Genomic DNA, 41,217 nt, shown 5'->3' on the forward strand with positions numbered 1-41,217 from the left:
TAATATCAAGCGTAACCGTTCCGTTAAAATTCTCATTAGGCGCAAAACTGCAGGTTCCATCGTTGTTGACGGTGAAGATGCCATCATTACCCGAATAGTTGACCTCGACCAAAGACACATCGCCTTCTACATCGGAAGCGCTAGAGAGCAACTGAGTTTCATTAAAGATTAATACATTGTCTTCATCGACGGTGTAAGACGCGGTACCAAAGACTGGGAGGTCATTGACTGACTCCACTAGTACATCGATAGATGCCGTAGTTATTGCTGTGCCATCGGATACACCATAACTTAATGAAATATCACCATTAAAGTTCTCATTGGGAGCAAAAGTGTAATTACCATTACCAAGATGAGTCAGCACACCTTGATCACCTTCATAAGTCACGTTATCGATGAAAAGCTCATCGCCATCTATGTCACTGGCACTGTTGAGCAAATCCGTATCAGTAAAAGTTAAAAGACCATCTTCCTGAATTTCATAATCCATACCACTGACAACAGCGGCATCATTTACGTTATCGACTTGGACTTCAAATGACGTTTCAGTTGTCTCGGAATCAAAAGCGTCATCCTGTTGCGATTGAACAAATTGTTCATCGCTTAAGACATTTACCTCAAATGTTTCTTCTGTTGTTGCGGTATCGCTGATTTCCTCCTGAGCGGCTCGAACCGAAGGCGAAACGGACTGTTGTGCTTGTGTAACTGCATCACTTGGAGTGGAAGAACCACCAGCTTGAGTATCAGGTTGAGTTTGCTCTCCACCTACCGCTTGCGCGCCCGCCCCACTAGCCGCGCCATTATCGGCTTGTGGTTCTGACTCACTAACGTTTGAATCTTGTGAATCGACAATATTTGATTGGCTGTCCTGTTGCTGTGCAGCTCCGTCATTTCCTGATTGTGTGGATTGTTCTGATGCAGCATTAGAATCATCTTGCTCTGCTCCTGCACTAGTCGGGCTATCGCTGAGAGCTTGGTTTATTTCATCCGAAGCATCGGCATTATCTGCTCCAGTCGCAATAGTAGTGGCAATGGTATTTTGTTGATTTTGCTGTGCTTGCTGTTGGTCTGTATTGGTATCTACTGTAGATATTTGCTCCACCGCATCATTAAGTGGATTGTTTTCATTGTTCGTTGCCATTGCCGCCTCCAAAACACACGATCCATTGTTGATTCGTCAACAGATTAGTAGATGAATTCCGGATTAGTAGTAAAGTTTAGCTGTTCAGCTCAAATCTCATTGATTTCAAACACAGTACTCATAATGAAAATTTATCTTTGAAAATTATTCGCTTATATCCTTAGCTATTTTTCAAACGGTCTAGTTCATTCAAGGAAATGAATCAGCATTAACTCAACCTAGCCTTTTCGTCGAGGCATATAACAAGGGTGGGATCGTGAGTAAGAATAGTATCGAGAAGCACATCAGAAATGCGTTAATCCAAAACTCGTCAGTGACAGATGAAGCACATTTGGATGAAGTAAAGATTAAAAGTGCAATGACTCCAGTTCATAAAGCTCTGCTACTGACGTTTCTCGTATCCATGGTTTTACTTGTGATAGCGTCGCAAGCACGAATAGATATCGTCGTCTCTTCTCGGGGAGAGTTGCTTCTCGACTCCGATATCGAGCGTGTGCAGCATCTTGAAGGTGGCATTCTTGATGAGTTATTGGTTAAGCCAGGAGACGTTGTTTACGAAGGTCAACCTATCGCTAAACTAAAGTCGCTAGACCGGAATTCGTTACTGTCCACTAATGACTCTGAAGTCACTCAATTAGAAATGGATCGTCTTCGCTATCAAGGGTTGATCTTAGGTCAAGAGCCCGATTTTTCTGAGTTTAGTGATTTTCCGAAATTAGTCAGCCTAAACGTGCAAGCTTGGACTCAAGAAAACAGTAAAAATCAATCCAGTGAGACGCTTATTGAACATGACATAGAGCACAAGAAAACCCTCGTGGATTCTATGAAGCGCAGAAAACAGAGCTCCAACAATCAACTCAAGTTAATTCGCAAGCAATTGGGGATTAAACAGACCTTATACAAGGAAGAGATGGCCTCATATGTCGATGTCCTGAATATGCAAGTACAGGAGTCGAATATGATTCGTGAGATTGAAAATCTCGACGAATCTATCATGAATGAGAGGTTCCAACTGGAGCGCTTAGATAAGCAGCTTGCAGATCTGGTAGCCAATCGAAACTCAGAGTATCAAGCGCAGATTACTCAAATAGAAAAAGAGCTCAGTATAAAGCGGATTCAACGGCCACAATTGTCGGATAAAGTTGACCGATTAGTCGTATATGCACCTGTAGATGGTGTTGTTGATAAAGTACATTTCAATTTCCGTTCCGCAGTGATTCCGCCAGGCGAAAGTATTGCTGATATCGCACCGCTAAATAATCAGCTTCATGGTGAGGCAAAAATCCCAAGAAAAGAGATGGGGTTTGTTGAAGTAGGTCAACAGGTAAAGCTTAAATTTGATACTTACAATTTTTCTAAATACGGTTTTCTTTCTGGAACCATTACCTCCATAAGTCGATCCTCTTACGAAGAAGAAGAATCAGAATACTATCTCGCTAATATCCTGATTGACCACGATTATCTAGAGCGCTCCGGCACAAAATACAGCCTGTCACCTTATATGGAGTTCACCGCAGACATTAAAACCGGTGACCGCCGAGTAATCGAGTACGCCATGAAGCCTGTCATGTCCGCGATTGATGACGCGTTTGACGAGCGATAGCGGGAGTGAAATCAATATGAGACCAAGGCATCAAATTTACACCTTTCCAATCATTAAACTCGGGATTGCGTCGTTGATGACCCTGTCCTTGTTCGGCATTTGGTTGACGTTACAGTTCTATTTGTCCCACCCTTCTAAACAGGACTTTACTACCCCGTTAATTTCGCAAAGTCGACTCTTAAACCAACAATTAGAGACCACAATATTAAACTTAGATACATGTATTAATGGTGGCAGTTGTGAGGGTGTTAACTCAAGTTTAACCCTTCTGATGGGGGCACTTTCGGAGTTTAAATCGCTAGCTTCAAGTGATAAATCTCAGGTGAGTTTGGTCGGTGCTGTTGAGTATAGTCACCTAGAACTTGCGAGTTTGAGGTTTCAAGCGATAGACGATACTTCACTAGATGATTATCAAAGACTGAGGGAAGCGCTTAGTAGAGATTATGTAGAGATTCGTAATCGATTTGATGACCTCTTCTATGTGGAGCATCAACAAGCCATTAACGAGCTTAGATCTAGTATTGATAAACTCTTTCTGCTATTTCCGGCTATAGCATTAATCGCCATTTTTGTTGTATTAGGTGGATGGTATCGACTTAAGAAGACGGCGAGAAACAGACACTCTATCAATGAGAGTTTTCAATCTCTATCATCAAGGTTGGATTCTCTCGACTCCAAATCAATCGACGATATTTTGAATAGCGCTCACCTAGACCCTATCGAACGCAATATATACTCTAAACTTCGATTGGTATTTGAAAGGATGGATCAGCAACAAAAAGATGCGGACCTAAATCAACAACTCTATGGGTTAATCGGATATGAGATACGAGGAATTACCAGTACGATCAAAGGTGGTATCCAATATTTAGTTCAAGACTCAGAAGATAGTCGTGCGGTATTGGCACAAGACATTACTTCTGCTGCAGACACCTTGTCGGAACTCGCTGAAAATTACAACCGACTGTTATCCCAAGGAAGAGACAAAGGTAATAGCCATTTCTCTTTTCTTAACACTTTGTCTGAGTTGACTGTTCATCTCAAAAGTAAACTGCATCGAGAAGAGCGAGATATTGAATGTGATTTCAATACCAACCTTCCCAATACCATTGTCGGTCACCAAACTAGCCTTTTTTGGATTCTGTTCCTCAAACTTTCAAGCGCAGTACAAATTCAAAATGACAAACAAGTCCTGTTTCAAGTAGAGATAAAAAGCTCGGACAACGTCGACAAAACACGAATGTCGTTATCAGTTACCTTTCTTACTCACTTGAATGTTGAACGTAGCAAGATTGATTCACTTCATTGGTCAGAACGCAGTGATATAACCGCTTCTAATGATGAATGGACAGAATCTATTTTGAGTAATGTCAGTTATTTTGATTCTCGTTGGTATGAATCGGGACAACAAAGACGTTATGTCATTGAATTTGATATGGAAGCTCAGAACTTCTTTACCTTCAAATCACAGCAACTTAACAATCGACATTTTGTTCTTTGTAGCCAAGGTAGGCTCTCTTTAGATCTGTTAACCAACTTGCTTACCTCTCAGGGAGCTCAAGTGACACTATGTGAAGATCCCAATGACCTATTTAGAGTGTCAGCCAATAGCACCAGTATTGATGCGATTCTCATTTCAGACACGATAGAAGGTATCCAAATGGACGCGTTTGCCAAAACACTAAGCGCCCGATTAAAACAAAATGAGACCAAGTTGTTTCTCTTGGCACACCATGCTGAGGGCATGCAAAGTGCCTTTGAGTATGTAGACAAAGTCTTCTTTACCCCTGCTCTCCCTTATGAGTTTATTCCTAACCTAACTGAGGCGTTGAACGCAGAGTCCGTTGAGGAAACACTGGAAAATAGCTCATTCTTGATTGTTGAAGATGACAAAGTGCAGCAATTCTTGCTCAAGAGAATTTTGATGAAACAAGAATATAAAGCCGACACGGTTGGGGATGGAACTGAAGCGGTAGATTGGGTCAAAGCTCAGCGCGCTGACATTATTTTTATGGACTGCATAATGCCAGGCATGGGAGGCATTGAAGCGACCAAGCTCATCAGAAAACATGAAAGTGATAATGGCTCTACAACACCTTCAACGATTATAGGAGCCACTGCACTTACCAGTGTTGCTGAGCACAAAGCGTGTATCGAAGCAGGTATGGACTATGTCATTAGCAAACCATACAAGAGTGATGAAATTATCAAGGTGATTAAGAAGTATGTGGCATTTCAGAAGCTTAATTAGCCTTTTAGTTGGCATGACCGTCACTATGACAGTACATTCTGCAACCGTATTGGAAGCGGTAGAGATTGGGCTAAACAACAACTTATCTCTTATTGCCAGTCGTAAAGGCGTTGAAGAAAGTGCCTACGATATTGACGTGAGTCGTTCCAGTTTCTTACCGACGATCTCTGCGGATGTAAAAACGACCTGGAACTCTACTACGACTCGTTTAAGCGGGGTAAGTGATACTAATGCAAGCTACAACGATCATGGTTATGGTCTGTCTTTGACACAGAGTTTGTTTAATCTTCGCGATATCTACGAATATGGAACCAGTAAACTGGATTTCAGCATTGAAGAAGTAAGAAACGAGGCAAAAACTCAAGAAGTCATTCAACAGATTACTGAGCAGTATTTCGAGTTCTTAAAAAACGGCGCGAAAATCCGAGCGACGAAAGCTGAACTCGATTCGTCGATGGCTCGCCTTAAACAGATGAATCGAAATGTGTCGCTTGGTAATGTCGCAGCAAGTGAAGTTTATGAGGTGATAGCGCAAAAGGAAGGCATTGTTAACCGGCTAAGAAGTTTACAGAAAGACAAAGACGTTATATTAAACCGTCTTGCCTTGTTAACCCAGTATCCAGTAATTCCCTCTCAGGACTTAAAAGGTCAAGTACTGCTTAGTGAAATCCCGTTAGATCAACAACAAGACTTGTTGGGACAAGCGATGAAGTTTAACAACGATATCATCTTGTCCCAAAAAACCGTGGAGCGAAGTTATCGGACTTTAAAGGAAACGGGCTCGAACTTTGCTCCTAATCTATCGGCAAACGCAAGTTACCGACATAACGATACGAATAACTTCGACCTGTCGACTAACCCGAACTCAACAGGGATATCGGACGATAAATCTGTTGGGCTTGTGCTTTCTGTGCCAATAACCTCTGGTGGTTCAGACTATTACTCGTATCAAAAAAATAAAAAGACCATTGAGCGTAACGAACTGCTATTAACGGACAGTCAAAACACAGTTCGCAATGATGTGGAAACCTCTATTCTCAACTTGAATGACTTTTCCCAGTCAGTTTTTACTTACGAGACCATTATTAAAGCTAACTACTCCTCATACAAAGGTATTAAGCGCGCCCATAGTTTAGGTACGCGAACAATCACAGACTTGCTCTCTGCTGAAAGTAAGTTGTTTAACAGTATTAGAGATTACGAGAGTGCTAAATATGACTATGTCATCGAGTCTATTAAGCTCGATCGACTTGTAGGTAACTTGTCGCCTTTAACCATTGAAAAAATCATGCAAATGATGGATGAAGCTTCGAGCATTCGTTATCAAGACGTTATCCCTGAGCATTTGAAAGATAACTAGCCAGAATAATGGCTAGCGGCTTATGAAAGTGAGAACTTAGAATGGACACAGCGTACTTCTCTCAGAAAATATCTTGGATGGATAAACTTTATCTAACCTTCTCGACAATAATGTCGACGCTTTTTGCGCTAGTCTTGCCATTTTCAATCTTGATCATTTTTGACCGAGTATTGCCAAATCAAGCAACGGATACCCTGTTTGCTCTTTTCGCCATTATTCTTGTGGCTATCTATTTAGATTACTTGCTTCGTATGCAAGAAGAAGTCATTACCGCTTCTTTGATGAAGAGTTTCGAACAGCGGCTTACCAACAAAGTATTTAGAGCTATTTGTCTGGCTCAAATCCCTGAGTTTAGCCGCTTGGAGCCCGGCCAGTATTTGGAGCGCATTGCTGCGATTCCAGAGTTAAAGAATTTTTTCGGTGGTGAAGTTGTTCGTGCAATTATCAATTCGGCCGTTAGCGTTATTACCATAGCGGTTATCACCATCATTAATTTATGGGCTGGAATTGCGCTCTTTGTCGCTTCTCTAGTCCTAGCTATCGCCGCATTTCGCATTTCAAATCGTAAAGTTTCTGCCCAGCAAACCAAATCAGAGATTGAAGGACTGACTAACTCAAAAATCATTGAGATCGTATCGAGCCCGTTAGATAACAAGAGTCGAACCATGGAATATCGGCTTGAAAGTTTAATGACCGATATGATTAAAGCACGTGAGAAAAAGAGCATTGAGTACGAAAACCTCGAATCGCACTTCAATCTAATCTTGACCTTGATTCAACAACTATCGATAGCCGTCGTAGTGGTGTTGCTTGCAATATCTGTCATTAACTTAGAGGCAACACAAGGCGTGATGGCCGCCATCATTATGCTTACCAACCGTTATTTCTCACCCTATCAGCAAGTAATGAGGACTATTGGACGTTGGAAGCTAAATAGAGTGCAGATCATTGAGATATCGGAGATCTTAGCATTAGAACATTTTGAAAAATCACATGAAGTTCATGCGCCCCATAGTTTTGATGACATTACGATTCAACTCGATGAAAAACAGCGAATCATTATCAATCGTGGAGAGCCTATCCTACTTCAAGGTCCTTCGGGTTCAGGTAAAAGTCATCTAACTCGAAGTCTAACTTGCGATAACGAATGTGGCGATACAGTGATTCGTATAGGTGATTTATTGTTGTCTGAGCTACCTTACCATTCATGGCGCGAACAAGTTCACCGAATCGATCGGAACAGTGGCTTTGTTGAAGGCTCAATCATAGATAACTTAACCTGCTTTAGACCTATGTTAAACGGTGCCGCGTTTACTTTGTGCAAAGGACTTGCAGTTAAAAACGAAATCGATGCCTTAGAGCAAGGGTTCTATACCCAACTGAAGGGAAATAAAACTATCCCACTATCTAGGCAAGTGCAATATGCCTTGCTGATCATTCGCGCCATGCTTAGTCAGAAGAAATTGGTGATTCTTGACGATATCGATACGGTTTTCGACCCAGACTTTGCACAGCGAGTCGTGTCTATGCTCGTTCCTAAGTCTTCTGGTCAGTTTCTTATTATCGTAAGTAATAAAATCCGACCAGAATCGTATGGGTTGAAGTCGATCAAACTTTCTAAAGAGAGAGCTCACTTATGACGATACTGGTCGATTTCAATAATGTTTCCCAGCGACTAAAGGATTTTGAAGCTGAAGGGTTTGAATTCAGATATCAAGAGTCCCCTTTGTTACGTGGCCTTGCTTACACATTGATTTCTTTAGAATGGGAAGGCACACCAAGTATTTTATCCGATGCCTTTACTCCCGGTGATAACGACCAGCATGGCTTTGAATTAACACTCTCAAGGCTTGGTTATCAGTGCCGAACGACTGAGTTTAAGCGTGCCGTCGTTGAGGATCTCAAAGCGGCTAGGCTTCCTTGCTTCATAGAATTGGATAAGCTATCAGCGGTCTTGCTTGAAGTGGAAGGCAATAATGCGGTGTTATTCGATTATCGCAACAACAATACTATCTCAATTCCTATAGATGGTTTGAACTTCTCTTTAACCATCATCTCAGAATACTCGAAGCTATTCCGAGAGCCGCCTCCTGAGACTCAAGATAAAAGCAATTGGGTGAAATACACTTTCTATCGCTACAATAATGAATTCAAAAGCTTAGTGTTCCTTTCTTTGATCATTAACATTCTCAGTGCATTGCAGCCATTCTTTATTATGGGTGTCTATAATTTTGCGCTCTCTTCCAGTTCTGTGTCGACCCTGTATTGGCTGACAGTGTTTGCGATATTTCTCGCAATGGCCGAGTTCTTATTTCGACGTGTTCGTATGCGTATTCTTTCTACATCAGGGCAAGATTTAGCTGTCCATATCTCTAGAAATGTCATCGCCAAACTGCTTTGGCTGCCTTATTCAATGACTTCCAGCGCTGGGGTGTCATCCCAATTAGCAAGGCTGCGAGATATCGACCAATTCAGAAAGCTAGTCACCGCGGAATCTACGTTGAGCTATTTCGACTTGCCTTTTGTTGCGCTATTTATTCTCGCTATCACTATTCTATCTGGCTCGGCTGCGTTGACTGTCATCGCAGGCATCTTTGTTATGATCGTATTCTGTTTGTACGCTCGCTATATCTATACTCAAGCAACGTCACAAAGTTCGCGTGCTAACGCGATGGTGTCATATCAATGGAATGAAATCCTTAGAGGCATTACTACCCTACAAGGACTACCTTTGTTGCGAGTTATTCAATCTAGATTCAGAGCCGCACATGAGCAAAGCTCCAACGATGCTGCATTTGTCGCTAAGGTAAATGCTAAGATTCAAGCTATTGGTGGCGGCTTAATCCAAGCCGTTGGCACGGCAGCAATTGTTACCGCAGTCATAGGGGTAATTGACGGCACAGCAAGTGCTGGCGCAATGCTAGCAACCGTTATCTTAGTCTGGAAAGCTCTAGGGCCAATTATGGGGATCTACAACTCTTTGGCTAAATTCAAAACTATTCAATCTTCCACTGCACAGATTAATGCCTTGATGTCACTTGATGATGACAAAACGTCGATTGAGAAAAGCCCTCCAATTAGACAGTTTAATGGTGAAGTGGCGGTGAGTGGCTTGGTTCATCGCTATCAAGGTGCGACGACAGGTCTGACGAACTTGAGCCTACATATTACCCCTGGGAGCAAAGTTGCAATCTCAGGACCAGCAGGTTGTGGTAAGACGACCTTGTTGACTCTTATTGCTGGCTTGGAGCCTAGATATCAAGGCAGTGTGCTACTGGACGGTTATAATATTAAACAGTTCAACAACTATCGATATAGAAAAGGCATTAGCTATATTCCATTTGACCTCCATCTTTATGAAGGTTCACTGGAATCGAATTACATCCTGCATAATGGCGTAATTTCAAAAGAACAAATGATGAGATCCTTTACTTTGCTCGGGCTAGAGAAATTCTTTGAGCAAGGCCTAGAGACACATATAAATACAGAGATGCTTGCTCATCTACCTTCTGGATTACTACAAAGGTTGAGGTTGGCCATAGGGCTCGCAGATATGAGTCAAAAGATCATTCTGATTGATGAGCCCCTGATAGGCGTTGAAATTGAACATGCGACTTATATTAATCAGCTGTTCGCCGGTGTGTTAAGAGACAAAACTGTCATCTATACAACCGTAGCGCCTACATTAATTTCTAGCGCAACACATTGTTTACTTTTGGATAAAGATGGCTCTCAGAAATACTTCGGTACGCCTGATAAAGTAATGAACGCAATGGGAACTTAAAATCTCTACTACACAATTTCTATCTTGGCAGAATATCTACCTTAACAGAATTATCACTATCGTCTGAGATCACGAATGTTACCGGCATTTCATCTTTACTTATGTTCATAGTGGCGGTCACATTTAACGCTGAACCGTCACTTTTTGAGCCTTTAATCGTTAAATCTTCTGATTTTGTGACCGCGAGCGTGTTTGTTGAATCTTGATACAGAAAACGGACATTTTTGTCTTGAAATTTGACCTCACATGGTTGTGAAGATTGACAAACAACCTCGCTAGACTCCTTATGGCTAATGGTTCTGTATGTAAATGCTGCAATTAGCACCACCATCATGATGATAATTTGAACAAGCCTACCTTTTGTTAACTTCTGTGCTGGCATATTTACGTGTTCTCCGTGTAACAAACTTCAAAGTTTTGAAATAAATGGTCAAAAACCCGACCAACCATAAGGTTACTACCCTGTTTTTGATTTGTTAATTGAAGTATTATTGTTGGCTGAAAATGCTACTTTTTGTTAAATCCCGAAAGCTGAGTAACGTTTTGATTAGGCGTTAGTTCTTCTGAAGGGTTGGGTAGCATTACGACATGTGTCGTGTTGGAAGTAAAGTGTAGTTAATTAGAAAATTGGAAGCATGTTAATGAGCCAAGAAAAGCAGCTTGAACAAGTCTACAACTATACCGTCGTACGCCAGTTCACTTTAGTGACGATTCTTTGGGGTATTGTTGGTATGGCAGTAGGTGTTTTGATTGCCGCTCAATTAGTTTGGCCACAGCTCAACTTTGATACGCCGTGGTTGACGTACAGTCGTTTACGTCCTTTGCATACTAATGCGGTAATCTTTGCGTTTGGTACTAGTGCTCTGTTTGCAACGTCTTATTATGTTGTGCAGCGTACGTGTCAAACGAGATTATTTGGGGGCCCTCTTGTCGCATTCACCTTTTGGGGATGGCAAGCAATTATTTTAGCCGCTGCAATTACTTTACCGTTGGGTTTCACCTCTGGTAAAGAATACGCAGAATTAGAATGGCCAATCGATATCGCTATTGCAGTGGTATGGGTATCTTACGCGATTGTGTTCTTTGGAACACTTATCAAGCGAAAGACATCGCATATCTATGTAGCGAACTGGTTCTTTGGAGCGTTCATCATTACCGTCGCGGTACTTCATATCGTGAACAGTATGGCAATTCCAGTATCAATGGGTAAATCTTACTCTGTGTACTCTGGTGCCGTCGATGCGATGGTTCAATGGTGGTATGGTCACAACGCGGTAGGTTTCCTTCTTACGGCAGGTTTCTTAGGTATGATGTACTACTTCGTACCAAAGCAAGCTGAACGTCCTGTTTACTCTTACCGTCTATCGATCGTTCACTTCTGGGCGCTTGTTTCTCTGTATATCTGGGCTGGTCCTCACCACCTACACTATACAGCTCTACCTGACTGGACTCAGTCTTTAGGTATGGTGATGTCTTTGGTTCTATTCGCGCCTTCTTGGGGTGGTATGATCAACGGTATCATGACGCTGTCTGGTGCTTGGCATAAGCTGCGTTACGACCCAATTCTTCGTTTCTTGATCGTTTCTCTGTCGTTCTACGGTATGTCAACGTTCGAAGGCCCGATGATGTCTATTAAGACAGTTAACGCATTGTCTCACTACACTGACTGGACTATCGGTCACGTACACTCTGGTGCTCTAGGTTGGGTTGCGATGGTATCTATCGGTTCGGTATACCACCTAATCCCTCGCCTATTCGGCCAAGAGCGCATGTACTCTGTAGGTCTTATTAATGCTCACTTCTGGTTGGCTACAATTGGTACGGTGCTCTACATCGTAGCAATGTGGATCTCAGGTGTAATGCAAGGTCTAATGTGGCGTGCAGTTAACTCAGACGGTACGCTGACTTACAGCTTCGTAGAATCTGTACAAGCGTCTTACCCATTCTATACCGTTCGTTTCATTGGTGGTTTCATCTTCCTAGCAGGTATGTTCCTAATGGCATACAACGCTTATAAGACAATCACTGCAACGAAAGGTAGCTTGAAAGCTATCCCTCAACCGGCTTAAGGAGATTAAAAATGAGCTCAAACTCTAACAATCGCCATGAAGTCGTTGAACGTAACGTTGGCTTACTGGCTATCCTAATCGTATTCGCAATCAGCTTGGGCGCACTTGTTGAAATCACACCACTGATTTTCCAAAAGCAAACGACTGAACCTGTGAAAAACCTACGTGCGTACAGTGCACTAGAAATGGAAGGTCGCGATATCTATATTCGTGAAGGTTGTAACGTTTGTCACAGCCAAATGATTCGCCCATTCCGTTCAGAGACTGAGCGTTACGGTCACTACTCTGTCGCTGGTGAAAGCGTTTGGGAACACCCATTCCTATGGGGTTCTAAGCGTACTGGCCCAGATCTAGCTCGTGTTGGTGGACGTTACTCAGATGAGTGGCATCGTGTTCACCTAATTGATCCTCGTGAATTGGTTCCAGAATCAAACATGCCAGGCTTCCCTTGGCTTGAGGAAAACGTACTGGATGGCAAACTGACGCAGAAGAAACTTGAGATCTTCCGTAATCAATTTGGTGTTCCATACACGGACGAGCAAATCGCAAATGCATCTAAAGACGTAGAAGGTAAAACAGAGATGGACGCCATCATTGCTTATCTTCAATCTTTAGGCCATGCGATGAAATAAGGAGGGGCTTATGGATATCGGTACTATTCACAGTATTTGGACCATAGTTTTGTTCGCGAGCTTTATCGGTGTTGTGTGGTGGGCTTTCGGTAAAAGTCGTAAATCACGATTCGAAGAAGATGCAAACCTAGTATTCGCTGACGAGCAAAAACCCACCTCCGAAGAAAAAGGAGTGACTAAGTAATGACTACATTCTGGAGTCTATGGATTATTGTCATCACTGTCGGCACGTTGCTTGGTTGCGCAGCTATCCTGTATTGGTGTGTTCGCGACAAAATGGGTGTCGAAGAAGGCGAAGATATGGGACACGAGTACGATGGTATTCGTGAACTAAACAACCCACTGCCTAAGTGGTGGACTTATTTGTTCGTCGGTACGTTCGTATTTGCAGCAATCTACCTTGCGCTATATCCGGGTCTAGGTAGTTATAAAGGCCTTCTAGGCTGGCAAAGTTCGGACCAAACAGTACGTTCGATTGAAGAGTCAAAAGCATCGATTGCCGCTGCACAGAGCAACAAGTCTCTTGTACAGTATGCAAAAGAGCTAGATGACGCAGAAACTCACTTTGGTGAGGCATTCAACCGTCTAGCGAAGTCTTCGGATGGTGCGTTGCGCCCTATCCCAGAAATCGCAGCAGACAGTGAAGCAATCAAAGTGGGTCAACGTTTGTTCCTACAAAACTGCTCTCAATGTCACGGCTCAGATGCGCGTGGTCAAACTGGCTTCCCTAATCTAACGGACGATGCGTGGCTATATGGTGGTGAACCAGAAGCTATCGTAACTACTGTTATGCAGGGTCGTATCGGTCAAATGCCAGCGTGGAAAGACGCATTGGGCGAAGATGGCGTTCGTGAAGTAGTCAGCTACACACTGAGCCTATCAGGTCGTAAAGTTAACGCACGTGAAGCTGAAGCAGGCAAAGCTCGTTTTGTAGTCTGTGCAGCGTGTCACGGTACAGACGGTAAGGGTAACCCTGCTGTAGGTGCTCCTGATCTGACTGACCAAGTTTGGCTATTTGGTGATTCTCGTGCTGCTGTGACTGAAACAGTCATGAATGGTCGTTCTGGTGTTATGCCAGCATGGAAAGACATTCTAGGTGAAGAAAAAGTACAGCTGGTTTCAGCGTACGTTTGGAGCCTAAGTAATTCCGACAAATAAGTAACATTTCAATAACAGCCCCTTGTAAGGGGCTGTCTTTTCTAGATAAATTATAATTTCTTTCTTAGTTAGCTGTTGAGAACTTTTTTATGGTAAAGCCTTGGTATAAACAATTCTGGCCGTGGTTTCTAATCGCGTTGCCGCTTATCGTTGTGATTGCAACTGTCTACAGAATTTCACTGTTATTAGACAACAAAATCAATCTGGTTGCCGAGGATTACTATAAAAAAGGCAAGGGAATTAACGTTGATCTAACCAAGATTAATGTCGCTAAAGAATTGGGGCTAAATGCTACGGTTTCGTCTGCTGGAGACACTATTCTGATTACGCTTCAGAAAGGTCAACTGCCCCACTTTCCAGCTCTCACTGCTACTTTTACTCACCGTACTCTGCCGGATAGAGACTTTGAAAAACTCTTAACTGCCGATGCTAAAGGCACTTATCGCCTTATATTGGACCATGATGTGCAAGGGCCTTGGTTCGTTGAACTACAGCCACATGACCAAGCGTGGATGGTTCAAGGTCGAGTCACTTTTCCAACTGAAACTGATGTAGTGTTGTTAGATTAGATTATGTGTAAGACGTGTTATCACTGCGGTGAAGATGTACCAGCCAACACGAGCTTCAGCGTAGACATATTAGGTGCAGAACGGGACATGTGTTGTCCCGGCTGTGAAAGCGTGGCTCAAACCATCGTGGATAGCGGATTAGTCTCCTACTATCAATATCGAACAGCACCGGCAGAGAAAGCCGATCTCGTCCCAGAACAATTGCGGTCGCTAATTCATTATGACAATGAAGATGTACAAGCTGAATTTGTACGGAACAACGAAGACACCAAAGAGGTGACGTTGTCACTTGACGGTGTGTCCTGCGCGGCTTGCGCGTGGTTAATAGAAAAACGTATGGCTGTCGAGCCTGGTGTGCTGTCTATTCGCGTTAATACAACCACCAACCGTGCTCTGCTTAAATGGGACAAAACCAAAACACAACTCAGCCAACTGCTCTCTTCTATCCATTCTTTAGGCTACAAAGCAGCACCTTTTGAGGCTGATAAACAAGAGGCTGCTTACCACGCTACCATGAAGCAGTATCTATATCGTCTGGGTATTGCTGGCCTAGCCACCATGCAAGTTATGATGCTTGCTGTGGCATTGTATCTAGAGGTGTTTGGTGATTTAGAACCGGAGTTTAAAAACTATTTCCGATGGGTCAGTTTGATATTCGCAACGCCTGTTCTTCTATATTCCGCCCTACCTTTTTATATCAATGCTTGGAGAAGTATTAAGGGTCGAACACTAGGGATGGATGTTCCTGTCTCCATCGCTCTCATTCTTGCTTACGTGGCCAGTTTAGTTGCTACCGTGGCTGAAAAAGGAGAAGTGTTCTTTGAGTCGATCTCCATGTTCACCTTCTTCTTGCTCGTTGGACGGTATCTAGAAATGCGCGCTCGCCGTAAGGCAGCAGCAGCAAGCGGCAACCTGCTTAAGCTTGTCCCTGCGATAGCCAACAAATTAGATGGTGACCAAGTACCAGTAAAATCTCTACAAATCGGTGACCAAATCAAAGTACTACCAGGTGAACATATCCCAGCAGATGGGGTCGTGCTCAGTGGTCGTATTCATATCGATGAATCTATGTTGACTGGTGAATCTCTACCTGTTGTTAAAAGCAAAGACGACTTTGTGTATGCAGGTACGTTGAATGGCGATGAAGCTTTCGACTTGGAAGTGCGCTCGACCAAAGCTGACTCCATGATCTCAAGCATTGTGAGGTTGCAAGATGAAGCGCAGTTAACTAAGCCCAAGATAGCTGAAATTGCCGATATCGTTGCACGCTATTTTGTGGCAATTATATTAATTATCGCTGCAGGAACATGGTTCTATTGGCATCAGACTAAGCCGGACGACGCATTCTGGATCATGTTGTCTGTCCTTGTTGCAACCTGCCCTTGTGCGCTTTCGTTGGCAACTCCTACAGCGATTACTTGTTCGAGTTCAAGAATGGGCACTCTTGGTATTTTGTCTCGTAGAGGTCATGTCTTTGAGACCTTATGTAAGGTAAATCATCTTGTTGTCGATAAAACGGGAACGTTGACACATGGCGACATCGAAATTGCTAAAACCAATTTGTTTGGTGATTTATCAGAGCAGCAAGCGTTGGAGTTAGCAGCCGCTCTTGAAAGTCATGCCAACCATCCTATTGCTCGCGCGTTTAAACCATACTTAAACCGTGAATTAGCGGTGAACAGCGTCGAAAACGTTATCGGCTCTGGGCTGACGGGGTATTTCGGTGATTCCTTAGTAAAAATAGGCAATGCTTCTTTTGTACTTGGTAGAACCGATAATGCTCGTAACAGCGTATATATGTCTATCAATGGTGAACATGTAGCGACATTTATATACCGAGATCCGATTCGAAAAGAAGCGGCTGAGTTTATTGATAAGATGCGTGCGGCAGGTGTAAAAACCACATTGTTAACTGGCGATACAATGGCAAATGCAGAAGTAGTCGCAAAAGAAGTGGGCATAGATGACGTAGTCGCCAGCGCTTCACCAAGTGATAAGCTGGACTATCTTAAATCTTTGGGTAGTAACGATGTATCTATGATGATCGGCGATGGTATTAATGATGCTCCAACTCTGGCGGGCGCTCACCTTTCTATTGCTATGGGTGGCGGTACAGACGTTGCTAAAGCTTCGGCAGATTTAGTGTTGCTAGGAGACCGACTTGATAAGATCTTGACTGCTCGAGAGTTAGCGATAAGAACAAGAAAGATTATTAGAGAGAACCTAGCTTGGTCTTTAGGGTATAATCTTCTCATCCTACCTCTCGCGGTTGCCGGTCTTGTCGCGCCTTACATCGCAGTAGTAGGGATGTCAGCGAGTTCTATCATCGTAGTTTCAAACTCGCTGCGCTTGCTCAAAGAAGAAGGTAAGTAACATGGAAAGCATCTACATATTGATCCCAATTGCCATTGTCTTAGTTTGTGTCGCAGTTGGTATCTTCCTATGGGCAGTAAAGAGTGAGCAGTTTGAAGATCTTGAAAGACAAGGTCACAATATTCTGTTTGATGAAGATGTAGAGCAGAAAAAGGATACCAAGAAGGATTCAAAAGAGTGACATTGGATCTATTAGGCGCCTTTACTATCGGCTTACTCGGCGCCGGCCACTGCATGGGAATGTGTGGTGGCATAGCCTCCCTCCTTTCTATCGGACAACCGAATAAAACCCCTACCACTCTTATCGTTAATTACAATCTTGGCCGTTTGATCAGTTATGCATTGATAGGTAGTGTTGTAGGTGGAACGATTGCAGGGATTGCGTCGCTTTCCCAGTTTAATCATGCACTTGCTATTTTGCGCATCATTGCAGCCGCCTTTATGGTGTTGCTTGCCTTCTACGTAGGGCGTTGGTGGAATGGCTTGTTAATTGTTGAAAAGCTGGGTCAGTCGTTATGGAAACGAATTTCACCTTTCGCAAACCAATTACTTCCTTTAAAGCACAGCAGCTATGCTATCCCCTTTGGTTTTCTTTGGGGCTGGTTGCCTTGTGGACTTGTTTATTCAACATTAACGTGGGCAGCGGTTTCTGGAAGCGCATTGGGCGGCGGCGCCACCATGTTAGCGTTTGGACTAGGTACACTGCCAGCGATGCTACTTGTTGGAACGAGCGCAACAAAATTAAAAAGCCTGCAAAATTCGCTCATATTCCGTAATATCGCAGCGATTTCTATACTTGTATATGGCCTGTATACAGGTTATGAATCGGTGATGATTTTTAACGCAAACTAATAGATGATTGTTTTATCATTGATTTTTTAGCTACCCTTAAGGGGTAATGAATGATAAAATCTTGATGTACATCAAATAGTGAAAGGTTGTTATGATTTCTGAAAAACCTGTAGCAAAACGTATTCAGTCCGGTGGCTGTGCCATCCATTGTCAAGATTGTAGTATTAGTCAGCTGTGTATCCCCTTTACTTTGAATGAATCTGAGCTCGATCAACTCGACCAAATCATTGAACGTAAAAAGCCAATTCAAAAAGGCCAAGAGCTTTTTAAAGCGGGTGATGAACTTAAGTCTCTCTATGCTATTCGCTCTGGCACAATCAAGAGCTATACCATCACAGAACAAGGTGACGAGCAAATTACAGCATTCCACCTTGCTGGTGATCTTGTAGGTTTTGACGCAATTACGGGTGATGAACACCCTAGTTTTGCACAAGCACTTGAAACATCAATGGTTTGCGAGATTCCTTACGAAATTCTAGATGATTTGTCAGGAAAAATGCCTAAGCTTCGTCAACAAATTATGCGTTTGATGTCGAACGAGATTAAAGGCGACCAAGAAATGATTCTACTGCTTTCTAAAAAGAACGCAGAGGAGCGTTTAGCCGCTTTCTTATATAATTTGTCGACACGCTTTTCTCAACGAGGCTTTAGTCCTAGAGAATTCCGTCTCACTATGACTCGTGGTGACATTGGTAACTACCTTGGTCTGACTGTCGAAACAATCAGTCGCCTATTGGGTCGCTTCCAAAAATCTGAAGTATTAAGTGTAAAAGGTAAATACATTACCATTATCGATCACGATGCTTTGATGGAAATGGCTGGCGTTACCAAAGAGTAAACTGACGTTTTTATCAGAACTCTACAACCTTTCAAAAAGTGGCTCTATGATGAGCCACTTCAAATTTCTACCTACCTGTTCTCCAATTTTTCTAAAAAAATTCATAGATTTGCGCTAAAGTTAATTTAGGTTATAGCCCAAATAGGTAGGGAGTATCTATGAGCATTTACAGTAAAATCCTCGTCGTTGCGAACCTCAATAGCGATGAGCAACCTGCCCTTGCTCGTGCGGTTCAACTTGCTAAGAAGAGTAAATCCAGAAGCCATATTTCGTTCTTCTTATCTATCTACGACTTTTCCTACGATATGACATCTATGCTTTCGCATGAAGAGCGTGACGCAATGCGACGCGGTGTGATTCAGCAACGTGAAGAGTGGATGCGCAATGTTGCCAAACCGTTTATCGATGACAGTTTTGATTTCGATGTAAAAGTTGTTTGGCACAATCGCCCTTATGTCGCCATCGTAGAAGAAGTGTTTGAAGGGAAGCACGATATTGTCATTAAAGCGACGCGCAAGCACGACATCTTAGAGTCTGTCATTTTCACCCCGACAGATTGGCATTTGTTAAGAAAATGCCCAGTGCCTGTATTACTGGTTAAAAATTCAGACTGGCCAGAACACGCTAACATTATTGCATCAGTGCATGTTGGCTCTGAAAACCCAACCCACATCGATCTTAATGACTGTATGGTCAAACAGCTTGATAGTTTAACTGAACGCCTTGGCGCAACGGGTTATTTGGTTAACGCCTACCCTGTCACCCCAGCAAATATTACCATTGAGCTTCCTGAGTTCGATCCTGCAACCTATACCGATGCAGTTCGTGGCCATCATTTGACAGCGATGAAAGCCCTAAGACAAAAACACGGTTATTCAGAAGAGCATACTATTGTTGAACAAGGCTTGCCGGAAGATATCATCCCTGATGTATCACGTCAGCTTGATGCAGGTATGGTCATACTTGGTACTACTGGACGTACGGGTTTATCGGCGGTGTTCATCGGCAATACGGCTGAACATGTAATTGATAAGATAAACTGCGACGTAATGGCATTGAAACCTGAAGGTTACATCAGCCCATTAGACCCAAGCCAAGCCTGATAAGTACGTTTCCCCTATGCGGGCAGGAATAGACTTGAACAGGACATTGAATCCTTTACATGATTCTGGATTGGGAATGTATAAAGATATAAATTCAGAATGCCTACTACAGAAAAGAAAGCGCCCCTCTAACGAGGGGCGCTTTTTTGATTAGATTTCGTAACTAAACATTGGTCACATCAATAAACATTGATTCATCGATATTAGTTGAAGAAACTGTCGCTTCGCTAAAGTCATAAGCTTCTCGTTCCCCTTCACGATCAAGTGGGAGGTTGACGAAGTCAAATAATTCACGATCAGCTAACTGGCTTGGGCTAACGTTTTGAATCGATTTGAAGATGCTCTCTACACGCCCTGGAGTTTTCTTATCCCAATCGATCAGCATGGCCTTGATTGATTGACGCTGTAAGTTTTCTTGCGACCCACATAGGTTACAAGGAATAATAGGGAACTCTTTATGCTCTGCGTAGCGAATCAGATCTTTCTCACGGCAGTACGTCAACGGACGAATAACAACGTTACGACCGTCGTCTGAACGCAGTTTTGGTGGCATTGCTTTGAGACGGGAACCATGGAACATATTTAGGAACATGGTTTCTACAATGTCATCTAAATGGTGACCCAATGCTATTTTCGTTGCGCCAATCTTCTCAGCGAAAGAGTATAGCGTGCCGCGACGTAATCGAGAGCATAAACCACATGTTGTTTTGCCTTCAGGGATCTTCTCTTTCACTACTGAGTAGGTGTCTTTATCCACAATATAATATGGAATGTTTAGTGTCTCGAAGTAGTCAGGCAAAATATGCTCAGGGAACCCTGGCTGTTTTTGATCTAAGTTTACGGCCACAACATCAAACTTGATAGGCGCTGCTTTTTGAAGATTAAGCAGGATATCGAGCATCGCAAATGAGTCTTTACCACCACTAATACACGCCATTACAACATCGTTCTCTTCTATCATGTTGTAATCTATGATCGCGTTTCCAACATTTCTTCTAAGGCGCTTTTGAAGTTTGTTGAATTCTAGGGTTTCTTTTCTTGTATCTATTTGGGTCATCGCGGGCTCTCACATTGCCGACAGATGTCGACGGTTGGATTTCCTATCAAGGGTTTATCTGGGGCGTGGATTATACGAGCTTTTTTGCCATTATTAAATGGTTGTTTCAAGTTGAGTTGTAGTGAGCGGATTTACAAGTGGGTTTGTAGCATAAAGAAGGATTCAATCCTCTCAGGTAAAGAGGATTGAATGTTTAGAAGCTTATTTAGCTGCTGGTAGATATGGCAGTACGCGCAGTGTCTGTGCTGGAAGCGTGATATAGCCATTTTCGCCAATATCCGCTAGTTTGACTTGTGCTTTTCCATTCTCGATCGGTTGTACTTTACCATTAGAAAAAGCGATTGAGCCAGATACGTCAGATGCAAACTCAAGTGTCACTCCTTCTACGTCAGGAGTAAACCAACTTGCAAACATGCCACCTAAGTCTTCTAACATAGTCTGCATTTGAGGCAGTAAGTTGTTTATTTCACTGTAAGAGACTTCTCCCGATAAAGGCTGTTTGGTCAGTACTACCATAGAGAAATCACATCGCTTGTCCTGCGGCGTATGTACAAACACCAACGGGTTGGCTTGCTTTAGATTACTGTCTAGAGGAACGAGTAATTCATTCGCAGCGCTCGTTTGAAGATCTTCATAATGTTCTTCTTTCTCCATCCAGGCTTTTTCGATTGTACAAAGTGATTTGTTGTCTGCATCAACAAAGAAAAAACCGACTTTCACGTCTTCATGGCCTTCTTTGGCATTATTCTTCATTTGCGAATAAAGCTTTGAGTAGGTAAACATGTATTCTTGAGCTAACGTAGGCAGCGTAAATGTACTCGCCGCCAATCCCAAAAGGGCTAGATTTATTACTTTCATAAGTTATTGTTTTTGTGTCCAGAATTCTTCATTATGACGAATCATTGCTTGCAGGTCTTTGACGTATGCCTCACCTCGCTCTGAGTAACGCAATAATCCGTTCGTCATTTCCAATGCGGCTACTTCCGTTCGCGGATCTTGTCCTTTGTCTCTTATGTTGGCACGAATCTCTCTCAGTTCTTGGTAAGCACGATTACGGTTAACGTTCATAAAGTAACCATGAATTGACCCTTGCGGGGAATCAAACTTTGCAACTTCGTGTGTTTTACCTTCACTTCTTTGTAAAGGAACCAGCCCACAACCTTTGCTATAGCACCACTGACCAAAGTAATTATTGGCCTCTTTAGCAAATCGAGAAGTGCCCCAAGCTGATTCATTTGCCGCTTGAGTAAGTACAAGAGCTTCAGGAAGGACATCGACCCTGTGCAACATATCTTCAAGCCATTCTAAAGTCACTTCTGTGGGTTCGAGCGAATACAGCCTTCCTAATCGTTTAGCGGTCTCAATTTGTTCTGAGCTTAGCGAATTCTCTTGTTGTAGAGCCGTTTTCATATCCAATAATCGTTTGCGCTCTTTCTGTACACGTGCATTTTCTATTTCGACACCCGGACGCAAGTAATCAAAGAAGGTTTTCTTTTTGGTACGCGTATCGGTAATTGTAGCTGTGTCAGGTTTGGATTCAGAAATCGGCGTTAACGTCGAATCTAGTTGCTCAGTGTCATCCTGTTTTTCATAGAAAAATAAAAAAGCGCTCCCCGACAGGAGAGCGATAATTGAAAGAATTTTGCGTGACTTACGCATCAAATACCTCTGGATTCTTATTTGGCTTGTCATCGTTTCTCGGAGGTGGTGGCGTATTGTCATCGTTATCACGATGATCCGAGTCGTCATTTGAGCCACTGTCATCTTGAGATGCCACAATTTTCAGTTTGATGCCAAACATCTCTCGGTAAAGGATCCCCTTTACATGGAAGAAGAATGGCAACACAAAAATTAGACCGATTCCGTAGAACATGGCCCCAGCAATAAACATCAATACTAACAGAATGTAAATTCCTGCTAGTACGAATATCTTTTTATTTACTGCTCGTAATGAAAGTAAAAGCGACTGCAATGGCGGAACTTTCTTTTCACAAATAAGCAGAATCGATTGGCTAAAAGCTAACGATAAATACATAGACAAGAACGGCAGGATCATACTAACCATCCCTTGTAGTACAAGGCTAAACAGAGTTGCAATAATCACTGGGACAGTAAACTGCAGACCTTTTGCAATATGACGTGGCTTTGTAGTGAGTCCAGCAGCGTGGCTCATTGCCATCAACGAGATACCTGCATAAACCGGTGCACTTACTACTTCATAACTGAAGTTGGCGACAAATATAGCTTGAAAAATTTGTTCGTTCAAAAGAGATGGATCTTGGAACGCTTGTAAGATCACTGACGGGTCGCCAAGTTGCAATTGCAGCGCTATATAGAAGATTCCTAACTGCACAAAAATCAGTGCGATAATAGCAGGAGAGAAAGACATAAAATGCTTGGTGGTTTGCTTCCAAGCTTCTTGAAACACCGCTCCGGCTTTAAGTTCATACTGGCCGGACACCGCGCGCTCAATGCTTCCACCTAGATTGAAGTCTCTTTCAAAATCGTTTTTCATAGTATTTCCAAGTTACATCCACATCGCGAATGTGTAATTTCTTCGTTGAAAAGGCTGCGCCATTATAGCGGGAACAACAATGTATTATCACTGTTATAACCTTGCTTTCTTGTCTTTTTGGATGATAATTAACCACTTGATAAGGCGAAAATTTCGACTCAGTAAGTTCTTAACTTAGTATGGTAAATAATCTTTAGTTTTACCTGCAAAATTTTTTCTGTTTCGAGGTAAGAAAATGCTTTGAATTCACTCAATTGGTGATTATGATGCGCGCCTTAAATGTGTATAGCAACCGGCCAATTATAAAATTTCGGCCAAGGTGGAGAAAAACAGACGTTGAACGCTAAACATTCAGTAGGAACACCAGTAGTACAGCTATCAGGTGTAAGTAAAAGTTTCGATGGTAAGGAGATCATCGCGAATCTTAACTTAAACGTTAATCATGGTGAGTTTCTCACTATTTTGGGTCCTTCGGGCTGTGGTAAAACTACCGTACTTCGAATGATTGCTGGTTTTGAAACGGTTGATAATGGCCGAATTACCCTAGCTGACCAAGATGTAACGGACGTCCCTGCTGAACAGAGGCATGTAAACACCGTTTTTCAGAGCTATGCCCTATTCCCTCATATGACCGTATTTGAAAACGTGGCATTTGGTTTGCGCATGCAGAAAGTACCTAACGCAGAAGTTGAACCACGTGTTCTCGAAGCGCTAAAAATGGTACGTCTTGAAAAGATGGCACAACGTAAGCCGCATCAGCTATCTGGTGGACAGCAACAGCGTATCGCTATAGCTCGAGCAGTTGTTAACAAACCAAAAGTATTGCTTCTCGACGAATCGTTATCTGCTCTTGATTACAAACTGCGTAAGCAAATGCAGATCGAGCTTAAACAGCTACAACGTCAATTAGGTATTACCTTTATTTTCGTTACCCACGACCAAGAAGAAGCCTTGTCAATGTCTGACCGTATTATCGTAATGCGTGATGGTGTGATTGAACAAGACGGTTCGCCTCGCGAAATCTATGAAGAGCCTAAAAACCTGTTCGTAGCGCGCTTCATTGGCGAAATTAACGTGTTTAACGCTATTGCTCGCGAGAGAATTGATGACAAGCGCATCAAAGCAGAGATCGAAGGTCAAGAGAGCATCGTCTATTACGACAAAGCGTTTGAAGCAGGAGAAAAGCTTCAAGTTCTTTTGCGTCCTGAAGATTTGCGCATTGAAGAGATTAAAGAATCTGAGAATAAAGGTATCGTTGGTCACGTTGCAGAGCGTACTTATAAAGGTATGACTTTAGATTCAGTTATCGAACTAGAATCAGGTATGCGTGTCATGGTCAGTGAATTCTTTAACGAAGATGATCCTGATGTTGACCACTCGTTAGGTCAAAAAGTGGCGGTAACTTGGGTAGAGAGCTGGGAAGTGGTGCTAAAAGATGAGCAAGAGATTTAATTTACAAAACGCCATCATCACTCTGATCGTTAGCTGGTTGGTACTGTTTGTACTCATTCCTAACGTGATGATCATTGGCACCAGTTTCTTAACCCGAGACGAAGCCAACCTCATTGAGATGACGTTTACGTTAGACAACTACGCAAGACTGTTGGACCCACTTTATGCCAAGGTGTTGTTCCATTCATTCTACATGGCGATAGTTGCAACTTTGATTTGCTTAGTCATTGGCTATCCGTTCGCGTATATCGTCGCAAAGATGCCTGAGAAATGGCGTCCGTTTATGTTGTTCCTGGTCATCGTACCTTTTTGGACTAACTCTTTGATCCGTACTTACGGCTTGAAGATTGTGCTCGGTACACAAGGTATCTTGAACAAAAGCTTATTGGCATTAGATATTATCGACAAACCGCTACGCATCATGTACACCGAAACAGCAGTGATGATCGGCCTAGTATATATTCTGTTGCCATTTATGATTTTGCCGCTCTACTCCGCAATCGAAAAACTCGATGGCACATACATTGAGGCTGCAAAAGATTTGGGTGCTAACAAATGGCAAACGCTAACGAAAGTTATTTTGCCGCTCACTATGCCTGGCATTATTGGCGGCTGCTTGCTAGTTCTGTTGCCAGCACTTGGTATGTTCTATATCGCTGACCTACTTGGCGGTGCGAAGAACTTACTAATTGGTAACGTTATTAAGAGTCAGATTTTGAATGCACGTGATTGGCCGTTTGGTGCTGCGACGAGTATCGCTCTTACCGCTGCGATGGCAGTAATGTTGTATGCCTACTACCGAGCAGGCAAGCTCTTGAATCGTAAAGTGGAGCTAGAATAATGGGACGCGTAGTTAGATTTAGTTTTATGTCGGTAGTTTATGCGTTCTTATATCTACCGATCATCGTATTGATTGCCAACTCGTTCAATGCCAATAAATTTGGTATGAAATGGGGAGGTTGGACAACAAAGTGGTATCACGCTTTAGTCAACAACGACAGCTTAATGCAGGCAGCATGGCATTCACTTAATGTGGCTGTGTTTTCTGCAACTGCAGCTACGATAATTGGTAGCTTAACCGCAGTTGCCCTCTTCCGTTACCAGTTTAAAGGTAAAGGTGCGGTTAGTGGACTGCTGTTCATTGTCATGATGTCTCCTGACATTGTTATGGCAATCTCATTGTTGGCTATTTTCCTAGTATTGGGAGCACAACTTGGCTTCTTTAGCTTGTTAATTGCGCATATTACATTCTGTCTTCCTTTTGTTGTTGTCACTGTTTACAGCCGACTAAAGGGATTCGATGTAAAAATGCTTGAAGCTGCGAAAGACTTAGGTGCGGGTGAATGGACAATCCTGAAACAGATAATCCTGCCTCTTGCTAAACCTGCTGTTGCCGCTGGTTGGTTGTTGTCATTTACGCTTTCATTAGATGACGTTATTGTCAGCTCGTTTGTAACAGGCCCGACATACGAAATCCTACCGTTGAAGATCTACTCAATGGTAAAAGTGGGTATTTCGCCAGAGGTGAATGCACTGGCCACCATTATGTTAATTGTCTCTCTAATTCTTGTTGTTGCCTCGCAACTGCTTGCTAGAGAGAAAGTGAAATAAATCAGTAAAATCGCTATTTTATTTGCGGGAGCAGAATGGCGTCGACATTCTGCTCTTTTTCTATCTATGCCTTCGGGCAGCGTTTGTTTTGGAGCTAACGTCAATGAAAAAATGGGCTACTTTATTAGCTGGTAGTGCATGTGCACTCTCTCTACTTTCAGGAGCAGCGAGTGCTAAAGATGATCAAGAATTAGTATTTATGAACTGGGGGCCGTATATCAATAGCAGCATCCTAGAACAATTTACTAAAGAAACTGGCATTAAAGTGATCTACTCAACTTATGAGTCGAACGAAACTTTATATGCAAAGCTAAAAACGCATAACAAGGGTTACGACTTAGTTGTTCCTTCAACCTACTTCGTAGCGAAAATGCGCGATGAAGGTATGCTACAGAAAATTGACAAATCAAAGCTGTCGAATTTCAGCAACCTAGATTCTAACTACTTGGATAAGCCATACGATCCTAACAATGACTACTCTATTCCACACGTCGTTGCGATTACAGGTTTAGCCGTCAACACAGACATGTATGACCCAGAAGAGTTTACTAGCTGGGCTGACCTTTGGAAACCGGAGCTAGAAGGTCAATTGATGCTTATGGATGATACTCGTGAAGTATTCCATATTGCTTTACGTAAACTTGGTTACTCGGGTAACACCACGGATAAAGCACAGATCGACGAGGCGTACACCGAATTACAAAAACTGATGCCAAACGTATTGGTATTTAACTCTGATAACCCAGGTGCACCATACATGTCTGGCGAAGTTGGTGTTGGTATGCTTTGGAACGGTTCAGCCGCTGCAGCGCAAAACGAAGGACTTCCAATCAAGCTTGTATTCCCTAAAGAAGGTGGCATTGGTTGGGTAGACAATTTCGCAATTAGCTCTGGAGCGAGAAACGTCGAAGCGGCTCATAAGATGATAGATTTCTTGCTGCGTCCTGAAATTGCTGAACAAATTTCTCGAGATACTGGTTACTTAACAGCCGTTAAAGCATCAAATGAAAAGTTCAAGGACAGCCCTGCTCTATTCCCTTCTCAAGAAGACTTAGATCGCGTTGAATGGCAAGACGCTGTTGGTGATAAAACTGTGGTTTATGAAGATTATTTCTTGAAGCTCAAAGCTGGTCAGTAACTCATAGCGAAATTGACAAAAAGGTGGCATTTGCCACCTTTTTTCATGATTGAGCTGCTATATCATTCTAAACGTTTAATTTTTGTAAATTCCTACATAGAGTATTCAATCATTGACTGATATAATGTTGTGATGCACATCAAATAATGATGGCGTGCAAAGTAATATAGGAACCCCTACTTTCCTATATTGTCATGTCTCCTAGAGACTCTTTGTCTACCAATACAAACGGAAAAGTAATGAAAAGCAAATTGTATGCAGGCGCACTTTGTGCGGCGACTCTTCTCACTACCCCGGCGTTTGCAGCCAACGAAGAACTTTACTTCTACAACTGGTCTGAATACATTCCTAGCGAAGTACTAGAAGACTTTACCAAAGAAACTGGTATCAAAGTCATCTACTCTACTTATGAATCCAACGAAAGCATGTACGCTAAGCTAAAGACCCAAGGTTCAGGTTACGATCTTGTCGTACCATCGACCTACTTCGTGTCTAAGATGCGTAAAGAAGGCATGCTTCAAGAGATTGATAAAGAAAAACTTACTCACTTTAAAGATTTGGATCCTAATTATTTAGACAAACCTTTTGATCCAGATAACAAATACTCAATCCCTTATATCTGGGGTGCAACCGGTATTGGTATCAATACTGACATGCTTGATAAATCAGCAGTAAGCTCTTGGGATGACCTTTGGGATCCTCAGTGGGAAGGCCAGTTGATGATGATGGATGACTCTCGTGAAGTATTCCATATTGCATTGACCAAATTAGGTTATTCACCGAATACTACAAATCCAGACGAAATCAAAGCAGCGTATGAAGAACTAAGAAAGCTAGTACCAAACGTTTTGGTGTTTAACTCTGATTTCCCTGCTAACCCGTACCTTGCTGGTGAAGTGTCACTTGGCATGCTATGGAACGGTTCAGCGTACATGGCCCGTCAAGAAGGTGCGTCAATTGATATTGTTTGGCCTGAGAAAGGTGCAATTTTCTGGATGGACAGTCTTGCTATCCCTTCAGGTGCCAAAAACGTTGATGCTGCACACAAGATGATCGACTTCTTATTGCGTCCAGAAAATGCAGCGAAAATTGCTTTAGAGATTGGCTATCCGACTCCAGTTAAGACGGCTTATCCTCTACTTCCAAAAGAGTTTGCTAACGATCCAAACGTGTTCCCACCACAAGAAGTGATGGATTCAGGTACATGGCAAGATGAAGTTGGCGAAGCTGGTGCGCTGTACGAAGAGTACTTCCAAAAGCTAAAAGTAGACAACTAAGCACAGTTTTTTCAATGAATAATAAAATAGCCCTCAAGTACGAGGGCTATTTTTATTTAAGTCGACAATCGATGACCTTATGAAGCTGCCTTATCCTCGGTCTGTAACGCTAAAATCTCTCTGACCAGTTTTGGCACTTCTATGCTTGCCTTGCCATAGCGCTTCTCTTCAAACTCACTTTGAACCGCACTAGGTTCTAAGTTAATTTCAATCGTATGTGCGCCATGCATTTTTGCGTCATGGACAAAACCTGCTGCAGGATAAACTACCCCAGAGGTACCTATAGATATGAACAAGTCTGCTTTTTCTAATGCCGCATAGATATCACCCATTTTTAACGGCATTTCGCCAAACCAAACTATATGAGGGCGCATTTGTGATGGAATCTGGCAACAATGGCACAAATCACCCGTTTCGATGTCATTCACCATTTCGACGACCTGCCCTGACTCAGAGCAGCGAGCACGAAGCAACTCTCCGTGCATATGGATGATATTCTCACTACCGCCACGCTCATGAAGGTTATCGATGTTTTGTGTGATAACCGTTACTGTCCCCTCTAACTGCCTTTCTAGGTCCCCAAGAGCAATATGAGCCGCATTAGGTCGGATATCGGTTTGTTGAAGCTTCTGACGTCGTTGATTGTAGAAGCTTTGGACTAACTCTGGGTTTCTCGCAAATCCTTCAGGGGTCGCTACATCTTCGATGCGATGATTTTCCCAAAGTCCATCTTGTGCACGAAAAGTCTGTATTCCTGATTCTGCCGAAATACCTGCCCCGGTTAAAACGACAACATTTTTATAGGGAAACTTCATAAACACTCCTTGTGCTGACTTATCGTTGTTTTAATAAGAGTAACACGGAAGCAATAACAACAGTAGTTTTGGGGATTAGACCATAGTCTAAATTTACTTAGATTCAGTAAGTTAGATAGTGGGAATATGATGAGCACCCAAGTATTTCTTCGGGTGCTCTTATGTACTTAGTCTTCGTTAGTGGCGGATATTCTATGGATCGCCAGATCCGCTCCGTTAAATTCATCTTCTTCAGAGAGTCGTAATCCGGCTACTTTATCCAGAATGCCATATACTATCCCTGCACCGATTACCGCAACGACCACGCCCGTGACCGTGCCAATAAGCTGAGAAGCGAAACTAACGCCCCCTAACCCGCCCAAAGCTTGCTGTCCAAATATCCCTGCAGCAATACCACCCCATACGCCGCAAAGCCCATGCAAAGGCCACACGCCTAATACATCGTCGATCTTAGTTTTATTCTGTAAGTAGGTGAACACCCAAACAAACAATGCTCCAGCAACTGAACCAGTAACTAGTGCGCCAATTGGATGCATCAAATCGGAACCTGCACAAATAGCCACTAAACCAGCTAACGGACCATTATGGATAAAGCCAGGGTCATTTCTTCCGACAATTAGCGACGCCAAGATACCGCCCACCATCGCCATCAGCGAATTCATAGCAACAAGGCCACTGATGCCTTCCAAAGTTTGCGCTGACATCACGTTAAAGCCAAACCAGCCGACACTAAGAATCCAAGCACCTAATGCTAAGAAAGGAATGTTAGAAGGTGCAAAGTTAGTATGCTTGCCCGCACGAACTCGTCCTTTGCGCATTCCTAAAAAGATAACCGCGACTAGCGCGATCCAACCGCCAACGCCATGTACAACGACTGAACCAGCAAAGTCATGAAATCCGGCGCCAAAGCTCTGTTCTAACCAGTTTTGGAATCCGAAGTTACCGTTCCAAATCATACCTTCGAATAATGGATAGACGATACCAACCGTAAAAAAAGTGGCAAGAAGAATTGGGTAAAAACGAGCTCGCTCAGCAATACCACCAGAAACAATGGCGGGGATTGCTGCGGCAAATGTCAGTAAGAAAAAGAACTTCACTAGCTCATATCCGTTGCCTTGTGACAATGTCTCCGCATCTGCAAAGAAAGTGCCCCCGTATGCAACCCAATAACCGATAAAAAAGTAAGCGATTGCCGAGACACCAAAATCGGCGAGTATCTTTACCAAAGCGTTTACTTGGTTTTTATGGCGAACGGTTCCCACTTCTAGGAACGCAAAGCCTGCGTGCATTAAAAACACCATGATGGCGCCCAATAGTAAAAATAGTGTGTCTGAGCTTTGCGTTAGTGTTTGTACGGCTCCATGTACCTGCTCTACCGAAGTGGTCATGTACTAATTACTCCTTTGCAACGATTCAATCCATGTAATGCACAATATCTGTGCTTCTTATTCTTTAAGCACACCAAAATAGGGAGCGCTAAAATCGAACGTTGTATAAGGCAATTAGCATTCCACTTATTGTCCAAACACAAGATAATCACTAAGTTATTGAATATTTGGATAAATACATGTTTGCTAATCAGTAAGGTAGGACGCGCGGGCTTTAAAATCGCACCAATATAGTGAAATAGCACCAAAATGGTACGCACTACTATGTAGCAATGTTGTTATACCAAGAAATAGGGGATAAAAGAAAAGCTCCTTAAAAGGAGCTTTTCGACGTTATGGTAAGTGTTGTATAGGCTGTTCGGTATTACCAAATGTCATCGCGATATTTTGATTCAGCTTGCTCATTCCCATGAACATGCGAATGATCCACATAACAATCGCGACAGCAGCAAATAACATCCCAATGTAAGGAATAATATTTGCAATTTGGTCTATCCAACTGGCTTTGTACCAGTAGTTAGTCACACCTTTTAATAGCCCGTTCGATGTTGCTACCGTTACGATTAAAACAACAAAGAAAGTTAGGTTTAAAAAGAACGTGCGAATTAAACCATAATAGTGAGAGTTTACTACTTCGCTATCTTCACCTTTGTCTAAACGGTAACCTGCATAAATGATGGCAATCACGCCAGACAGTAACAAAGTAAACGGCGTAAACAAACTTAAGATATACGCCACCCAAATACCTTTATGATGTTGGTGCATAAAGTCCTCTACCCCTTTACGTTAATTTCTGCTCTGGTTTGACGGAATCAGGTTTGGCTTCGCTTGTCGTCGCTGTACCTTCACCACTTTGACCTTGCTTCATTTCCTCGTACCAAAGATCATGGTGTTCTTTTGCCCAAGTTTCGTCAACGTCACCTGTAACCATACCTTCTAACGCCCCTTCCATACCGAATAGACCGATATAGATATGGAATACGAATCCACAAATCAGTATAAGAGCTGAGAACATGTGAACTAAGTTAGATAGCTCCATATCTTTTCTCGTTTGTCCAAAGATAGGGAAATCGAGAATAAGACCACTCACTGCCGCGATAGCTCCAAAGAAGATAAGCAACCAGTAAATCGCTTTTTCACCACCATTGGAGAATCCAGCAGATGGGTGCGAACCTTTATGTTTACCAACCATCCCACCAAGTTTCATGAACCATTGCATGTCTGTCTTATTAAAGATGGACTTTCTCCACCATTTAAATAGAACAGCAAATAGCAGAATAAAGAATATTGGTCCCATGTAGTTGTGATACTGCTTAGCAAGATACACCGTCCAACCCCAAAGCTCGGTCGGTACATAAGGCTTCATAAAGTGTTTGCCATAAACAAGCATTAAGCCACTAAATGCCAACGTAAGAAAGGTAAACGCCATACTCCAGTGGAGAGCACGGTCCATTCTTGACCAACGACGTAGCTTTTTGCCGGTGCGAGCCCCGCTTAGTTTCAAAGGGCCAACTAAGAAGTACATCAATACCACCATACTGATGCTGCCAAAGATTGCGACAGCTGCAGCAGGTGACATCCATTTCTCTTTGAGGATAAACCACGTTTCCCCTGGTGTACTGATTAACACACCATGTTCAGGAGAAGCAGACGTTGTTGTACCTTCCACCCCTTCTTTCACATGACGCCAATAATCCGCACCCGCGAGTTGCGTCATCTCACCTCTAACGACTTGATTGCTTTTACTCTCTTCTGCTCTTACTCCAAACGACAGTACAAGCATCACTGCTGCCAATAAAGGCAGCAGTGAGAGAGCCAATTTTCTAAGCAAACCTTGTTCTTTAAACAAAATAGGCATAGAGCTCTCCATTAGCTTTTCGTTGCGTCGTAAGCCAGATCATTGCCGTCAGTCCAGCCAGCATTCTTAGCACCGCGCTCTACAACACGTTGACGGAAGATATCAGACACTTTTTCTGCATCACCCGCTAACAATGCTTTTGTTGAGCACAATTCAGCACACATTGGCAGCTTGCCTTCTGCTATACGGTTAGCTCCGTATTTTGCACGTTCCTCTTCAGAGTTGTCTTCTGTTTCAGGACCGCCAGCGCAGAACGTACATTTGTCCATCTTACCGCGTTCGCCAAATGCTGCTTGTTTCGGGAATTGCGGAGCACCAAATGGACATGCAAATAAGCAATAGCCACAGCCGATACAAAGGTCTTTGTTGTGAAGCACGATGCCATCTTCAGTATGCTCAAAACAGTCTGCTGGACACACCGCCATACATGGCGCGTCTGTACAGTGCATACAAGCAACCGAAATTGAGTTTTCACCAGGTAGGCCGTCGTTTAATGTTACAACACGTCTACGTTGGATGCCCCATTCAAGCGCATCATCGTTTTCGTTTTTACATGCAGTGACACAGCCGTTACATTCAATACAACGCTTGGTGTCACATAGGAATTTCATTCTAGCCATTTTATGACTCCTTACGCTTTCGTGATGTTACAGAGAGTGACTTTAGTTTCTTGCATCTGAGTCACCGGATCATAACCATAGGTTGTTGCAGTATTCGCTGCTTCACCTATGACGTAAGGGTCACAACCTTCTGGGTATTTAGAACGAAGATCTTCACCTTGGAACTTACCGCCGAAGTGGAAAGGAATAAACGCCAAGCCTGGTTTCACACGAGGTGTCACCATCGCCTTGACTTTGATTCGTCCTTTCTCTGCACCTTCAACCCATACCATGTCACCATCTTTAAAACCGATGTCATTGGCATCTTTAGGGTTAACTTCAACAAACATTTCACGTTGTAGTTCAGCTAGCCAAGGGTTTGAACGTGTTTCTTCACCACCACCTTCGTATTCAACCAGGCGCCCAGAAGTCAGTACGATTGGATACTCTTCCGATTTGTCCTGATCCTGAATCGACTTATACATGGTTGGTAGACGGTAAATTGATTCGCTGTCATCCCATGTTGGGTAGTCAACAACAAGATCACGTCTTGGCGTATAAAGCGGCTCACGGTGTAAAGGAACACGGTCAGGGAACGTCCAGACAATTGTACGAGCTTTAGCATTACCAAATGGCATGCAACCATGCTTAATCGCGACGCGCTGGATACCACCTGATAGGTCGGTCTTCCAGTTCTTGCCTTCTGCAGCGGCTTGCTCTTCTGGTGTTAGATCGCCCCACCAACCCAATTGTTTAATGAGCTTGTCGCTGAACTCTGGATAGCCATCTTCAAGTTCACAGCCTAGCGAATAGCTGTCTTCCGCAAGCAAGCTCTTACCTTCGAATTCCACACCAAAGCGAGCACGGAAGTTACCACCACCTTGCGCCACAGGTTTCGAGGTATCATAAAGAATATGAGTACCTGGGTGTTTCATCTCAGGTGTACCCCAACATGGCCATGGAAGACCGTAGGTTTCACCATTGATAGGACCGCCCTCAGCTTCCAGTGAAGTTTTGTGGAACGTATGCCAGTTTTGTTGATGCAGTTTCAAACGCTCTGGGCTTTGACCGGTATAGCCAATGGTCCACATGCCTTTATTGAATTCACGAGTAATGTCTTCAATGTTTGGCTGGTTATTTTCGACTTTAATGTTCTTGAATAACTGCTGTTCAAAACCAAGCTTCTTAGTCAGAAGGTACATGATCTCGTGGTCAGGTTTTGAGTCGAACAAAGGTTCAATGACTTGGTCACGCCACTGAAGTGAACGGTTTGAAGCTGTTACTGAGCCGTGAGTTTCAAACTGAGTCGTTGCTGGCAGAAGATACACACCATCAGTACGGTTGTTCATAACCGCAGCATGTGTTGGATATGGGTCAACAATAACCATCATGTCGAGTTTTTGCATTGCTTTTTGCATCTCAACACCACGAGTTTGCGAGTTAACCGCATGACCCCAGTAGAACATTGCGCGAATATTATCGTTTTGCTCGATGTTATCTTTATTTTCAAGAACACCATCAACCCAACGAGAAACAGGAATACCCATGTTGTTCATCGGTTTCTTGCCGCGATACTCGTTTTGGTCAAAACGTTCTTTGATCCATTCGTAGTCAACGTCCCATACTTTAGCCCAGTGCTTCCATGAGCCGTCTGCTAGACCGTAATAGCCTGGTAGCGTATGAGATAGCACACCAAGGTCTGTTGCACCTTGAACGTTATCGTGACCACGGAAGATATTTGCACCACCGCCAGAACGGCCAATATTACCTAACGCTAACTCCAGAACACAGTAAGCACGAGTATTGTTGTTACCCGTCGTATGTTGAGTACCACCCATACACCAAATGATGCTTCCTGGACGGTTTTCAGACAGGATCTTCGCAGCTTTGTAGACATCTGCTTCACTCACACCTGTTACACGCTCGACTTCTTTCGGATTCCATTTCGCGACTTCCGTACGGATTTCGTCCATACCGAATACACGTTGGCGAATAAACTCTTTGTCTTCCCAGTTGTTCTCAAAGACATGCCACAAAATACCCCAGATGAACGCTACGTCAGTACCCGGACGCAGTGAGCAAAAATGATCAGATTTTGCAGCTGTGCGGGTTCGACGAGGGTCCGCAACAACAATCTTACATCCATTCTTTTCTTTAGCGATCAGAATGTGCTGCATTGCAACAGGGTGCGCTTCTGCTGGGTTAGAACCAATGAACAGCATGGATTTACAGTTATGCATGTCATTGAAAGAGTTCGTCATCGCACCGTAACCCCAAGTGTTTGCAACACCTGATACGGTTGTAGAGTGACAAATACGGGCTTGGTGGTCGACGTTATTCGTACCCCAAAGCGATGCCATCTTTCTGAACATATAGGCTTGTTCATTGTTGTGCTTAGCACTGCCCAACCAATAAACCGAATCAGGGCCCGACTCTTTGCGGATTTCAAGGACCTTGTTACCAATCTGTTCGATAGCTTCGTCCCAAGAGAGCTTTTTCCACTTACCACCTTCCAATACCATCGGGTATTTTAGACGACGTTCGCCATGTCCGTGCTCGCGCAAAGCAGCGCCTTTCGCACAGTGACCGCCGGCGTTAAAAGGGTGATCAAAAGCGGGTTCTTGGCCGGTCCAAACGCCATTTTGAACTTCTGCGTATACACCGCAACCTACCGAGCAGTGAGAACAGATAGTACGTTTTACTTCTGTTTTCGCATCGATTGGCACTTCTTTCGCTTCGGCTTTTTTAATCATTCCTGGTGCAAACGTATAGGCACCTGCCGCTAAACCACCAGCGGCAATGGATGAATTACGCATGAAGGCTCGGCGGCTTAGACCTAACTTGTTTTCATTTTTGCTGACGCTCTCGGAGCGTTTGGTCAATTTCATGAGATGCTCCTAGAGTGTGTCGTAATAGTCTTTGACGTGTTGCGTTTCACGATAACCACTTTTGTCTTGGTCATCCTGCTTAACATCAACAAGTTCAGTATTTGTTGCTGCTTTCGCAGTGCCAGAAATTACGGCTCCGGCTACAGCCGCTGTCGTTAACCCCTTTAAGAGATTTCTGCGACCTTCATTAAGTTGTGGCTGTTCGCCGTTTTGTTTTGCTTTGCTCATATATTGCTCCCTGAGTGGATGCCTATCCGTGAGATGGCATCTCTAGTTCGCGGACATTACTTCGTGGTTATGTTCTTAACGTCTATCTTCATTTTCGTCTGCGTAGAGCTTATGCTTTCAGCATATTTCACCTGCTCCACATCGAAAAACGCTTCCATAAGTGTAGAAACAGCTCGGTAAAACTGCGCACTTTTTGCGCAATCAATCTGTCTACACAAATCTTGATACCAAGGAGAAAGGTGTTTATTGAAAAACGCCTTCGCTTGCTCTTCTTGGTTTTGACTGATCAAATACGCCATCACTTCACTGATTGCTGAGATATGATCTTCCGGCTCTTTGACGGATTCATCTCGCTCCAAACCCAGTTGATTTAGGTCGTGTCTAATTAGTGCTAAAGGCTTCTCCATCAAAGAACCTGTCAGGTGCCAAGAAGCGAAAGGGACAACTTCACCTCTTCCTACTCCTATAAACAAATCTTGATATTCATCTTCTAAAGCACTGACTTCAGCTTTTTGAGCAGCTTTAGAAAGCAGTTCCCAAGCCGCCGTCATTTGATTGATCCCAACTTCGATCTCTAAGGACGATAGAAAATCGATCGTTTCACGTTCTGGTGCTCCACGACAAAGCGTTGAGATAAGCAAATAAATGTCACTTCTAAGCTCGTTGTATTCGTTATCCATTGACATTTCTTCCTAGTATTTCAGTTGCTCAGATGGGTTTTCTGCCATGCTTTCAAACACATCCACCACTCGACAGTCTTCACACATAGCGATACGTCTTAGTGACTCTTCATTATCAAAATGTGAGTGACCGCGTAACTTATCTTGTAGCATTGTTATCATGGATTGAGGAGCAAATGGTTTACCGCAGCGCAGGCATTCGGCCGCTTTTTCTTCATGAAGCGCCACAGCTGAGCGGCGGGATTCACTGTCCCAATTGATACGTTGGGTTAACGACAAAGCAGATTCAGGACAGGCTTTTTCACACATGCCACACTGAATACAATCTTGTTCTATAAAGTCTAAGGCTGGTCGATCACCATCGTTGTGTAATGCTTTGGTTGGACACACTGCCACACAGGCCATACATAACGTACATTTGTCCGTGGCACACTCTACAGTGCCGTATGGTGCGGTCGTTGGTAGTGGCAAGATGCTCTGTTCAACTTGGCGCTGTTCTACTAAGGCATCAAGAGCGTGGTACAAACGCGCCCTTTTATCACCTTGAATATCACCGAGTCTAAGACCAAGGTCTTCTTCAGTAAGAGTCGGAAGCCCTTCTCTTAAAGACTCAAGATAAAGAATGTCAATGGTTTCACGGGCCAAACCCAAACTATCAAGCAGTTGCTGAGCCATACCCACTTCGCGATTTAACACCGTTTGAATCGTTTCCGGCATATGCTTGCTAGCAGCAAACAGCACTTGTGTTGCACCATTTACCAAGGCTGCAAACCAAGTATCTATACCCACAGAAGGTAATTCTTCGACAACAACGGGAATTACATTGTCAGGAAGGACATTCAAGGCCATAACGTTGTATGATTCGTGGCGAGAGCTGCAGATAAGGACAATCGCTTTTTCACCACCTTGACTATGGTAGTTAGCGAGAGTTCGTTCGATAAACTTCTGCGTCTCCTGAGGGGTTGGCAGCGCATAGTGAATGGCTTCGGTTGGACAAGCGGTTGCACAAGTTCCAACGCCTTGGCATAGGTAAGGGTTAATTTCGATCTTATGGCCGATCTTATCATTACCTTCACTACTTAATGCACCTGCTGGACATGCATCCACGCAACGCTCGCAGCCTTTAACGCCTCGAGAGCTATGCGCGCACAAATCCGTATTAAGTCGAAAGAACTTTGGCTTATCGAACGTACCCATTAGCCCTGGTATTTCCTCCAGAGCATCAGCAAGTTTAGGATACCCGCGCCCCACTGGATAATAACCCGGGACAGGCACTTCTTCCGACATACAGCCATTTAGAGATAAGTCCAGAACCACATCAAACACATCACGGCCAATGGAGACTTCAGCAAGATTAACCGCTGATTGATTATTTTGAATGTGGACACTGAAGGTTCCGAGAAACCCGGAAATTTCGATACTATCGGCGTAATAGAGATTACCGTTGTCCGATGGTTCTCCATCTGTCGATAACAAAGTGACTGAATGCATAGTAGACAGCTGCTCAGCGGTACTTGTTATGATGGCAGTAGGGCCAACGATTAATGTATCACCGTGACTTTCATAACTCACAGTGGGTGGTATGAGATTCGACAATTCAACGGTATTTTCAAACGCGAAACTTCTGGCGCGCCCATTTTGAGTCGTCGATTGTTGTAATAGTTGTTTTATCATTGCTTGCTTCCAGTGCAGGAGTCTTGACGCTCCATAGCTATTGGTTTTATATGAACCATATATCACTGTTAGCAATATCTGTTCCAACTCGTACAAAAGCCAAATTTACTGATTTATTAGTAAATTAGCTTAAATACCATTGGGAAAATTAGGGAGAAATGTCGCGTGAGACAAAATGTCTCATTTGGTGAGAAAATATTATGAGACAAAATGTACCTATATTTTGTGTGGTAAATTTTGTCTCATAATCAATTGATTACGAAGTCTTGTCATTTGGTTCGTGGTCATCAAAACCTTGGTTGTCGAAATAATCTGCATCCGCCTCAGACTTCTCTATATCATCCTGCCCTTCAGTTTCTGTGTGTAGAGTTTCGATGTCTTTGTGGTCTTGTTCAGGTTGAGCTGAAGCAACTGGTTCTTCAGGCTCTGTCTCATCCGCCACATTTTTTATCCAGCCACGCAATGTTTCAGCCACATCAGACGCCAACGGTTTTACCGCTGAATAATCATGGTCATAATCGTTGAGTCCATCTACAACATTATATTCAGGACTCATGAACATCTTACGCAGTGCTGCCTTTTTGACAGCTTTATCTACCTCTGGATTAGCCAGTAATTGAGAGACTGAAAGCTCTTCGGGTTTCTCAGGAACCTCAGAATCGAGCGACTTTTCACCTTCCGAACTACACTCTTCATGCTCTGCTTGCTCTCGCTCAACTTCTGACTCTGCGTTACCCTCAGCGACCGCATCAGCTTCATTGCTTTCTGGCAATGCGTCGAGCTCTAATTCGTCTTTATTCTCGTCGAGCTTGCGCTGCGACCAACGTGATAGAAAACTACTGGCCACTTGAACGCCCCGCTCCTTTACGCTTTTTACGTCTTACTTCCAATAACTCTCCATGACGACCTATGAAAGCTTCCATCCAAGCTTGAATGGGTAATGGTATTGGTTTTGACAACACAAGATAATCACCGTCCATAAATGAGCCAGCAACTGCCTGTGAAGCCGTAACCATAATTGGCGTTAAACTGGTTTCCTCATGTGAATCTAAAACAACGAACAACATTGGATTTTGCGAGCTCAAGTTAAATCGGTAATCAGTACGCTCGTCGCGATAAAGCTCCAAAGTGGCATGAGGCTTGCTGATATCTGTAACTTCTAATTTAAATCCATCGAGTTCTCGCTGTGTTGTCGTCCAGCGACCCACTTGTTTTTCAACGATGGAAAGATCGATTTGTAGCGGCCATTGATGCTCGTTTTTCTCGACAATCAGACCGTCTACCAAAGAATCTTGGTTAGGAATGGATTCAGGTGATTCTGGATGCATTTCATGTCCCTAATTTTAGCGTTTGGTATTTGCTTACTTAATCAATCTTAGCAATAATCAAGCCAATAGCCTCATGCTAGCGACCAACAAAAAGGATAAACGCGTGGTTAAACCCAACATTATTAGAACAAGCGAAAATCCCCTACAGACCATTGAAGTCGATGTCTATGACGAATATGGAGAAAAGCTAACCAAACAGATTGCCTGTGAACGACCTCTTACCGTTATGCTGAACTGGAAAGAGATCGTCACTCTTATGACTCTTGGCTCAAGACCAGACTCATTAGTTCTGGGGTATCTGAAAAACCAAGGTTTCTTGTCTGACCCTGATGCCATTGAATCATTGATAATCGACTGGGAAACTCACTCTGCTGCCGTCATTACCAAAGAAAATACCGATTTCCTCGACGAAGCGTTGAAGAAAAAAACCGTCACTTCAGGTTGTGGTCAAGGCACAATGTACGGCAATGTGATGAAACAGCTCGAAGGTTATCAAGTTCCGCAAACGCCTCTAAAACAGTCTCAAATCTATGCGACTTTAGAAGCACTAACGCACTACAACGACACCTACAAAAAAGCGGGGGCCGTTCACGGGTGTGCTATTTGCCAACAAGATAAGGTACTGTCATTCGTGGAAGATGTTGGTCGACACAATGCCGTAGACACACTTGCCGGAGAAATGTGGATAAACCAAGAAACCGGTGAGGATAAGATTTTTTACACCACAGGACGTTTGACCTCAGAGATGGTTATCAAAGTGGCACAGATGGGTATTCCAGTCCTGTTATCTCGCTCTGGCGTTACTCAAATGGGCTTAGACCTTGCTAAACAATTTGGTATTACCACCATTGCTCGAGCTAAGGGGCTACGTTTTCAAGTGTTTACTGGGGCGGAGAAGATTGAGTTTGATGTGAAAGGTGAGCAAGCATAATAGTTGCTTGAGATATTAAAAAAGGAGTCCGAGGACTCCTTTTTG

Annotated in this window: 38 protein-coding genes; 21 read left to right on the forward strand and 17 right to left on the reverse strand. The window is 43.2% G+C overall.

The window, feature by feature from the left end; genetic code table 11:
• The coding region (locus OH456_RS25330; RefSeq protein WP_270034439.1) for a cadherin-like domain-containing protein at window positions 1-1,141 on the reverse strand (1,141 nt) is incomplete at its 3' end.
• A gap of 256 nt (window positions 1,142-1,397) precedes the next feature.
• Between OH456_RS25330 and OH456_RS25335 the strand changes: the two genes are divergently transcribed.
• Genes OH456_RS25335 through OH456_RS25355 form a run of 5 tightly spaced genes read left to right on the forward strand, consistent with a single transcriptional unit; the run spans window position 1,398 to window position 10,139 of the window.
• Window positions 1,398-2,744, forward strand: a complete 1,347-nt coding sequence (locus tag OH456_RS25335) for an HlyD family type I secretion periplasmic adaptor subunit (protein ID WP_270034441.1) — start codon at window positions 1,398-1,400, stop codon at window positions 2,742-2,744.
• Window positions 2,745-2,760: 16 nt separating this feature from the next.
• Window positions 2,761-4,995 carry a response regulator gene (locus OH456_RS25340; protein ID WP_270034442.1) on the forward strand — a complete coding sequence of 745 codons (2,235 nt, stop codon included), beginning with the start codon at window positions 2,761-2,763 and terminating at the stop codon, window positions 4,993-4,995.
• The gene (locus OH456_RS25345; RefSeq protein WP_270034443.1) at window positions 4,970-6,355 is read left to right on the forward strand and encodes a TolC family protein; all 1,386 of its coding nucleotides are present in this window, start codon (window positions 4,970-4,972) and stop codon (window positions 6,353-6,355) included. The genes OH456_RS25340 and OH456_RS25345 overlap by 26 nt, the downstream gene beginning before the upstream one ends.
• Before the next feature lie 41 nt (window positions 6,356-6,396).
• Window positions 6,397-7,995 carry an ABC transporter transmembrane domain-containing protein gene (locus tag OH456_RS25350; RefSeq protein ID WP_270034444.1) on the forward strand — a complete coding sequence of 533 codons (1,599 nt, stop codon included), beginning with the start codon at window positions 6,397-6,399 and terminating at the stop codon, window positions 7,993-7,995.
• A complete protein-coding gene (locus OH456_RS25355; RefSeq protein WP_006074500.1) occupies window positions 7,992-10,139 on the forward strand; it encodes an ATP-binding cassette domain-containing protein in 2,148 nt (715 codons plus the stop codon). Before OH456_RS25350 ends, OH456_RS25355 begins: the two co-directional genes overlap by 4 nt.
• 19 nt (window positions 10,140-10,158) lie before the next feature.
• Here OH456_RS25355 and OH456_RS25360 read toward each other — a convergent pair whose 3' ends face one another.
• Entirely contained in the window at window positions 10,159-10,521 is a 363-nt protein-coding gene (locus OH456_RS25360) for a hypothetical protein (RefSeq protein ID WP_006074499.1), read from the reverse strand.
• Window positions 10,522-10,780: 259 nt separating this feature from the next.
• On the opposite strand from OH456_RS25360, the gene ccoN reads away from it, so the two are divergent.
• From ccoN to uspE, 10 genes are all read left to right on the forward strand, one after another.
• Window positions 10,781-12,208 (forward strand): cytochrome-c oxidase, cbb3-type subunit I, encoded by a 1,428-nt coding sequence (gene ccoN, locus OH456_RS25365; RefSeq protein ID WP_006074498.1) that lies wholly within the window; start codon window positions 10,781-10,783, stop codon window positions 12,206-12,208.
• 11 nt (window positions 12,209-12,219) lie between these two features.
• The gene (gene ccoO / locus OH456_RS25370; protein WP_006074497.1) at window positions 12,220-12,840 is read left to right on the forward strand and encodes a cytochrome-c oxidase, cbb3-type subunit II; all 621 of its coding nucleotides are present in this window, start codon (window positions 12,220-12,222) and stop codon (window positions 12,838-12,840) included.
• 10 nt (window positions 12,841-12,850) lie between these two features.
• Complete coding sequence (locus OH456_RS25375; protein ID WP_006074494.1) at window positions 12,851-13,024, forward strand: cbb3-type cytochrome oxidase subunit 3; 174 nt, start codon at window positions 12,851-12,853, stop codon at window positions 13,022-13,024.
• Window positions 13,024-13,998 (forward strand): cytochrome-c oxidase, cbb3-type subunit III, encoded by a 975-nt coding sequence (gene ccoP, locus OH456_RS25380; RefSeq protein ID WP_006074493.1) that lies wholly within the window; start codon window positions 13,024-13,026, stop codon window positions 13,996-13,998. The genes OH456_RS25375 and ccoP overlap by 1 nt, the downstream gene beginning before the upstream one ends.
• Window positions 13,999-14,087: 89 nt before the next feature.
• A complete protein-coding gene (locus OH456_RS25385; protein ID WP_270034445.1) occupies window positions 14,088-14,567 on the forward strand; it encodes a FixH family protein in 480 nt (159 codons plus the stop codon).
• Window positions 14,568-14,570: 3 nt separating this feature from the next.
• Entirely contained in the window at window positions 14,571-16,940 is a 2,370-nt protein-coding gene (locus OH456_RS25390) for a heavy metal translocating P-type ATPase (protein WP_198557823.1), read from the forward strand.
• Between the two features lies 1 nt (window position 16,941).
• Window positions 16,942-17,121: a cbb3-type cytochrome oxidase assembly protein CcoS gene (ccoS, locus tag OH456_RS25395; RefSeq protein ID WP_006074487.1), complete on the forward strand. Its 180-nt coding sequence runs from the start codon at window positions 16,942-16,944 to the stop codon at window positions 17,119-17,121.
• Window positions 17,118-17,792 carry a sulfite exporter TauE/SafE family protein gene (locus OH456_RS25400; RefSeq protein WP_198557822.1) on the forward strand — a complete coding sequence of 225 codons (675 nt, stop codon included), beginning with the start codon at window positions 17,118-17,120 and terminating at the stop codon, window positions 17,790-17,792. Before ccoS ends, OH456_RS25400 begins: the two co-directional genes overlap by 4 nt.
• Window positions 17,793-17,883: 91 nt before the next feature.
• A complete protein-coding gene (locus OH456_RS25405; RefSeq protein WP_006074485.1) occupies window positions 17,884-18,630 on the forward strand; it encodes an FNR family transcription factor in 747 nt (248 codons plus the stop codon).
• Window positions 18,631-18,788: 158 nt separating this feature from the next.
• Entirely contained in the window at window positions 18,789-19,733 is a 945-nt protein-coding gene (gene uspE, locus OH456_RS25410) for a universal stress protein UspE (RefSeq protein ID WP_006074483.1), read from the forward strand.
• Window positions 19,734-19,896: 163 nt separating this feature from the next.
• On the opposite strand, the gene ttcA is transcribed toward uspE, so the two are convergent.
• From ttcA to OH456_RS25430, 4 genes are all read right to left on the reverse strand, one after another.
• Window positions 19,897-20,790: a tRNA 2-thiocytidine(32) synthetase TtcA gene (gene ttcA / locus OH456_RS25415; protein ID WP_006074480.1), complete on the reverse strand. Its 894-nt coding sequence runs from the start codon at window positions 20,788-20,790 to the stop codon at window positions 19,897-19,899.
• A 201-nt stretch (window positions 20,791-20,991) separates the two neighbouring features.
• Window positions 20,992-21,648: a DUF2987 domain-containing protein gene (locus OH456_RS25420; protein ID WP_236110652.1), complete on the reverse strand. Its 657-nt coding sequence runs from the start codon at window positions 21,646-21,648 to the stop codon at window positions 20,992-20,994.
• A gap of 3 nt (window positions 21,649-21,651) precedes the next feature.
• Complete coding sequence (locus OH456_RS25425; protein ID WP_006074478.1) at window positions 21,652-22,449, reverse strand: glucosaminidase domain-containing protein; 798 nt, start codon at window positions 22,447-22,449, stop codon at window positions 21,652-21,654.
• Complete coding sequence (locus tag OH456_RS25430) at window positions 22,442-23,305, reverse strand: hypothetical protein (protein ID WP_006074477.1); 864 nt, start codon at window positions 23,303-23,305, stop codon at window positions 22,442-22,444. The genes OH456_RS25425 and OH456_RS25430 overlap by 8 nt, the downstream gene beginning before the upstream one ends.
• A gap of 336 nt (window positions 23,306-23,641) precedes the next feature.
• Between OH456_RS25430 and potA the strand changes: the two genes are divergently transcribed.
• From potA to OH456_RS25455, 5 genes are all read left to right on the forward strand, one after another.
• Window positions 23,642-24,757 carry a spermidine/putrescine ABC transporter ATP-binding protein PotA gene (gene potA, locus OH456_RS25435; RefSeq protein ID WP_038230549.1) on the forward strand — a complete coding sequence of 372 codons (1,116 nt, stop codon included), beginning with the start codon at window positions 23,642-23,644 and terminating at the stop codon, window positions 24,755-24,757.
• Window positions 24,741-25,598, forward strand: a complete 858-nt coding sequence (gene potB / locus OH456_RS25440) for a spermidine/putrescine ABC transporter permease PotB (RefSeq protein ID WP_006075155.1) — start codon at window positions 24,741-24,743, stop codon at window positions 25,596-25,598. Before potA ends, potB begins: the two co-directional genes overlap by 17 nt.
• Complete coding sequence (potC, locus tag OH456_RS25445; RefSeq protein ID WP_006075154.1) at window positions 25,598-26,368, forward strand: spermidine/putrescine ABC transporter permease PotC; 771 nt, start codon at window positions 25,598-25,600, stop codon at window positions 26,366-26,368. Before potB ends, potC begins: the two co-directional genes overlap by 1 nt.
• A gap of 103 nt (window positions 26,369-26,471) precedes the next feature.
• The gene (locus OH456_RS25450) at window positions 26,472-27,506 is read left to right on the forward strand and encodes an extracellular solute-binding protein (protein WP_006075153.1); all 1,035 of its coding nucleotides are present in this window, start codon (window positions 26,472-26,474) and stop codon (window positions 27,504-27,506) included.
• 239 nt (window positions 27,507-27,745) lie between these two features.
• Window positions 27,746-28,783, forward strand: coding sequence for an extracellular solute-binding protein (locus tag OH456_RS25455; protein ID WP_006075152.1), 1,038 nt, complete (start codon window positions 27,746-27,748; stop codon window positions 28,781-28,783).
• Between the two features lie 77 nt (window positions 28,784-28,860).
• On the opposite strand, the gene cobB is transcribed toward OH456_RS25455, so the two are convergent.
• The 11 genes from cobB to OH456_RS25510 form a co-directional block, all read right to left on the reverse strand.
• Window positions 28,861-29,598, reverse strand: coding sequence for a Sir2 family NAD+-dependent deacetylase (gene cobB / locus OH456_RS25460; protein WP_006075151.1), 738 nt, complete (start codon window positions 29,596-29,598; stop codon window positions 28,861-28,863).
• Between the two features lie 167 nt (window positions 29,599-29,765).
• Window positions 29,766-30,986: an ammonium transporter gene (locus OH456_RS25465; protein WP_096444206.1), complete on the reverse strand. Its 1,221-nt coding sequence runs from the start codon at window positions 30,984-30,986 to the stop codon at window positions 29,766-29,768.
• Window positions 30,987-31,319: 333 nt separating this feature from the next.
• Entirely contained in the window at window positions 31,320-31,751 is a 432-nt protein-coding gene (locus OH456_RS25470) for a hypothetical protein (protein ID WP_006075149.1), read from the reverse strand.
• 16 nt (window positions 31,752-31,767) lie between these two features.
• On the reverse strand, window positions 31,768-32,769 hold the full coding sequence (locus OH456_RS25475) for a formate dehydrogenase subunit gamma (protein ID WP_443088646.1): 1,002 nt from the start codon (window positions 32,767-32,769) through the stop codon (window positions 31,768-31,770).
• Between the two features lie 86 nt (window positions 32,770-32,855).
• Entirely contained in the window at window positions 32,856-33,464 is a 609-nt protein-coding gene (gene fdh3B / locus OH456_RS25480) for a formate dehydrogenase FDH3 subunit beta (protein WP_006075147.1), read from the reverse strand.
• Between the two features lie 11 nt (window positions 33,465-33,475).
• Window positions 33,476-36,331 carry a formate dehydrogenase subunit alpha gene (locus tag OH456_RS25485; protein ID WP_270034449.1) on the reverse strand — a complete coding sequence of 952 codons (2,856 nt, stop codon included), beginning with the start codon at window positions 36,329-36,331 and terminating at the stop codon, window positions 33,476-33,478.
• Between the two features lie 9 nt (window positions 36,332-36,340).
• Window positions 36,341-36,559 carry a transcriptional initiation protein Tat gene (locus OH456_RS25490; protein ID WP_006075145.1) on the reverse strand — a complete coding sequence of 73 codons (219 nt, stop codon included), beginning with the start codon at window positions 36,557-36,559 and terminating at the stop codon, window positions 36,341-36,343.
• A 56-nt stretch (window positions 36,560-36,615) separates the two neighbouring features.
• A complete protein-coding gene (locus OH456_RS25495; protein WP_006075144.1) occupies window positions 36,616-37,239 on the reverse strand; it encodes a TorD/DmsD family molecular chaperone in 624 nt (207 codons plus the stop codon).
• Between the two features lie 12 nt (window positions 37,240-37,251).
• Window positions 37,252-38,913 (reverse strand): 4Fe-4S dicluster domain-containing protein, encoded by a 1,662-nt coding sequence (locus OH456_RS25500; RefSeq protein ID WP_270034450.1) that lies wholly within the window; start codon window positions 38,911-38,913, stop codon window positions 37,252-37,254.
• A 256-nt stretch (window positions 38,914-39,169) separates the two neighbouring features.
• A complete protein-coding gene (locus tag OH456_RS25505; RefSeq protein ID WP_270034451.1) occupies window positions 39,170-39,760 on the reverse strand; it encodes a DUF3306 domain-containing protein in 591 nt (196 codons plus the stop codon).
• Complete coding sequence (locus OH456_RS25510) at window positions 39,750-40,241, reverse strand: DUF3305 domain-containing protein (RefSeq protein WP_006075141.1); 492 nt, start codon at window positions 40,239-40,241, stop codon at window positions 39,750-39,752. Before OH456_RS25510 ends, OH456_RS25505 begins: the two co-directional genes overlap by 11 nt.
• Before the next feature lie 103 nt (window positions 40,242-40,344).
• Here OH456_RS25510 and OH456_RS25515 point away from each other — a divergent pair, with 103 nt between their 5' ends.
• Complete coding sequence (locus OH456_RS25515; protein ID WP_038223221.1) at window positions 40,345-41,172, forward strand: formate dehydrogenase accessory sulfurtransferase FdhD; 828 nt, start codon at window positions 40,345-40,347, stop codon at window positions 41,170-41,172.
• The last annotated feature ends 45 nt before the right edge of the window (window positions 41,173-41,217 follow it).

Origin of the sequence: Vibrio sp. La 4.2.2 (genome assembly GCF_027586995.1) — a bacterium.
GTDB classification, from domain to species: Bacteria; Pseudomonadota; Gammaproteobacteria; order Enterobacterales; family Vibrionaceae; genus Vibrio; species Vibrio mediterranei.

Coding starts and splice junctions, on each gene's coding strand:
- OH456_RS25385 (WP_270034445.1), top strand. CDS start 14,088: ATGGTAAAGCCTTGGTATAAACAATTCTGGCCGTGGTTTCTAATCGCG.
- OH456_RS25425 (WP_006074478.1), bottom strand. CDS start 22,449: ATGCGTAAGTCACGCAAAATTCTTTCAATTATCGCTCTCCTGTCGGGG.
- OH456_RS25450 (WP_006075153.1), top strand. CDS start 26,472: ATGAAAAAATGGGCTACTTTATTAGCTGGTAGTGCATGTGCACTCTCT.
- OH456_RS25465 (WP_096444206.1), bottom strand. CDS start 30,986: ATGACCACTTCGGTAGAGCAGGTACATGGAGCCGTACAAACACTAACG.
- ttcA (WP_006074480.1), bottom strand. CDS start 20,790: ATGACCCAAATAGATACAAGAAAAGAAACCCTAGAATTCAACAAACTT.
- OH456_RS25485 (WP_270034449.1), bottom strand. CDS start 36,331: ATGAAATTGACCAAACGCTCCGAGAGCGTCAGCAAAAATGAAAACAAG.
- OH456_RS25360 (WP_006074499.1), bottom strand. CDS start 10,521: ATGCCAGCACAGAAGTTAACAAAAGGTAGGCTTGTTCAAATTATCATC.
- fdh3B (WP_006075147.1), bottom strand. CDS start 33,464: ATGGCTAGAATGAAATTCCTATGTGACACCAAGCGTTGTATTGAATGT.
- OH456_RS25495 (WP_006075144.1), bottom strand. CDS start 37,239: ATGGATAACGAATACAACGAGCTTAGAAGTGACATTTATTTGCTTATC.
- OH456_RS25350 (WP_270034444.1), top strand. CDS start 6,397: ATGGACACAGCGTACTTCTCTCAGAAAATATCTTGGATGGATAAACTT.
- ccoP (WP_006074493.1), top strand. CDS start 13,024: ATGACTACATTCTGGAGTCTATGGATTATTGTCATCACTGTCGGCACG.
- OH456_RS25420 (WP_236110652.1), bottom strand. CDS start 21,648: ATGAAAGTAATAAATCTAGCCCTTTTGGGATTGGCGGCGAGTACATTT.
- potC (WP_006075154.1), top strand. CDS start 25,598: ATGGGACGCGTAGTTAGATTTAGTTTTATGTCGGTAGTTTATGCGTTC.
- uspE (WP_006074483.1), top strand. CDS start 18,789: ATGAGCATTTACAGTAAAATCCTCGTCGTTGCGAACCTCAATAGCGAT.
- potB (WP_006075155.1), top strand. CDS start 24,741: ATGAGCAAGAGATTTAATTTACAAAACGCCATCATCACTCTGATCGTT.
- OH456_RS25390 (WP_198557823.1), top strand. CDS start 14,571: ATGTGTAAGACGTGTTATCACTGCGGTGAAGATGTACCAGCCAACACG.
- OH456_RS25355 (WP_006074500.1), top strand. CDS start 7,992: ATGACGATACTGGTCGATTTCAATAATGTTTCCCAGCGACTAAAGGAT.
- OH456_RS25490 (WP_006075145.1), bottom strand. CDS start 36,559: ATGAGCAAAGCAAAACAAAACGGCGAACAGCCACAACTTAATGAAGGT.
- OH456_RS25340 (WP_270034442.1), top strand. CDS start 2,761: ATGAGACCAAGGCATCAAATTTACACCTTTCCAATCATTAAACTCGGG.
- ccoS (WP_006074487.1), top strand. CDS start 16,942: ATGGAAAGCATCTACATATTGATCCCAATTGCCATTGTCTTAGTTTGT.
- OH456_RS25375 (WP_006074494.1), top strand. CDS start 12,851: ATGGATATCGGTACTATTCACAGTATTTGGACCATAGTTTTGTTCGCG.
- OH456_RS25475 (WP_443088646.1), bottom strand. CDS start 32,769: ATGCTTGTACTGTCGTTTGGAGTAAGAGCAGAAGAGAGTAAAAGCAAT.
- ccoN (WP_006074498.1), top strand. CDS start 10,781: ATGAGCCAAGAAAAGCAGCTTGAACAAGTCTACAACTATACCGTCGTA.
- OH456_RS25510 (WP_006075141.1), bottom strand. CDS start 40,241: ATGCATCCAGAATCACCTGAATCCATTCCTAACCAAGATTCTTTGGTA.
- OH456_RS25470 (WP_006075149.1), bottom strand. CDS start 31,751: ATGCACCAACATCATAAAGGTATTTGGGTGGCGTATATCTTAAGTTTG.
- OH456_RS25405 (WP_006074485.1), top strand. CDS start 17,884: ATGATTTCTGAAAAACCTGTAGCAAAACGTATTCAGTCCGGTGGCTGT.
- OH456_RS25430 (WP_006074477.1), bottom strand. CDS start 23,305: ATGAAAAACGATTTTGAAAGAGACTTCAATCTAGGTGGAAGCATTGAG.
- OH456_RS25500 (WP_270034450.1), bottom strand. CDS start 38,913: ATGATAAAACAACTATTACAACAATCGACGACTCAAAATGGGCGCGCC.
- ccoO (WP_006074497.1), top strand. CDS start 12,220: ATGAGCTCAAACTCTAACAATCGCCATGAAGTCGTTGAACGTAACGTT.
- OH456_RS25455 (WP_006075152.1), top strand. CDS start 27,746: ATGAAAAGCAAATTGTATGCAGGCGCACTTTGTGCGGCGACTCTTCTC.
- cobB (WP_006075151.1), bottom strand. CDS start 29,598: ATGAAGTTTCCCTATAAAAATGTTGTCGTTTTAACCGGGGCAGGTATT.
- OH456_RS25345 (WP_270034443.1), top strand. CDS start 4,970: ATGTGGCATTTCAGAAGCTTAATTAGCCTTTTAGTTGGCATGACCGTC.